At 70.7% G+C, this 57671-nt stretch carries 47 protein-coding genes and 5 pseudogenes (2 of these 52 cut by a window edge); 25 read left to right on the top strand and 27 right to left on the bottom strand.

Annotated features, from left to right (window positions below; genetic code table 11):
• The 10 genes and pseudogenes from OOK07_RS08470 to OOK07_RS08520 form a co-directional block, all read right to left on the bottom strand.
• Nucleotides 1–1156, bottom strand: the 5' portion of a protein-coding gene (locus OOK07_RS08470; RefSeq protein ID WP_266795765.1) for an aldehyde dehydrogenase family protein. The gene continues 233 nt to the left of window position 1, outside the view; 1156 of the gene's 1389 nt are visible here — the first part of the coding sequence; its start codon is at nt 1154–1156; its stop codon lies off the left edge, out of view.
• 126 nt (nt 1157–1282) lie between these two features.
• Nucleotides 1283–2629 carry an ABC transporter ATP-binding protein gene (locus OOK07_RS08475; RefSeq protein WP_266678422.1) on the bottom strand — a complete coding sequence of 449 codons (1347 nt, stop codon included), beginning with the start codon at nt 2627–2629 and terminating at the stop codon, nt 1283–1285.
• Between the two features lie 182 nt (nt 2630–2811).
• Nucleotides 2812–3456: a class F sortase gene (locus tag OOK07_RS08480; protein ID WP_266678424.1), complete on the bottom strand. Its 645-nt coding sequence runs from the start codon at nt 3454–3456 to the stop codon at nt 2812–2814.
• A gap of 55 nt (nt 3457–3511) precedes the next feature.
• Nucleotides 3512–4192, bottom strand: coding sequence for a hypothetical protein (locus tag OOK07_RS08485; RefSeq protein ID WP_266678426.1), 681 nt, complete (start codon nt 4190–4192; stop codon nt 3512–3514).
• A 102-nt stretch (nt 4193–4294) separates the two neighbouring features.
• Nucleotides 4295–5452 (bottom strand): annotated as a pseudogene (locus tag OOK07_RS08490) (MFS transporter); the annotation flags it as partial.
• A 12-nt stretch (nt 5453–5464) separates the two neighbouring features.
• A complete protein-coding gene (locus OOK07_RS08495; protein WP_266794665.1) occupies nt 5465–7153 on the bottom strand; it encodes an IS1182 family transposase in 1689 nt (562 codons plus the stop codon).
• 296 nt (nt 7154–7449) lie between these two features.
• Nucleotides 7450–8859: a CitMHS family transporter gene (locus OOK07_RS08505; RefSeq protein WP_266678435.1), complete on the bottom strand. Its 1410-nt coding sequence runs from the start codon at nt 8857–8859 to the stop codon at nt 7450–7452.
• Nucleotides 8860–8992: 133 nt separating this feature from the next.
• Nucleotides 8993–11245 carry a molybdopterin oxidoreductase family protein gene (locus tag OOK07_RS08510; RefSeq protein ID WP_266795767.1) on the bottom strand — a complete coding sequence of 751 codons (2253 nt, stop codon included), beginning with the start codon at nt 11243–11245 and terminating at the stop codon, nt 8993–8995.
• 198 nt (nt 11246–11443) lie between these two features.
• Nucleotides 11444–12061: a TetR/AcrR family transcriptional regulator gene (locus OOK07_RS08515; protein ID WP_266795769.1), complete on the bottom strand. Its 618-nt coding sequence runs from the start codon at nt 12059–12061 to the stop codon at nt 11444–11446.
• Nucleotides 12058–12663, bottom strand: a complete 606-nt coding sequence (locus tag OOK07_RS08520; protein WP_266795771.1) for a hypothetical protein — start codon at nt 12661–12663, stop codon at nt 12058–12060. The genes OOK07_RS08515 and OOK07_RS08520 overlap by 4 nt, the downstream gene beginning before the upstream one ends.
• 186 nt (nt 12664–12849) lie before the next feature.
• Here OOK07_RS08520 and hmgA point away from each other — a divergent pair, with 186 nt between their 5' ends.
• The 4 genes from hmgA (at nt 12850) to OOK07_RS08540 (ending at nt 16915) form a co-directional block, all read left to right on the top strand.
• A complete protein-coding gene (hmgA, locus tag OOK07_RS08525; RefSeq protein WP_266795773.1) occupies nt 12850–14220 on the top strand; it encodes a homogentisate 1,2-dioxygenase in 1371 nt (456 codons plus the stop codon).
• Nucleotides 14221–14247: 27 nt separating this feature from the next.
• Entirely contained in the window at nt 14248–14997 is a 750-nt protein-coding gene (locus OOK07_RS08530; RefSeq protein ID WP_266678445.1) for a GntR family transcriptional regulator, read from the top strand.
• Between the two features lie 26 nt (nt 14998–15023).
• Nucleotides 15024–16184 carry a type ISP restriction/modification enzyme gene (locus OOK07_RS08535; RefSeq protein WP_266795775.1) on the top strand — a complete coding sequence of 387 codons (1161 nt, stop codon included), beginning with the start codon at nt 15024–15026 and terminating at the stop codon, nt 16182–16184.
• Between the two features lie 89 nt (nt 16185–16273).
• Nucleotides 16274–16915, top strand: a complete 642-nt coding sequence (locus tag OOK07_RS08540) for a hypothetical protein (RefSeq protein ID WP_266795180.1) — start codon at nt 16274–16276, stop codon at nt 16913–16915.
• 28 nt (nt 16916–16943) lie between these two features.
• Here the strand turns inward: OOK07_RS08540 and OOK07_RS08545 are convergent, their stop codons facing one another.
• Nucleotides 16944–18065 (bottom strand): IS630 family transposase, encoded by a 1122-nt coding sequence (locus OOK07_RS08545; protein ID WP_323182926.1) that lies wholly within the window; start codon nt 18063–18065, stop codon nt 16944–16946.
• A 271-nt stretch (nt 18066–18336) separates the two neighbouring features.
• On the opposite strand from OOK07_RS08545, the pseudogene OOK07_RS08550 reads away from it, so the two are divergent.
• Together OOK07_RS08550 and OOK07_RS08555 are read left to right on the top strand one after the other, a co-directional pair.
• Nucleotides 18337–18627: pseudogene (locus tag OOK07_RS08550) on the top strand (helix-turn-helix domain-containing protein); the annotation flags it as partial.
• Nucleotides 18628–18709: 82 nt separating this feature from the next.
• The gene (locus OOK07_RS08555) at nt 18710–19384 is read left to right on the top strand and encodes an IS630 family transposase (protein WP_266675648.1); all 675 of its coding nucleotides are present in this window, start codon (nt 18710–18712) and stop codon (nt 19382–19384) included.
• A 66-nt stretch (nt 19385–19450) separates the two neighbouring features.
• Here the strand turns inward: OOK07_RS08555 and OOK07_RS08560 are convergent, their stop codons facing one another.
• Nucleotides 19451–20164 (bottom strand): TetR/AcrR family transcriptional regulator, encoded by a 714-nt coding sequence (locus tag OOK07_RS08560; protein WP_266678449.1) that lies wholly within the window; start codon nt 20162–20164, stop codon nt 19451–19453.
• Between the two features lie 63 nt (nt 20165–20227).
• Here OOK07_RS08560 and OOK07_RS08565 point away from each other — a divergent pair, with 63 nt between their 5' ends.
• Together OOK07_RS08565 and OOK07_RS08570 are read left to right on the top strand one after the other, a co-directional pair.
• The gene (locus OOK07_RS08565; protein WP_266795777.1) at nt 20228–21175 is read left to right on the top strand and encodes an efflux ABC transporter ATPase subunit, DrrA-related; all 948 of its coding nucleotides are present in this window, start codon (nt 20228–20230) and stop codon (nt 21173–21175) included.
• Nucleotides 21172–21954 carry an ABC transporter permease gene (locus OOK07_RS08570; protein WP_266795779.1) on the top strand — a complete coding sequence of 261 codons (783 nt, stop codon included), beginning with the start codon at nt 21172–21174 and terminating at the stop codon, nt 21952–21954. Before OOK07_RS08565 ends, OOK07_RS08570 begins: the two co-directional genes overlap by 4 nt.
• A 214-nt stretch (nt 21955–22168) precedes the next feature.
• On the opposite strand, the gene OOK07_RS08575 is transcribed toward OOK07_RS08570, so the two are convergent.
• From OOK07_RS08575 to OOK07_RS08585, 3 genes are all read right to left on the bottom strand, one after another.
• Complete coding sequence (locus OOK07_RS08575; protein ID WP_266678455.1) at nt 22169–22438, bottom strand: hypothetical protein; 270 nt, start codon at nt 22436–22438, stop codon at nt 22169–22171.
• A gap of 126 nt (nt 22439–22564) precedes the next feature.
• Complete coding sequence (locus tag OOK07_RS08580) at nt 22565–23383, bottom strand: anti-sigma factor (RefSeq protein WP_266678457.1); 819 nt, start codon at nt 23381–23383, stop codon at nt 22565–22567.
• Nucleotides 23380–23922 carry a sigma-70 family RNA polymerase sigma factor gene (locus OOK07_RS08585; protein WP_266678459.1) on the bottom strand — a complete coding sequence of 181 codons (543 nt, stop codon included), beginning with the start codon at nt 23920–23922 and terminating at the stop codon, nt 23380–23382. Before OOK07_RS08585 ends, OOK07_RS08580 begins: the two co-directional genes overlap by 4 nt.
• Nucleotides 23923–24188: 266 nt before the next feature.
• Here OOK07_RS08585 and OOK07_RS08590 point away from each other — a divergent pair, with 266 nt between their 5' ends.
• From OOK07_RS08590 to OOK07_RS08605, 4 genes are all read left to right on the top strand, one after another.
• Nucleotides 24189–25724, top strand: a complete 1536-nt coding sequence (locus tag OOK07_RS08590) for a DUF4331 domain-containing protein (RefSeq protein WP_266678461.1) — start codon at nt 24189–24191, stop codon at nt 25722–25724.
• 152 nt (nt 25725–25876) lie between these two features.
• Entirely contained in the window at nt 25877–27805 is a 1929-nt protein-coding gene (locus tag OOK07_RS08595; RefSeq protein ID WP_266795781.1) for a tetratricopeptide repeat protein, read from the top strand.
• On the top strand, nt 27802–29505 hold the full coding sequence (locus OOK07_RS08600) for an urease accessory protein UreH domain-containing protein (protein WP_266795782.1): 1704 nt from the start codon (nt 27802–27804) through the stop codon (nt 29503–29505). The genes OOK07_RS08595 and OOK07_RS08600 overlap by 4 nt, the downstream gene beginning before the upstream one ends.
• 63 nt (nt 29506–29568) lie before the next feature.
• Nucleotides 29569–31173, top strand: a complete 1605-nt coding sequence (locus tag OOK07_RS08605) for a serine/threonine-protein kinase (RefSeq protein WP_266795783.1) — start codon at nt 29569–29571, stop codon at nt 31171–31173.
• A 4-nt stretch (nt 31174–31177) separates the two neighbouring features.
• Here the strand turns inward: OOK07_RS08605 and OOK07_RS08610 are convergent, their stop codons facing one another.
• Nucleotides 31178–31984: an SGNH/GDSL hydrolase family protein gene (locus tag OOK07_RS08610; RefSeq protein ID WP_266678469.1), complete on the bottom strand. Its 807-nt coding sequence runs from the start codon at nt 31982–31984 to the stop codon at nt 31178–31180.
• A gap of 232 nt (nt 31985–32216) precedes the next feature.
• On the opposite strand from OOK07_RS08610, the gene OOK07_RS08615 reads away from it, so the two are divergent.
• The 5 genes and pseudogenes from OOK07_RS08615 (at nt 32217) to OOK07_RS08635 (ending at nt 39629) form a co-directional block, all read left to right on the top strand.
• Nucleotides 32217–32621, top strand: a complete 405-nt coding sequence (locus OOK07_RS08615; protein ID WP_266678471.1) for a hypothetical protein — start codon at nt 32217–32219, stop codon at nt 32619–32621.
• A gap of 347 nt (nt 32622–32968) precedes the next feature.
• Nucleotides 32969–33769 (top strand): annotated as a pseudogene (locus tag OOK07_RS08620) (glycosyltransferase family 2 protein); the annotation flags it as partial.
• Nucleotides 33770–33996: 227 nt separating this feature from the next.
• Nucleotides 33997–34998 (top strand): glycosyltransferase family 2 protein, encoded by a 1002-nt coding sequence (locus OOK07_RS08625; protein WP_266795784.1) that lies wholly within the window; start codon nt 33997–33999, stop codon nt 34996–34998.
• The gene (locus OOK07_RS08630; RefSeq protein ID WP_266795785.1) at nt 34991–35791 is read left to right on the top strand and encodes a polysaccharide deacetylase family protein; all 801 of its coding nucleotides are present in this window, start codon (nt 34991–34993) and stop codon (nt 35789–35791) included. Before OOK07_RS08625 ends, OOK07_RS08630 begins: the two co-directional genes overlap by 8 nt.
• On the top strand, nt 35784–39629 hold the full coding sequence (locus OOK07_RS08635; RefSeq protein WP_266795787.1) for a lipopolysaccharide biosynthesis protein: 3846 nt from the start codon (nt 35784–35786) through the stop codon (nt 39627–39629). Before OOK07_RS08630 ends, OOK07_RS08635 begins: the two co-directional genes overlap by 8 nt.
• 45 nt (nt 39630–39674) lie before the next feature.
• Here the strand turns inward: OOK07_RS08635 and OOK07_RS08640 are convergent, their stop codons facing one another.
• Entirely contained in the window at nt 39675–41093 is a 1419-nt protein-coding gene (locus OOK07_RS08640) for a GH39 family glycosyl hydrolase (RefSeq protein WP_266795788.1), read from the bottom strand.
• 213 nt (nt 41094–41306) lie between these two features.
• Here OOK07_RS08640 and OOK07_RS08645 point away from each other — a divergent pair, with 213 nt between their 5' ends.
• Together OOK07_RS08645 and OOK07_RS08650 are read left to right on the top strand one after the other, a co-directional pair.
• Nucleotides 41307–42401, top strand: a complete 1095-nt coding sequence (locus OOK07_RS08645) for a DUF5925 domain-containing protein (RefSeq protein ID WP_266678481.1) — start codon at nt 41307–41309, stop codon at nt 42399–42401.
• A 23-nt stretch (nt 42402–42424) separates the two neighbouring features.
• Entirely contained in the window at nt 42425–43210 is a 786-nt protein-coding gene (locus tag OOK07_RS08650; protein ID WP_266795791.1) for a DUF72 domain-containing protein, read from the top strand.
• A gap of 94 nt (nt 43211–43304) precedes the next feature.
• On the opposite strand, the gene OOK07_RS08655 is transcribed toward OOK07_RS08650, so the two are convergent.
• Nucleotides 43305–43676, bottom strand: a complete 372-nt coding sequence (locus tag OOK07_RS08655; RefSeq protein ID WP_266678485.1) for a GntR family transcriptional regulator — start codon at nt 43674–43676, stop codon at nt 43305–43307.
• A 73-nt stretch (nt 43677–43749) separates the two neighbouring features.
• Between OOK07_RS08655 and OOK07_RS08660 the strand changes: the two genes are divergently transcribed.
• Together OOK07_RS08660 and OOK07_RS08665 are read left to right on the top strand one after the other, a co-directional pair.
• Nucleotides 43750–44682 (top strand): GNAT family N-acetyltransferase, encoded by a 933-nt coding sequence (locus tag OOK07_RS08660; RefSeq protein WP_266795793.1) that lies wholly within the window; start codon nt 43750–43752, stop codon nt 44680–44682.
• Nucleotides 44663–45163, top strand: coding sequence for a ribonuclease FAU-1 family protein (locus tag OOK07_RS08665; RefSeq protein ID WP_266678489.1), 501 nt, complete (start codon nt 44663–44665; stop codon nt 45161–45163). Before OOK07_RS08660 ends, OOK07_RS08665 begins: the two co-directional genes overlap by 20 nt.
• Before the next feature lie 46 nt (nt 45164–45209).
• Here OOK07_RS08665 and OOK07_RS08670 read toward each other — a convergent pair whose 3' ends face one another.
• Complete coding sequence (locus OOK07_RS08670) at nt 45210–45833, bottom strand: class I SAM-dependent methyltransferase (RefSeq protein ID WP_266795795.1); 624 nt, start codon at nt 45831–45833, stop codon at nt 45210–45212.
• A 140-nt stretch (nt 45834–45973) separates the two neighbouring features.
• Between OOK07_RS08670 and OOK07_RS08675 the strand changes: the two genes are divergently transcribed.
• Nucleotides 45974–46108: a hypothetical protein gene (locus tag OOK07_RS08675; protein ID WP_266511554.1), complete on the top strand. Its 135-nt coding sequence runs from the start codon at nt 45974–45976 to the stop codon at nt 46106–46108.
• Between the two features lie 6 nt (nt 46109–46114).
• Here OOK07_RS08675 and OOK07_RS08680 read toward each other — a convergent pair whose 3' ends face one another.
• Nucleotides 46115–46564: a GNAT family N-acetyltransferase gene (locus OOK07_RS08680; RefSeq protein WP_266795796.1), complete on the bottom strand. Its 450-nt coding sequence runs from the start codon at nt 46562–46564 to the stop codon at nt 46115–46117.
• 184 nt (nt 46565–46748) lie between these two features.
• Between OOK07_RS08680 and OOK07_RS43240 the strand changes: the two genes are divergently transcribed.
• Nucleotides 46749–47123: a hypothetical protein gene (locus OOK07_RS43240; RefSeq protein ID WP_323182938.1), complete on the top strand. Its 375-nt coding sequence runs from the start codon at nt 46749–46751 to the stop codon at nt 47121–47123.
• Nucleotides 47124–47184: 61 nt separating this feature from the next.
• On the opposite strand, the gene OOK07_RS08690 is transcribed toward OOK07_RS43240, so the two are convergent.
• Nucleotides 47185–48045 carry an alpha/beta fold hydrolase gene (locus tag OOK07_RS08690; RefSeq protein ID WP_266678495.1) on the bottom strand — a complete coding sequence of 287 codons (861 nt, stop codon included), beginning with the start codon at nt 48043–48045 and terminating at the stop codon, nt 47185–47187.
• Nucleotides 48046–48217: 172 nt separating this feature from the next.
• Nucleotides 48218–48592: pseudogene (locus OOK07_RS08695) on the bottom strand (MarR family winged helix-turn-helix transcriptional regulator); the annotation flags it as partial.
• Between OOK07_RS08695 and OOK07_RS08700 the strand changes: the two are divergent.
• Nucleotides 48592–48813 (top strand): annotated as a pseudogene (locus OOK07_RS08700) (cupin domain-containing protein); the annotation flags it as partial. The pseudogenes OOK07_RS08695 and OOK07_RS08700 overlap by 1 nt on opposite strands.
• 3 nt (nt 48814–48816) lie before the next feature.
• On the opposite strand, the gene OOK07_RS08705 reads toward OOK07_RS08700, so the two are convergent.
• Nucleotides 48817–49791, bottom strand: a complete 975-nt coding sequence (locus OOK07_RS08705) for a DNA polymerase Y family protein (RefSeq protein ID WP_266678497.1) — start codon at nt 49789–49791, stop codon at nt 48817–48819.
• Nucleotides 49788–53219, bottom strand: coding sequence for a DNA polymerase III subunit alpha (locus tag OOK07_RS08710; protein WP_266795799.1), 3432 nt, complete (start codon nt 53217–53219; stop codon nt 49788–49790). Before OOK07_RS08710 ends, OOK07_RS08705 begins: the two co-directional genes overlap by 4 nt.
• Nucleotides 53220–53352: 133 nt before the next feature.
• Between OOK07_RS08710 and OOK07_RS08715 the strand changes: the two genes are divergently transcribed.
• A complete protein-coding gene (locus OOK07_RS08715; RefSeq protein ID WP_266795801.1) occupies nt 53353–54390 on the top strand; it encodes a DUF3533 domain-containing protein in 1038 nt (345 codons plus the stop codon).
• Nucleotides 54391–54838: 448 nt separating this feature from the next.
• Here the strand turns inward: OOK07_RS08715 and OOK07_RS08720 are convergent, their stop codons facing one another.
• The 3 genes from OOK07_RS08720 to OOK07_RS08730 form a co-directional block, all read right to left on the bottom strand.
• A complete protein-coding gene (locus OOK07_RS08720) occupies nt 54839–55921 on the bottom strand; it encodes a S1 family peptidase (protein WP_266795803.1) in 1083 nt (360 codons plus the stop codon).
• Nucleotides 55922–56151: 230 nt separating this feature from the next.
• On the bottom strand, nt 56152–57033 hold the full coding sequence (locus OOK07_RS08725) for a slipin family protein (RefSeq protein WP_266678505.1): 882 nt from the start codon (nt 57031–57033) through the stop codon (nt 56152–56154).
• A gap of 189 nt (nt 57034–57222) precedes the next feature.
• Nucleotides 57223–57671, bottom strand: partial view of a S1 family peptidase gene (locus OOK07_RS08730; RefSeq protein ID WP_266795805.1) — the final stretch only. The gene runs 451 nt beyond the window's last position; the window shows 449 of its 900 coding nt (coding positions 452–900); its start codon lies off the right edge, out of view — the gene reads right to left on this strand; the stop codon is at nt 57223–57225.

The following is a 57671-nucleotide window of genomic DNA, read 5'->3' on the forward strand; positions in this document are numbered from 1 at the left end:
CGTCCTCCTCGTCGTCGTACGGGAGGATCGACAGGACCGGGCCGAAGATCTCCTCCTGGGCGACCGTCATCTCGGGTGTCACGTCCGCGAAGACGGTCGGGGAGACGAAGTAGCCCTGTTCGCGCGGTGATTGAGGGCCACCGGCCACCAGCCTGGCCCCCTCCGCCACGCCCTTCTCGATGTAGCCCCGCACCCGCGCCTGCTGCTTGGCGTTCACCACGGGGCCGATGCGCTCGCCGTACTTGGCGGCGGCGGTGGCGGCGAGAGCGACCGCCTCCTCGTACCGGTCCCGGTGCACCAGCATCCGCGTCCAGGCGCTGCACGTCTGCCCGGAGTTGGACATGACGTTGGCCACGCCGACGTTGACCGCCTTGGCCAGGTCGGCGCTCGGCAGGATGACGTTGGCGGACTTGCCGCCCAGCTCCAGGGCGACCCTCTTCACGGCCGCGCCCGCGGCCGCGCCGATCCGCCGGCCCACCGCGGTCGAACCGGTGAAGGAGACCAGGTCGACGTCCGGGTGCTCGGCGAGGGCCTGTCCGGCGACCGGCCCGTGGCCGGTGACAAGGTTGAAAACGCCTGCCGGGACACCCGCCTCATGCACCGCCTCGGCGAACAACTGGGCGACCAGCGGGGTGTCCTCGGCGGGTTTGAGCACCACCGTGCAGCCGGCCGCGAGCGCCGGGGCGACCTTGGCGACGACCTGGTGCAGCGGGTAGTTCCAGGGCGTGATCGCGCCGACGACCCCGACCGGCTCCAGGTGGACGATCGAGGTGCCGGCCTTCTCCTCGAAGGCGTAGGCCGCCGCCAGCTCGGCGTACGAGCCCGCGACCGCGATCGGTACGGCGGCGTGGACGTACCGCGAGAACTGCAGGGGCGAGCCGAGTTCGGCGGTGACCGTCTCGGCGATCTCGTCCTTGCGGGCCACGAGTACGTCCCTGAGGGCGGCCAGCCGCGCGGCCCGCTCGGCCGGAGGGGTCGCGGCCCAGGCCGGGAGGGCGGCGCGGGCGGCCCGTACGGCGGTGTCGATGTCGTCGGCGGTGCCGGCCGGGACCCGGCCGATCACCTGCTCGTCGACCGGGCTGACGACCTCGATGACCTCCCCGCCCGTGGCGGGGCGCCAGGCGCCGTCGATGTACATCCCGTCGTGTGCCTTCATCGTGCTCCTCCGGGGGCGGGGTGCGTCGTCCGCGTGGGTGCGTCGTCCGTGTCAAACCTACCGACCTGCCGACACATAAACTAGCGGCGATAGTTTTCGGACGCCAGGCACCCCCTCGCCGGAGGCCTACCCGTCCAGGTCCGGCAGCCGCGCCGGGGACGGGCAGATGCGCTCGCCGTGCCGGTCGAAGACGAACAGATGGGCGATGTCGACCAGGAGCGGGACCTGCATTCCGTGGCGGAGTTCGATGTCGGGGGTGGTGCGCACGACCAGGTCCCCGGGCAGGCGGGGCTCGGAGGAGGCGGGCTGGGCAAGGCGGGCGTCCTCCGGCTCGTCCATGACCACCACCGGGCCCGCCCGCAGGGCGCCCGCGCGCTCCCGCATGCGCTCCAGGACGGTCGGGCCGCCGTCCCGTCGGCGGCGCCGGGAGGACCGTGCGGCGGGCCGCGGCGCCTCGAGGTCGGGTACGACGGCGGGCCGGGAGCCGGTGTTGAAGTGGACCAGGACCTCGTGGCCCTGGAACTCCACGTGCTCCACCAGGCCGGTGATCGGCACCTCGCCGGGGCGGGCGGAGGAGCGCTCGGCGATGCGCACGGCCTCCGAACGCAGCCCGACGATCACCTCCCGGCCCTGCTGCACGCGCAGCAACTGGTGGTCCAGGCACAGGGGTTCGGGCAGCCGCAGATACTGCTTGCCGAGGCTGATGGTCATCGCGCCGTCGAGCGGGGCACGGACCAGGCCGCGCAGCAGGTTGATGCGCGGGGTGCCGATGAAGGCGGCGACGAAGACGTTACGGGGCAGGGCGTAGACCACACGCGGGGTGCCGACCTGCTGGAGCACCCCGCCGCGCAGCACGGCGACCCGGTCTCCGAGCGACATGGCCTCGGCCTGGTCGTGGGTGACGTAGATGGTGGTGACGCCCAACTCGCGGGTGAGCTTGGAGATCTCGGCCCGCAGATGGTTGCGGAGCTTGGCGTCGAGGTTGGACAGCGGCTCATCCATCAGGAAGGCGGAGGGGTGGCGGGCGATGGCCCGGCCCATGGCGACGCGCTGGCGTTCGCCGCCTGAGAGCTGGCTGGGGAAGCGCTCCAGGAGGTCCTCGATGCCGAGCATGCGGGCGGTGGCGTCCACGCGCGAGCGCGGGTCCTCGCCGGGGCTCTCGACGCGCAGCGGGAAGCCGATGTTCCCGCGGCTCGTCATGTTCGGGTAGAGGGCGAAGTTCTGGAAGACCATCGCCATGTTCCGGTCGGACGGGAACAGGTCGTTGGAGTACTCGCCGTCCAGCAGCAGCTTGCCCTCCGTGATCTCCTCCAGCCCGGCGATCATTCTGAGCACGGTGGATTTGCCGCAGCCGGACGGACCGAGCAGCACGAGGAACTCACCCGGTCTGATGTCCAGCGACATCTGGTCCACCACGCGAACGCCTCGCGTGTAGGTCTTGCTCACGTCGTGCAGCGAGATGGCGCGTGTCATGACACTGCCCCCGGGGGCGTACTGAGCGAGCGCTGATGCTCCGCGGTCGGATGGCCCGTGCGGGTCGTACGGGCTGTGAGTCACGGAAGTTAACGGACTGTACGCGGCCAGGGGAAGACGCAGGACGGAATCGGCCCCCTCGTTCCGCCCAGCGAGAAAGCGGACGCACGCGTTCAGCCGGCTCAGCGGGTCGCCGTCAGATGCGCGAAGACGACGACGTTGCTGCTGTAGCCCGTCCGGCGGCTGAAGAGACCACCGCAGGTGAGCACGCGCAGCTCGGGGCGCCGGCTCGGGCCGTACACCTCCTTGTCGGGGAAGCGGGCCTTGTCGTAGACCCGTACGCGGTCCACGGTGTAGACCGCGGTCCGGCCGTCGGCGCGCCGGGCCTCGATCCGGCCGCCGGGGGGCACCTGCGCGAGAGCGGCGAAGACGGCGGCGCCGGTCCTCGTGTCACGGTGGCCGACGGCGATGGCCGTGCCGGTCTCGCCCGGTGAGGGCCCGTCCTGGTACCAGCCGACGAGCTTGGGTCTGTCCAGCGGCGGGGTGCCGAGCTGGCGGTCGGGGCCGACCCGCACCGCGACGATCGGCGCGTCGATCCCCAGGGACGGTACGCGCAGGCTGGTCGCCGGCGACCGGGGCAGCGGCCGGGGCGGCGGGGCGGGCTTGGCCGAGGGCGTCGGCTCGACGGCCCGGGGGCGTCCGTCGGCGACGCCGGGGGCCGGGTCGGCAGGTGCCTCGGCGGGCGCCGGCCCCCCGGCCCGGACGGGCGCGGCCGGGTGGTGGTGCCCCCCGCACCGCACGACCGTCACCAGGACGGCCACGATCATGGCCGTCCTGGCGAGGCGGTAGGCGCGGGTCCGGTACCAGGGCCTGCGTCTGCGCCTACGCGGCACCGTGGGAGCGGCGGCGCCGCAGCACCCGGATGTAGACGGCTCCGCCGACCGCCACCAGTCCGACGCCCGCGGCCGCGCTCAGCGGGTTGTACGACTGCACGGTGTCGACGAGACCGCCGCCCCCGGCGTGGACGCCGCCCCTCGGCCCGCCGTCCTGGTGGCCGCCCGGACCACCGTGGTCCTCGATCGTCCGGTTGGGGCCCTGCTGGCCCCGTTCCGGGTCGTGCTTGCTGTGGCAGTCGACGGCGAAGACCTTTTCCTTGGAGCGGACGGGCAGTGCGTTGGGCGGCGTGAGGGGTGTGAAGGTCCACTGAAGCGTGTACCTGCCGTCGGCCAGCCCCAGGGTGTCGGTGTGACCGGCGCCGCCGGCGAGGGAGATCGTGCCGCTCACGGTGGCCGCGGTGGGCAGCGGGGGCTGTGCCGTGATGGAGTACGAGACAAGGCTCACGTCGCCGAAGTTCGCGGCGTCGAGGTAGAACCTGCAGACCGCGGGGTCGTCCTTCGAGACACCGTAGGGCACGCGCTCCTCGTGGATCCTGATGTCGGCACCGTCGCCGGGGGCGGCCACAGCGGCCGTTGGCGCGAACCAGGAAGCCCCGGCCGCGGTGAGTACGGTGAGGGCGACGGCGCCGAGACGGGCGCCGGCGGACGGGGGCATCAAGGTGGGCATGGACGTTCCTCCGAGTCAGACGATTTTCATACAAATCGCTCTTTCACCTGACTCTCTTTCACATCCAGCCCTCGTCCTGCGGCAACGTCACCCGACGCGCCGTCAGATATCGCTCGACCGGCGCAATCGGCTTCTGACCGGGCGCCCGTCCGATGCGGTCCGGGCGACCTGGTCGCCGCCCGGGGCGGCCGGGGCACGCAGCGCACTGCCCGCCGAGAGCAACAGGAGCGCCCCGAGCATCACGAACGGCGCCGCCACGCCCGCGACCCCCGCGACCAGGCCCGCCGCGGCCGGCGCGGCGACCTGACCGAGGCGGTTGCCGGTCAGACGCAGCGCGAGCGCCGTGGAGCGCGCGCCGTCCGGGGCGGCCTGGACGACGGTCGTCATGGACAGGGGCTGGCCGACGCCGAGGCAGAAGCCGAGGGCGGCCAGCAGTGCACCGAGCGCCCACACCGGCATCGGCAGTGCGACCCCGGCGCACAGCAGGGCCGCCGCCAGACAGGTCACGGTCAGCAGCGCCGGCCGGCCGAGCAGCCGCAGCAGCGGGGTGAGAACCAGACGGCAGGCGATGGTGGCCCCCGCTCGCACGCTCAGCAGCACACCGATCACCGACGGCGCGATGCCCCGGTGCTCGCCGACCACCGGCAGATAGGCGGTGAGGATGTCGGTGGCCGACAGCACCGAGAGGCTGATCAGCATGCCCGCGGGCACGCCCCGGGCACGCAGGATGCCCCCGACCGGCACGCGAACCGCTTCTCCCGCCCGGGACTTCACCGCCGTACGGTCCTCGATGCGCCACAGCGAGGTGAACGCGACGGCTGCCCCGGCGCCCGCCACCACGAGGGCCAGCGCGCTGGTACGGGCCATGTCCGGGCCGCCGATGAGCGTGCCCGCGGCGATCGGGCCGACCAGCTGGCCGAGCGAGGCGCCGATGGTGAAGTGGCCGAAGTTGCGGTCCTGTTCGTGCGCGGCGGACTGACGGGCGACGAGGGACTGGGAGCCGATCACGAAGCAGAGGTGGCCGAGGCCCATCACTCCGCTCCAGACCGCCATCGCCCACAGGGAGCCCGCCATGCCGCTCAGCGCGCAGCCGCCCGCCATCAGGACCACGCCCACCGGCAGCAGCGGTGCGCAGCGGCCGTGGTCGGTGCGACGGCCCAGCGGTACGGCGGCGAAGAGCGGGAGGAGGGCGTAGACGCCCGCGATGACGCCGACCGCCCGCTCGTCGGCGCCCAGCGCGAGGGCCCGGTAGGAGACGGCGGACGCTGTTGGTTAATTCGGGGCCTGTTGCTTCGCCCCGTCGATCTTCTGGTCGGCGGGGCGAAGTGCTGCGAAGTGGCTGGTGCGGGTGCGGGCCCGGGGTGTTTCGGTGAGGTGGGCGTCGATGCGGGCGAGGTTGATGGCGGCGCCGGTGAGTTGGTGCTGAAGACTGGTCTTCGCCAGGCCCCGGTAGCGGGATCTGCGCAGGCCGCAGCGCCCGACTGCCTGGGAGATGGTGCCTTCGGCTCCGGCGCGGATTTTGTAGCGGTCCTTCCAGCCGTCGGTCTGCTGGAGAGCGCGGTGGCGTTGAAGGGTCTGGTGCTCGTCGTGCTGCCGCAGGGTGAGTTCCCTGCGTTCGGCCTTGGGCGAGCTGACGCAGTCCCGCAGTGCGGGGCAGTGGCGGCAGTCGGCCGGGGAGAACCTGACCCGGATCACGGGGAGCTGCTGCTGAGAGCTGCGCAGGGCCCACTGGGTGCTGGTGGCTCCGTTTGGGCAGGTGACGTGCTGCTGGTCCCAGTCGATGGTGAAGGCGTCCTGGTCGTAGCCGCTGCCGTTCTTCGCCTGGGCGACGGTGACGGCTTGCAGCGGTCCGTGCAACTCGATGCCGTGCTCACGGCGGGCGGCCGCGATCTGGGCGGCGGTGGCATATCCGGTGTCGACCCAGTGCTCGCCGGGCAGGCAGTCCCGTTCGGTGAGGCCGTTGTGGATCGTCTCGCTCATCACGCTGTCGGGGACGGTGGCGTCGGTCGTGGCCACGTTCGTGATCAAATTCGGGGTGTCCGGCTCGCAGGTCTCGGTGAGATGGGTCTTGTATCCGTCCCAGAGGATGTCGCGTTTCTTGCTGCCCCTGGCTTCGGGGTCATAGGGCGTGACCAGGCGCTTCGCGCCCGGCGGGCGGTCTTTTGGGTCCCGCCGCCGCACCTCGCCCCCGGTCAGGTGGAAGTGCTGGACCCACATCTGCCGCAGGACCTTCACCTGCTCCAGCTCCCGCAGTGCGGCCGGTGCCTGGGGCGAGAAGACGGCCTCAAGCAGTCGCGTCCCGTCCGTCCCGATCCGCCGGCCGACCTCCTCCTGTTTGGCGTGGGCCTTGGGAAACCGGGAGTCCTCGGCCCGGGTGGCGTAATGCCGGAACCAATCGGGCTCGGCGATCTCCACCAGCCAGTCGGGGGCCGCCTGCGCGAGCGTGTTTAACGCCGAACGGAGCGTTTCCGCGACCATCTCCAGCCAGCACAGCTCCCGTGCCGCGGACTGCACATGCGTGGAGTCAGTGCGAGCCCGACCGGCGGTCTTGAGCAGTCCCTTGTCCCGGGCCGCGTGCAGGATGCCGTCCAGCACCCGCCTGCCAGCCTCCGCATCGATGAGACGGTCCCGGAACTCTGACAGCACCGAGAAGTCGAAGCCAGGATCAGCCAGTTCCAGCGCGAGGGCGTATTTGAAGTCGATCCGCGCCCGCACCGCCTCGGCGGCCTGCCGGTCGGTGAGCCCCTCGACGAACTGCAACACCAGCACCAGCGCGAGCCGGCCCGGTGACCAGGCGGGCTTCCCCCGCGCCGGGAACAGATCGGCGAACTCCTCGTCGGTGAACAGCGGCCCCAGCTCGTCCCGGACCCGGATCGCCAGGCTCCCCTTCGGGAACGCGGCCCGCGCCACCCGCACCGTCTCCGCCGGGATTTCCCCCGACCCCTTCGGCTGCATAGACATCGACACCCACCCCATACGACAACGTCGGCTCCCAAGACCACAACCGGGTCTTGGGAGCCGACGTCACGCACGGGCCCGAATTAACCAACAGCGTCGGAGACGGCGGGCCGGGCCATCGACACCGCCCCCTGCGCGAAGCCGAAGGCGATGACGAGGCGGAGCAGCCAGCCGCGGTTCCCACCGGGCCTCATGGTGAAGTCCTCCAGACGATGTGCGGGCCGGAATCAGACCGTGCTCGGCCGGACCAGACCGGACCGCCCGCCGGGCGGACCAGACCGGACGGCCTGCGGGCCGGATCAGATGATGCCGTAGAGGATTCCCGCCCCGAGGATCACCAGTGAGGTGAGCACGGCCCACTTCACGACGAACCTGGTGTGGTCGCCGAACTCGACCTTGGCCATGCCCACCAGGACGTAGACGGCCGGGACGAGCGGGCTCGACATGTGCAGCGGCTGGGCGATGAGCGAGGCGCGGGCGATCTCCAGGGACGAGACGCCGTGGGCCTGGCCGGCCTCGGCGAGCACCGGCAGGATGCCGAAGTAGAAGCCGTCGTTCGACATGAAGTACGTGAGCGGGATGCTCAGGATGCCGGTGACGAAGGCCATGTGCGGGCCCATGCCGTCGGGGATGTTCTCGACCAGCCACTTGGCCATGTGGTCGACCATGCCGGTGCCCTGCAGGACGCCGGTGAAGACGGCGGCGGCGAAGACCATGCCGGAGACGTTGAGGACGTTCTCCGCGTGGGCGGCGATGCGGGCCTTCTGGTCGGGCATGTGGGGGAAGTTGACCGTCAGGGCGAGCGCGGCACCGAGCAGGAACAGCACCGGGATCGGCAGCCACTCCATGATCATGGCGGTGAGGAGCGTCACCGTGAGCAGTGCGTTGAACCAGTACAGCCTGGGGCGCAGGGTGGCCCGCTCGGGGTCGAGGCCCTGGAAGCCCTCATCCTCCTCCTCGGGCAGCTCCGCGTCGGTGCCCGAGCCCGAACCGCCGGTGCGCGCAAGGGACTTGCCGGAACCGGAACCGGAGCCGACCAGCACGGTCTCCGTCTCGTGCTCCTTCTCCTCCACCAGCGCCTCGTCCAGCGTCAGCACGCCGAGCCGCTTGCGCTCGCGGCGCCCGAGGACGTACGAGAGCGCGAGGACGAACACCAGGCCCGTGGCGAGCGCCGGGATCATCGGGACGAAGATGTCGCTCGCGTCGAGCTTGAGCGCGGTGGCGGCGCGGGCGGTCGGGCCGCCCCACGGCAGGGTGTTCATCACCCCGTTGGCCATGGCGGCGACACCGGTCATCACGACCAGGCTCATCTTCAGGCGCTTGTACAGCGGGTACATCGCCGAGACGGTGATCATGAAGGTGGTCGAGCCGTCGCCGTCGAGCGAGACGATCGCGGCGAGGACGGCCGTGCCGACCACGATCCGCAGCGGGTCGGCCTTGCAGAACTTCAGGATGGCCCGAACGATCGGATCGAACAGGCCTACGTCGATCATCACGCCGAAGTAGACGATCGCGAACATGAGCATCGCCGCGGTGGGGGCGAGGCTGGTGACGCCGTCGAGGACGTAGTCGCCGAGCTTCGCTCCCTTCCCGACGAAGACGCAGAACAGTGCTGGGATCAGCACGAGCGCCGCGATCGGCGACATCTTCTTCAGCATGATCAGGACCAGGAAGGTCGCGATCATGGCGAAGCCGAGGATGGTCAGCATGAGTGGATACCTAACGTTCGCCCTTGAACATCCCACCGGGCAGGCGGTGCGACGACGTTAGGTCCGTTCAAACGGCGTTAACAAGACGTTGACGTGTGAGCAATAAGCGCAAAACTGCAGGTCAGGGCTTTGCTCAGGTCAGAGGCATGACCATCTCGGCCACAGCGGTGATTTCGACCGGCACTCCGTTGAGGACGGCGTTGCCCGAGAGCGGGTCGAGCAGGCTGCCGTCGAGGAGCTGGTTGACGTTGACGCCGGGGTCGGTGGCGGCATGGCTCAGCCGGGTGCCGGGCCGGTCGTGGCCCCAGCCGTGCGGCAGGCTCACGACCCCGGGGCGCACGCCGTCGGTGACCTCCGCGGGGGCGGTCACCTCTCCGCCGGCGCCCTTCACGCGTACGGCGGCGCCGTCCCGCACGCCGAGCCGCTCGGCGTCCTCGGGGTGGATGTGCAGGGTGCAGCGGTTGGTGCCGCCGGTGAGGGCGGGGACGTTGTGCATCCAGCTGTTGTTGGAGCGCAGGTGCCGGCGGCCGACGAGGACGAGTTCGTCCGGGAGCCGGTCCATGGCCGCCCGCAGCCGCGGCAGATCGTCTGCAATCGGCTGCGGCAGCAGTTCGACCTTGCCGCTCGTGGTCTTCAGCGGCTGCGGGAGGCGGGACCGCAGCGGACCGAGGTCGATGCCGTGCGGGTGCGCGAGGAGCCGCTCCAGGCTCAGCCCGTCCGGCCGTACGCCGAAGCCGTCGCCGTAGGGGCCGAGGCGCAGCATCATGTCGAGCCGTCGCTCGGGGCCGCTCACACCGGTGAGCGCCGCGGCGAGTTCCTTCGGGTCGCGGGCGTGCACCGGGGAGTGCGGCTCCTTGACCGCCTTGCCGAGGGTCTGCGCGATCACCATGTCGTCGACGGCGGACGGATCGGCGCCGTGCATGCCGGTGGCCGCCAGGACCAGCCGGGCGAGGATCTCGGTCTCGGCGAGGCGGCCGGGCTCCAGGGGGACGGCGGGGCGGGTGTAGCGGACCTGGTTGCGTACGGCGAGGGTGTTGAAGGCGAAGTCGTGGTGCGGGCTCTGGGAGGGCGGGGGCGGCGGCAGGACGACATGGGCGTGGCGCGAGGTCTCGTTCAGGTAGGGGTCGACGCTGACCATGAAGTCCAGGGAGTCCAGGGCCTTGTCGAGCCGGTCGCCGTCGGGCGCGGACAGCACCGGGTTGGCGGCGACGGCGACGAGGGCCCGGATCGGCTCGCCCCGCTCGGTCGCGGTGTCGATCTCCTCGGCGAGCGCGGAGAGCGGCAACTCGCCCTTGGCCTCGGGGTGTTCGCTCACCCGCGAGTGCCAGCGGCCGAGCGTGAAGCCGTGGCTCGGTCCGGCCGGGCGGGGCGTCCTGTCGGTCGCCGCCTGCGGGAAGAGAGCGCCGCCGGGGCGGTCGAGGTTGCCGGTGAGGATGTTGAGGACGTCGACGAGCCAGCTGCCGAGGGTGCCGTACGGGACGGTGCAGCTGCCGATGCGGCCGTACACGGCGGCGGTGGGGGCGGCGGCGAGTTCACGGGCGAGGGCGCGCGTCACGTCGGCGTCCACGTCGCAGGCCGCGGCGACGGCTTCGGGGGTGAAGTCCCTTACGGCTTCGCGCAGTTCGTCGAGGCCCTGGAGGTGCGGGGTCAGCTCCCCGGGATCGACGAGACCCTCCTCGAACAGGACGTACGTCATGGCCGCGAGGAGGAGCGCGTCGGCGCCGGGGCGGATCGCGAGGTGCCGGTCGGCGAGTTTCGCGGTGCGGGTGCGGCGCGGGTCGATGACGGTGAGGGTGCCGCCGCGGGACTTGAGGGCCTTGAGCTTGCCGGGGAAGTCGGCGGCGGTGCACAGACTGCCGTTGGACTCCAGGGGGTTGGCGCCGATGAGGAGCAGATGGTCGGTGTGGTCCAGGTCCGGCACGGGGATCGCGTTCGCGTCGCCGAACAGAAGGCCGCTGGAGACGTGCTTGGGCATCTGGTCGACGGTGGACGCGGTGAAGACGCTGCGGGTGCCGAGGCCGGTGAGCAGCACGGGCGGGTAGAGGGCGCCGGCCATCGTGTGCACGTTGGGGTTGCCGAGGACGACGCCCACCGCGTGCGGGCCGTGCCGCTCGACGACGGGCCTCAGGCCCGCGGCGACCGCGTCGAAGGCCTCCTCCCAGGTGGCCTCGCGCAGCTCACCGTCCTTGCGCACGAGCGGGGTGCGCAGCCGGTCGGGGTCGCCGTCGACGGCACCGAACGAGGCGCCCTTGGGGCAGATGAACCCCTTGCTGAACACGTCGTCGCGATCACCGCGGGCGCCGGTGACCCGGGTGCCCTCGATGGTGAGGGTCAGCCCGCAGGTGGCCTCGCACAGGGGACAGATACGCAGAGCGGTGCGGGACACGGGTCCTCCCGGTGGGCGGCGACGCTGGGTCCGACCGAGCATACCGACTGGTATGCACGAGCGGGAGGCCGCGTCGGGGATGAGGTCGGAAATCTGCGAGGCGCACAACGGACCGCTCTCGGCCGCCCGCTCCGGGACGACCCTCGGACCGCTCCGGGACCGCCCTCGGCCTGCTCCGGGACCGCTCTCGGACGCCTCTCAGTCCAGCACTCGCGCCAGATAGGCCCGCAACAGCTCCCGCGCCTCGTCGATGATCTTCGGGTCACCCCCGGGCGCCACCCTGAAGGCCAGGTGGACCAGGGTGTCGGCGGTCTCCACGGCGATGAGGAAGGCGCGGCGCAGATCCTCGTCCGGCTCCCGGTCGAGGTAGCCGGAGAGCAGGTCGGTGAGGCGGTCGGCGACACGGTGGTTGGGTTCGGCGCCCCGGGCGCCGACCGGGATCTGGTTGCCGAAGTCGACGAGGGAGAAGCCGGGGGCGGTGCGCTTCATGGCCAGGTACTCGTCGAGGACGGCGTCCATCGCCGAGCGCCAGCCCCCGTCACCGGCCGACTTCAGCCGCTCGGTGACCTGCTCGGTGAAGCGCTCCAGGTTGCGCTGGGCGAGCGCGTCGGCCATCTGCCGCTTGTTGCCGAAGAAGCGGTAGACCGAGCCGATGGGGACCTGGGCGCGCTGGGCCACGGCCCGGGTGCTCAGGTCGTCGTAACCGACCTCGTCGAGGAGGTCGGCGCAGGCGTCGAGGATTTTGGTCAGCCGTTCGGCACTGCGCCGCTGCACAGGCGCACGGCGTAGCGATGTCGCATGGGGCACGGGCTTCATGATGCCTTTCCGGCGCGCTCCGGAGAACCTCGCCCCCCAGTACGCGTATACATGCCGGGTGCACTCAATACGCGCGCGTCCGGGCTGCCGCTCGGCGCGCCCGCCGCCTCGGACGCCGTGATGTCGGCCGTGCTCTCTACGGGCTGCCCCTCCACCGCCCACACGGTGCCGTCGTCGGCGTACAGCCGGGCGGTGACATGGTGCGTACCACGGGGCACGAGCCGCGCCGGGAGGCGGTACGTGAGGCCGTGGAGCCGGGTGACGAGACGGTCGTCGACGAAGACGTAGGCGACGCCCCGGGCCGCCACCGCGCGCGGCGACGCATCGCCGGGAGAGAAGCGGAAGTTGCGGACGGTCAGGCGGACGTCCCAGGTGTCATGGACGTCCGGCTGCACCTCGATGGCGACCTCGGGCGCGCCCTTCTTCAGGACCTCACGGTAGTGCCGGCCCTCTTTGTCCGTATGGTTCAGGACCTTGCCCACCGGAGAGACCGCCTCCCCGTTCTTCCCCTCGCGGGCATCACCGGAGCCGCAGCTCGCGGATCCGGTCAGCAGCAGGACACAGACCGCGAGCGCGGCAAACAGACCCCGCGTCCACGACATGCCCGGGAGAGTAGAACACCGGCCCGGCAGACGGATCCCCCTGGAGTCTGGTTCTCGTTCCTCCCCGGTTCCTTCCTGGTGAGGAGGCCCCAGGCCCCCTTGCGCCGGCGAAACCGCAATCCTACGGTGATACATAGGAATCAGATACGCAGGAATCAGGCCGCGGCAGTTCGCAAGGGAGCGACGATGAGCGATGGGGGTACCGCCCGCGCGAGTGGGTTCGAGCGCGGGGGAGCGCGCAAGACGGCCGAGGGGCTGACCTACCTGACCGGTTTCGGCAACGAGCACAGCTCCGAGGCCGTGCCCGGCGCCCTGCCCGTGGGCCGCAACTCGCCACAGCGCGCGCCCCTCGGGCTGTACGCGGAACAGCTCAGCGGTACGGCGTTCACCGAGCCGCGGGCCCACAACCGGCGCTCGTGGCTCTACCGGATCCGCCCGTCCGCCGCGCACCCGGCGTTCACGCGCACGGACAACGGCGCGATCCGTACGGCCCCCTTCACCGAGTCGGTGCCCGACCCCAACCGCCTGCGCTGGGACCCGCTGCCCGAACCCGCGTCCGGCACGGACTTCCTCGCGGGCCTGTGGACCCTCGGCGGCAACGGCGACGCCACGCAGCGCGCCGGCATGGCAGTGCACCTGTACCACGCCGACTCGTCGATGGAGCGCGTCTTCAGCGATGCGGACGGGGAGCTGCTGATCGTCCCGGAGCGCGGCGGACTGCTGCTTCGCACCGAGTTGGGGCTGCTGCATGTGGAACCGGGACATGTGGCACTGGTTCCACGCGGGGTGCGCTTCCGTGTGGAGCTGCTGGATGCCTTTGCCCGCGGTTACGTGTGCGAGAACTACGGGGCGCCCTTCGGCCTCCCCGACCTCGGCCCGATCGGCGCCAACGGCCTCGCCAACGCCCGCGACTTCCGGGCCCCCGTCGCCGCGTACGAGGACGATACGGATACGGCGGGCCCGGTGGAGGTCGTGAACAAGTTCTGCGGCAACCTCTGGACGGCGGTGTACGACCACTCGCCGCTCGACGTGGTCGCCTGGCACGGCAACCACGTGCCGTACGTCTACGACCTGCGCCGCTTCAACTCCATCGGCACCATCTCCTACGACCACCCCGATCCGTCGATCTTCACCGTCCTGACGTCGCCGTCCGACACCCCGGGTCTGGCCGGCGTGGACTTCGTCGTCTTCGCGCCGCGCTGGCTGGTCGGCGAGGACACGTTCCGGCCGCCGTACTTCCACCGGAACGTGATGAGCGAGTACATGGGTCTGATCGAGGGCGCCTACGACGCCAAGACCGCCGGGAAGGGGGGCTTCGTGCCGGGCGGCGGGTCGCTGCACAACATGATGTCGGCGCACGGTCCGGACCGGGAGACGTTCGACCGGGCGAGTGCGGTCGAGCTGAAGCCGCAGAAGGTGGACGACGGGCTGGCGTTCATGTTCGAGACGCGCTGGCCGGTGACGCTCACCCCGCACGCGGCGGGCGCGGAGCACCTGCAGCAGCGCTACGACGACGTGTGGCAGGGCCTGGAGCGGCATTTCCGCCCCTTGCACTGAAGATTCACTACCGGTACGGATGGCCTCGTGACCTCCTTCGCCCCGGACTCGATCGTCCTGAACCGCAAGCTGCCGCTCTGGTACCAGGTGTCGCAGTCCCTGCGCGCCTCGATACTCGGCCGCTCGCCCCGGGACCCGCTGCGACTGCCCACCGAGGAGCAGCTGGCCGGGCACTACGGGGTCAGTGTGCTGACCATGCGGCAGGCGCTCAAGGAACTGGAGGACGAGGGCCTGATCACGCGCCACCGCCGCCGGGGCACGTTCATCGAACCGCAGGCGAGAAGGGGCGCCCCGGTCCGCCTGCTCGGCTCGGTGGACGCCATCGTGGCCCAGCAGTCCGGGATGACGACCGAACTGCTGGACCACGGCCCGGCGCCCGTGCCGCCCGAACTCGCCGAGTACTTCCCGGAGATGGACGAGGTGGGCACGTACCACCGCCTGCGCTGCGACGAGAAGACGGGCGAGCCGACCAACCACGCCCGCAACTACGTCCGGCCCGAACTGGCCGCCCGCATCGACCCGTCGGACCTGCTGCGCTGGCCGATGACCAAGGTGCTGCGTGACGTGATGCTGGCGGACATCAGCCGCATCACGGACACCGTGGAGGCCCGTCTGGCGGATCCGGAGACCGCCCGGCTGCTCCAAGTGCCGCTGCTCAGCCCGATCCTGCACTACACGGGTGTGACCTACGACGCGCAGGGAAGAGTCCTGGACGCGGCGGTGATCCACTACCGCGGCGACCGTTTCTCCTTCACGGTGACCCTGGACGCCACATGACCGCAGTGTCCGTACCACGCCGTACGATGCCCAGCGTGACGCACGACGACGCTCCGCTGCTGGCGGACCTCATGCCGTGGTCCGTCGCACCGCCGCGGCTCGGCCGGGGGTGGCCGACGGGCCCCGACGCCACCTCCCTGAAAGCCCGCTGGGACGCCCTGCTGAAGGCCGAGGGCCCCGACCGGGAGGCCTTGTTCGAGCCGAGCCGCTCGCGCACCCTGCACACGGCGGTCGGCCGGCTCCCGGGGCAGTCGAGCGGCACCGAGAAGCTGATCCGTGCCTCGGGCCCCTGCCCGGACCCCGTACGGGTCCTGCACGCCCCGTTCGACGAGCAGTGGCTGATCCCCGACCACCGGCTGATCGACGCGGCCCGTCCCGAGCTGTGGCGGGTGGCCGACAAGCAGCAGATCTTCATGGTGGAGACCCCGTCGGAGACGGCCGCCCCCCGCGTCCTGGCCACGTCCTGCCTCTCCCTGCTCCGCCCCGGCCGCATCCGCCCCCTGTACCGCCGCCCCGGCGGCACGGAACCCAACCTGACGCCAGGGCTGCTGGACCACCTGGGCGCCCGGCTCGGCCACTCCCCCACGGCGCCGGACTTCCTCGCCTGGACGCTCTCGGCCGTACGGCCCGACCTGACGGTCCCGCTCACCGAGGACGCGGAACTCTGGTCTCGCGGGGTGGAGTTGGGCCGCCGCACTCTCTGGCTGATGCGCCGGGACGGCGACCGTCCCAAGCTGCCGGGGGGCCGCAGGCCGTATGTGCGCGCCCCGCTGCCGTCACGGCCGCTCACCATCGACTACGACCGCGACGAGGAGACGCTGCTGCTCGACGACGGCCGCATCTCCCCGGTGCCGCCCGAGGCCTGGGACTTCGAGGCGGCCGGCGTCCGGGTCCTGGAGCAGTGGTTCACGGCCCGCACGGCGCGGGCAGAGCCGGGAACCCTGACGGCGATCCGGCCGACGACATGGCCGCAGACGTGGACCTCGGAGCTGCTGGAGCTGATCACGGTCCTGGCCCTGCTGGCCGAACTGCGTTCACAGCAGGAGGAGTTGACGATGACGGCACCCGTCACCGCCTCCGAACTGCACAAGGCCGGAGTGCTTCCGGCGCCGGAGACGACACGGAAGCCGGCTTCAGTCCTCGATCACCACGAGGAGGGACCCGAGGGCCAGTTCGCCCTGATCTAGTGCTCTGACCGCATACCTTCGCCGGGTTGAGCGGGTGTGTGGCCATTGATGCCGGCTACCTGGCCGTGGCATCCGCCTATGCTCGGCTCGTGCAGCCGCTTTCCGACAGCAGCAATCCGTTGGTCACGGCGTTCCCAGCCGAGCTTGCAAGCGATGCCGAGGCAGTCCTGGCGGTGATGCCTGATTCTCGGTTCCCGCCGCATGCCTCGTTCTCGGTCGCTGTAGAGGGCCAGCAGGTTTTGATCCCCGGCCGCCTCTACAACGGCGAGCCGCCAACTGACGCGGTGGCGTCGCTTTCGTCGCGCCAACGGCAGCTTCTGCACTGTCTGTACTCAAGGCACTGCGACGGGGTGGTCAGACAGCGTCATCTGGAGAAGGTCGTTGGTTCCACGGACCCATGGGTCGTCCCCTTCGTCGTGCAGCTGGTTGGCGAGTACGTCTTGGAAATCCTGGTGGTCATCTGCGATGAGCTCCGTGGCCTCGCCACGCCCGGCACCTGCGGCCACCTCGCTTACGGGCAGTTCATCGTGGACAACCCGGCCTTCTTCGCACGCACGCAACGGCGGGTCGTGAGCTACTGGAACTGCTACTACCGGGGCACCTACGCGAGCTTCCGGGGCTACCCAGGGTGCACTCTTCTTGACCTCCTACGGTCCGCTGCCTCCGACAGAGCAGGGCGTCCCTGGCCCAACCTCGCTCCAGTCGGCGCCAGCGTGGACGGCTACTGCTAGGACTCGGCCGGGAAAGATATCCGGCCGGTCAAGCGGCATCGGCGAGGGGACGTCCGCCCCAACGGATGCCCTTCTCGCTGCGGATGCGAGCGCGCTCGCGGCGCTGGGCTGCCAGCACGTCGGGGTGACGGGCATTCGCGTTGCGCCAGCGCAGATAGGCGTGCAGGGCCCGGGTCTGCACGGTGTGGTTGCGGTGGTTGGAGTTCGCGACGGTGAACTGCCGCAACGGTCCGAAGTGCGCCTCGATCGGGTTGGCCCAGGACGCGTATGTCGGCGTGAAGCACAGCTCGACGCGGTTCTTCTTCGCCCAGCGGCGGATCGTCTCGCCCTTGTGGGCGGACAGGTTGTCCAGGATGACGTAGATCGGGGCGCCGTCCGGGCGGGCGGCCCGGATCGACCTGAGCGCGGCCAGGGTGTTCGCGGCCCCCTTCTTCCGGCGGTTGACGCCCCAGAGCGTGTCGTCGCCGACCGAATAGCAGCCGTGGAAGTACCTGACGCCGTGGGTGCGGTGGTAGGTCGCCGGGTGCCGCTCGGGATGACTGGCGGGAGCCCAGCACGCACCGCCGGTGGGGCGGATTCCGAGCGGGCCGAACTCGTCGAACGCGAAGACCCGGTCCGGGAAGCGGTCCAGGACCTCCTCGATCCGGTCCAGCTTTGCCTCGCGGTCGGGGTCCGGGGACTCCTTCCACGTCTTGGTGCGCTGGAAGGTGATGCCGCGGCGGGCGAGCAGACGGCGTAATGCCTCGCGACCGATGCGGATGACCCGCCCATGGACTTTCCGCAGGTAGGCGGCGAGTTTGCGGATGGACCAGCGGGTGAAGGGCTGGCCGAGCTTGGTCGGGCGGGTGGTGGCCGTCTGGACGACGAAGTCCTCGTCGTCAGGACTGAGCAGGCGGGGACGGCCTCCCGCCCACCGAGGGTCCAGACAGGCCAGGCCGATCTCGTTGAACCGGTGGATCACATCCCGGACTGTGTCCTCGTCGGCCTGCACCAGCTGGGCGATCACCGGGACCCGGTTCCCGCCAGCCGACGCCAGTAGCATCATCGCGCGTCGGAAGCGCACCGAACTGGTGCTGCCCCGGCGCACGATCTGCTGCAGCTTCTGCCCCTCCTGGTCGGTCAACCTGCGCACGCGGACAGGCTCAGCCACCGCACCCCCAGCACTCGGATCGGACGTCACCGCACATCCAACCGCCCCGACCACCAACCCGGCGAACCAATGTGGTCAGAGCACTAGTAGACTGTCGCGACTAAGTGTCGTGCTGGTTGGTGGAGTTGGGGTCGGGCGAGCTTCGCTTGTCGCTTCCGTTCGGCTGGGCAGGGGTGCCGTGTCCTCGCAGAAGAAGTATCCGGTCGCGTTGAGCGCCGAAGATCGTCGGGCGTTGGAGCGTGTGACGACGACGGGGGTCCGCAGCGCGTCGATGATCAGGCGGGCGCGGGTACTGCTCGCGCTGGACACCTCGGTCGGTGAGGTCGATCCGCGGGCGGTGATCGCGGACCGGGTCGGGGTCTCGTGCGATTCGGTCCGCCTGATCTCGAAGCGCTACGCGGAGACCGGCGGCGATGTGTGGGCCACGGTCGGCCGGAAGGAACGCGCACTCCCGCCGGTGCCCTCTGTGGTGACCGGCGAGGTCGAGGCGAGGCTGATCGCGCTGGCCTGCTCGACGCCGCCCAAAGGACACGCCAGGTGGTCGCTGCGCCTGCTGGAGAAGCACGTCGCGCTGGTCGAGGACATCCCGGATCTGGACCACTCCACCATCGGCCGGGTGTTAAAAAACGGAACTGCGTCCTCATGTGAAGAAGTGCTGGACCATTCCGCCGGCTGCGAATGCGGCCTTCGCCGCGGCGATGGAGGACGTCCTGGCGGTCTACCACCGACCCTTCGATCCGGCGCGCCCGGTGGTGTGCATGGACGAGAAGCCGTACCAGCTCCTCGGCCACGTCCGCGATCCGCTTCCCGCGCAGCCGGGCCGTGACCGGCGTGAGGACAACGAGTACGTCCGCTCGGGGACCTGCTCGATCTTCTGCTGGGTCGAGCCGCTGCGCGGATGGCGGCGCGTCGACGCCCGGCCCCGCCGGACCAGGGTCGACTGGGCGCACCAGGTCGAGCACCTGCTGACCGTGGACTATCCCGACGCCGCCACGGTCGTGCTGGTGATGGACAACCTCAACACCCACACCACCGCCTCGCTCTACGAAGCGTTCGACCCGGCAAAGGCCTTCGCGCTGGCCCAGCGCCTGGAGATCCACCACACCCCCAAACACGGGTCCTGGCTCAACATCGCCGAGATCGAGCTCTCCGCGCTCACCCGCCAGTGCCTGGACCGCCGCATCGACGACCTCGCCGTGCTCAACGCCGAACTCGCCGCCTGGCAGCAGCACACCAACAGCAACCAGCGCCAAGTCGACTGGCACTTCACCACCGACGACGCACGCGTGAAACTACGCCACCTCTACCCAACCACATAGCGAAATTAAGTCGCGACAGTCTACTAGTGCTGCGGCCCCGTTCCCACGCCGTCCGGTTTCCCACATCTAGCGCCCCGGCGCGAAGGCGTCCAGCATCCGCTCCACCATCAACTCGAAGGCTCCGTCGAGATCGATCGGCCCCGGATCCTCCGTGAACGCCGCGGCCATCCGCGGATAGGCTCCGCCGGCCACCTGGCTCCCCAGGTAGGCGATGCGTACCGCGCTCTCCTCCTCGGCCGACCACGGCAGCGACCGCGTCCGCTCGGCGGCGGCCAGCTCCGTCGCGACGTACGACGTCACGCACCCGTTCAACATGCCGACCAACTGCATCTTCATGCCGTAGCGCGCCTGGAGCGGATCCAGGCAGGCCAGGCAGTGCTCCAGGTAGCGCAGGGCGTTCGGGCTGAATCCGTAGACCGGTGACATCAGCCGGGTCATCCACGGATGCCGGTGCATCAGCGCCCGGGTCTGCCCGGCGACCCGGCGCATGTCGCCCCGCCAGTCCCCCGACGGCTCCCACAGCTCGTGCTCGCCGCCGACCGCGTCCACCATCAGCTCGTACAGGTCCTCCTTACGGGGGACGTAGTTGTACAGCGACATGGTCCCGCAGCCCAGCTCGGCCGCGACATGCCGCATCGACACCGCTTCCAGGCCACCGGAGTCGGCGATGCGCACCGCCGCCGCCGCGATGTCGGCGCGTGTGTACGCCGGCCTCGGCCCCCGGCCCGTCCGCTCGGGACGCGCCCAGATCACTTCGGGTACCGCCGCTCGGCCCGCCATCGATCATCACCTCGGCCACCATCCTAGTTACGTACGGCGTACGTAGTGCGCTATGGTCGGGGCATGACTTCTACGTACGCTGTACTTAGTGAAGGTCTGAAGAAAAGGTTCGGCAAGGTGCAGGCGGTGCGCGGGCTGGATCTCGCGGTGGCCCAGGGCACGGTCTGCGGCGTCCTCGGGCTCAACGGGGCGGGCAAGACGACGGCCGTACGCCTGCTGACGACGCTGCTGCGGCCCGACGGGGGCTCGGCGCGGATCGCAGGGCACGACCTCGTCCGGGAGCCCGCGGCCGTACGGCGCAGGATCGGCGTCACCGGGCAGTACGCGTCGGTCGACGGCGACCTCACGGGCCGCGAGAACCTGCGGCTGTTCGCACGGCTGCACCGGGTGCGGGCGCCCGGGCAGCGCGCCGGGGAGCTCCTCGACCGGTTCGGACTGGCCGAGGCGGCGGACCGGCCCACGTCCGGGTACTCGGGCGGCATGCGCCGCCGGCTGGACCTGGCGGCCAGTCTGATCCGCCGCCCCGACGTGCTGTTCCTGGACGAGCCGACGACCGGGCTCGACCCCTCCAGCCGCAACCTGATCTGGGACGCGGTGCGTGAGCTGACGGCCGACGGCACGACGGTGCTGCTGACCACGCAGTACCTGGAGGAGGCCGACCAACTCGCCGACGACATCGCCCTGGTGGACCGGGGACGGGTGGCGCAGACGGGGTCACCCTCGCAGTTCAAGGCGCTCATCGGCGCCTATGTCGAGGTCATCGTCACGGAGGAGGACGCGATGGCGAAGGCGGCCGGCGTGCTCGACCAACTCACGGGCGCCGAGCCGTCGTTCGACCACGAGCGGCGCGCCGTCGGCGCGGTCACCCGGGACCGCACACTCACGCTGCCCCGCCTGGTGCGCGAACTCGACGCGGCGGGCGTGCCGTTGCTCGACGCGAGCCTGCGACCACCGACGCTCGACGAGGCCTTCCTCCGGCTGACCGAAAACGGCAAGGAGCGTGCGGCATGAGCATGGTGGCGTACGACGGGACCGCCCTGCTGGGCCGTCAGCTGCGGCGGATGCGGAACAACCCGGGGCTGCTGATCCTCTCCCAGACGATGCCGATCAGCATGCTGCTGTTCTTCGGCTACGTCTTCGGCAGCGCGCTGGCCATGCCGGGCGGGGAGTACCGGTCCTTCCTGGTGCCGGGGCTGCTGGTGGCGACGGCCGCGAACGGCATCATGAGCGGTATGTTCCAGGCCGCCCAGGACACGCACCGGGGCGTCATGGACCGGCTGCGGACGCTGCCGATCAGCCGGACGGCCGTGCCGCTCGGCCAGGCCGTGGCGGACGTCGTCCTCACGGCCGCCGGGACCGTGCCGTTCCTGCTGGTGGGGCTCGCCGTGGGATGGCGCATCGAAGGGAGCGCGCTCGAAGCGGTGGGCGCCGTCGGCCTGTTGCTGCTGTTCCGGTTCGCGACGACGTGGGTCGGGATCTTCCTCGGCATGCTCACCAGGAACGAGGAGGCCGCGGGTCAGCTGGGTGGCGCGACCTTCATGCTGCCGCTGCTGTCCAACGCCTACATCCCGGCCGAGGGGCTGCCGGGCTGGCTGCGGACGGTCGCCGAGTGGAATCCGATCAGCGCGGTGACGACGGCCCTGCGGGACCTCTTCGGCAACGCGCCGGTGCCGGGGGACGCGGCCTGGCCGGTGGCGCACCCGGTCGCCGGGTCACTGATGTGGTGCGCCGTGCTGATCGCGGTGTTCCTGCCGCTCGCGGTGCGCAGGTATGCGCGCGGGGAGCGCTGACCTCAACGGCCGGAAACACAGGGTGTGTTGCCTCGGGGTACGGAGCGGGTGGGAGGTACGCCGGAGGTGACGGATCGGGAGATGTGGCCACGCCCGGGCGCGGGCCCGGGCGTCGCCGCATGCCGTGGGGATGCCGGACGGCGAGATCGCAGCGTCGCGCCGGACGGCGCGGCGCTCCGGGCGCTGCCCTTTGCGGAACGAACGCCGGTTTCGCTCAGCGTCCGCCGAACAGCGAACGACGCAGTCGGCGCAGTGGCGCGAAGAGCAGGACACGGCTCACGCGCTTGCCCCTTGCACTGCGCTCACGCGGGGTGTCACGCGCCGTCAGCTCGCGCATCAGCAAGGTCGCCTCGGCCGTCTCCCGCTGTGGGACGGCAGGACCCGCCAGCACCGAGAGATGGCGGTCGAGGCGCGAACTGGTCGCGCTGCTCCCGCACGTGATCGCAGGGACCCTGGCCCTGCTGCTCACTGTTATCTGTTCCATGTCACTCCCCACCCGTACGAGTCCACCCGGCCCGGGCAGGGTAACCCTATCGCCCCGTCGGGGCACTCGTGTATCGCGGTCACAGGATTCACCTTCCCCGTAAGGGTGTTGACGACTCTTCGTTCGTCACTCTCCGAATCCAACCGATTTCAGGGCGAGTTGGACAATGGGCTGGCTGGTGGGCTGCGGCGAGCCGCCGCCGGGCTCGACGGTCACAGCGAGTGATGTGGCGGACTTGTCGAGGTCGGACGCGACCAAGGGTGTGTCGCCGCCCTTGAAGAGTCCGAGGGAGCGCGGTTGCACGTTGGGGCGCATGAGCCACAGCTGGTGCACGCGTCCGCTGGGCAGATCGCCGTATCCGCTGAGCGTGACGATCGCCTGCCCCTCCGATACGGAGGCGACCACTCCGATACTTCGGCCCCGGGAGTCCTTGCCGGAGTTCACGCGGGCGTCGGGAGCTGCGAGAACGTGGGCGATCTCACGTGCCTGGGAGCGCTCGGCGTTCAGGGTGTCCTGGGCCTTGTTCGCCTGGACAGCGAAGAGCGAGGCGACGACGAGGGCCGCGGCGGCGGTCGCCGTGGCGAACGGTACGAAGAAGGGGCGGCGCTCACGAGGCGCACGGGAGCGCGCCGGCGGCGGCTGGGTACCCCACACGTGCGGCGGCAGCTGGGGTGTGTGCTCCCGTGCGGCCCCCGGCTCCTGCGGCGTGGCCCGTACGGCGGCCAGCACCCGGTTGCGCATCGCGGTCGGTGCCGGAGCGGCCGTGGACCAGGCGAGGCGGACGGCGTCCTCGGACAGGGCGCGCACCTCGGCGCCGCAGCTGTCGCACGACGTGAGGTGCTTTTCGAAGCGGAGCCGTTCCGCGGGCTCCAGGGCGTCGAGTGCGTAGGGCGCCGCGAGTGAGTGCAGGTCCCCGCGGCGCAGCAGTCTGTCGAGGAGACTCATGCGAAACCTCCCAGGCACTTGCGCAGCTGGGTGAGTCCATCGCGCATACGGGTCTTGACCGTGCCCAGCGGCAGCGAGAGCCGCTCGGCCACTTCACGGTACGTGTAGCCGTCGTAGTAGGCGAGGGTGACGGACTGGCGCTGCAGGCTGGTGAGGCGGTCCAGGCAGCGGCGGACCCACTCGCGTTCGAGGCCCGCCTCGACCTCCTCGGTCACCTGGTCGAAGGCGGGGTTGTGGGACCGGCGGGCCTCGCGCTGCTCTCGTTCGCCTGCGGCGCGGGCGCTGCGCACCCGGTCGACGGCGCGGCGGTGGGCGAGGGTGAGGATCCAGGACAGGGCGCTGCCGCGTCCGGGGTCGAACCGCCCGGCGGACCGCCAGAGTTCGAGCAGCACCTCCTGGGCCACCTCCTCCGACTGCGCCGGATCCCGCACGACACGTCGGACCAGTCCGAACACCGGACCTGACACCATCCCGTACAGCGCCTCGAATGCCTTCTGGTCGCCGCCTGCCACGAGTACCAGAAGCTCGTCCGCCTCCACTCGGTCCCCCTCTCGCCGGCCGCATGGGCCCCGTCCCGTCACACCAGGCATTCGCAACGAACGCACCTCCGGATGGGGTTACGGATCGTCGTGCCCAAAACGCGGGTCCGCGCTCCATGAATCCACGCTCGCCGACAGAAGATTCCCGGCTCGTCTGAAACAAGATTCCAAGTTCGCCGTAAGAACGTTTGGGATTCGACCAATCCACCCTGCCGACCGCTCCGAATCAGCGTTCGTCAGGCAAGTTGGGACTGAGGACGGACGGCATGACACCTATCTCCAGGAGCGGTGCGGGACGCGGGAGCATCGCGACCCTGATAGCCGGCGCGCTGGCCGCCGGGGGGCTCGCAGCCGCCGGCGTGGCCACGCTGGAACCGGGGGCGGCCTCCGCCTCCAGCCACCGGGAGGCTCCGCTGATCTCGGGGCAGCCCCAGTACGACAACACGGACGTGTACGCGTTCGTCAGCCCGGACAAGCCGGACACGACGACGATCATCGCCAACTGGATCCCCTTCGAGGACCCGGCGGGCGGCCCGAACTTCTTCACGTTCGCGGACGACGCTCAGTACGACATCCACATCGACAACAACGGTGACGCTCAGGGCGAGTTGCTGCTGCGCTACACCTTCAAGACGCATACGAAGAACAAGAACACGTTCCTCTACAACACGGGCGCGGTCACCAGTCTGGACGACCCCGACCTGAACATCACGCAGACGTACGACATCGACCTGGTCAAGCTGCACAACCAGAAGGTGATGTCGAAGACGAAGCTCGCCGACAACGTGCCGGTGGCGCCGTCGGACGTCGGCAAGGCGTCGATGCCGGACTACAACACCCTGCGCAAGCAGGCGGTCTACAAGCTCGCGAACGGCGCGCAGACGTTCGCCGGGCAGGCCGACGACCCGTTCTTCCTGGACCTGCGCGTCTTCGACCTGCTGTACGGCGGCAACCTCTCCGAGGTCGGCCGGGACACCCTCAAGGGCTACAACGTCAACTCGATCGCCCTGCAGGTCCCGACCGACATGATCACGGAGTCGAAGGACCAGCCGGTCGTCGGCGTCTGGTCGACGACGCAGCGCAGGAACGCACAGGGCTACTACGAGCAGGTCTCCCGCCTGGGCAACCCGCTGGTCAACGAGGTCGTCAACCCGCTGAAGGACAAGGACAAGTTCAACGCGTCCTCCCCGTGGTACGACGCGCAGTTCCTGAAGAACGTGACCAACCCGGAGCTGCCCAAGCTCATCGAGGGGATCTACAAGATCAAGGCGCCCGCCGAGCCGCGCAACGACCTGGTCGACGTCTTCCTGAAGGGCGTCAAGGGCCTCAACCAGCCGCCGAACGTGCGCCCGGCGGAGGAGCTGCGCCTGAACACCTCGATCAAGCCGACCGCCTACCCGAAGCGGCTGGGCGTGCTCGACGGTGACAACGCGGGCTTCCCGAACGGCCGTCGCCTCACCGACGACGTGATCGACGAGGCGCTGCAGGTCGTCGAGGGTGAACTGGTCGGCTCCAAGAACGACTTGGGCGACGCGGTCGACAAGAACGACAAGAGCTTCGGCCACTCCTTCCCGTACCTGGCCAACCCGACGGCCGGTTCGCGCGGTGCCACCGCCAAGGGTGTCACCAGCGGCAACGACGTCCGCAACCAGCTGGGCGACGCGCTGCAGCCGGCGGGTTCCTCGACCGGTATGAGCAACACCGGCCTGATCGCCGCCTCCGCGGGCGGCGGCGCCGCCGGGATCGCGCTGATCGGCGCGGGCCTGATGTGGTGGCGCCGGATGCGGAGCCGGGCGTACTAGGCCCTCCCCTGCGGGCCGGGCGTCGCTTGCTGAACAGCGCCGCCCGGGCCGCCCCGCCGACTGGCGCGGCCCGCTCGTATCCATCCCCCACGGCCGGGCCGCGCCGCACACCCCGCACCTTCCTTTCACAGCACGCCGATTGAGGAGAGGGCATGGCCCCGCGTACGAACGGCACCGAGCCGGAGAAGGAGAACGGCACCACGCCGCTCACCGCACCGGACCCCGAGGTCGCACCGGCCGCCGAGCGGTCCGGGACCGAGCCCGGCACCCCGGCCTCCGGGCCAGAGCCCTCCACCACGACGGCCGACACCCCCGAAGACACCCCCTCCGCCCAGGCAGCAACCACCGGCCCGCCCACCGGCCGGACCGCACATCCCGCCACGGACCACACCGCTGCCGACCGGCGCACCCCGGCCGATGTCCGGGAAAGCGGCCCTGTGGAGGGGCCTCGCACGGACCGCACCACGCGGCCCGTAACGGAAGCGGTGTCCAGGTCGACGACCACCGAAGTCATGCCTCTCGCGGCGGCCCCGGGCGCCCCGGCAGGCAGCCCCGCGCAGGCGCCGGGTGCCGGGTCGCGTGGGCAGGTCGCGGAACCCGCCGTCGAGGCGGTGTCCCGTGCGGCGGGCGCCGAGGGTGGGGCGGAGGAGAAGCCGTCACGCCCCGGCGACCCCGCGCGTGCCGAAACCGACCCCTCCGCCCGGCAGCGGGTCGACGCCGTTCACCGGGTGGGCGAAGCCGGACGGCGGATGCGGGCGCTTCAACTCGGCGGCACCGCCGTGCTGTTGGCCGTCGCGCTCACCGCGGGAGCGATCGCCTACGGGGCCATCCGGGACAACGGCGGCACGACGGTCGCCGTCTCCGCCGCCGGCGCCGTGTCTCCGGCTCTGCTCTCCAGCGGCAGCCTGGACGCGAGTATCGCCGCTCTGCAGGCCCAACTCCGGTCGCAGCCCAAGGACTTCGGCAGCTGGGCGACGCTCGGTCTGGCGTATGTGGAGCAGGCCCGCACCAAGGGCGACCCCTCCCGCTACCCGCAGGCCGATAAGGCCCTGAAGCGCTCCCTCGGCCTGAGGCCCGGCAACGAGCAGGCACTCACCGGCCAAGCCGCCCTCGCCGCGGCCCGGCACGACTTCAAGGACGCCCTGAAGTACGCCGACCAGGTCCTCAAGGAGAACCCCTACAGCCAGAACGCCCTCTCCTCCCGCATCGACGCCCTCGTCGAACTCGGCCGCTACGCCGACGCGTCGAAGGCCGCCGACACCGCCGACTCCCGCCGCCCGGGCGGCCCGGTCTTCACCCGGTACGCGTACGTCCACGAACTGCGCGGGGACGTGAAGACGGCCCGGCGGGTACTGGAGCAGGCCCTCGCCACCTCCACCGCCCGCGGAGACATCTCCTACGTGGCCGCCCAGCTCGGCCAACTCGCCTGGAACCAGGGCGACTACAAGAGCGCCCTGACCTACTACGCCCGCGCCCTCGCCGCCGACGAGAACTACCTCCCGGCCCTTGAGGGCCGCGCCCGCGCGCAGTACGCGAGCGGAGACAGGGCGGCCGCGGTCAGGGGCATGGAGCAGGTCGTCGCCCGCTACCCGTTGCCGCAACCGCTCGTCGAGCTGGGCGAGATGTACGAGGACCGCGGCGCCGAGGGCGACAAGGAGAAGGCACGCGACCAGTACGCCCTGGTCGACGCCTGGATCGCCCTCGCCCGGGCCAACGGCGTCAATGCCGACCTCGACACCGCGCTCGCCGCAGCCGACCACGGCAACAAGACCTCCGCCCTGCGCGCCGCCCGCGCCGAGTGGGCCCGCCGCCACACCGTGCACACCGCGGACGCCCTGGCCTGGGCCCTGCACGTCAACGGCCGCGACGAGGAAGCCCTCCCGTACGCCCGCGAGGCGACGGCCACCGGCTACCGCAACGCCTCGTTCCTCTACCACCGCGGAGTGATCGAGCGCGCCACCGGCCACGCGAAGGACGCCCGCGCCTCGCTGCAGGCGGCACTCACGTTGAACCCCGGCTTCTCACCACTGGGCGCCGGCGAGGCCCGCAAGGCGCTCAAGGACCTGGAGGCGGCGAAGTGAAAGCACGTCGGCTGCTCGCCTCCACAGGGGCCGTCCTCACGGCGGCCTGTGCGCTCGCGCTGTTCCCTTCCATCAGCGCGAGCGCGCACCCCCTGGGCAACTTCACCGTCAACCGGTACGACGGCCTCGTCGCCGCCCCCGGCACACTGCGCGTCGACCACGTCGAGGACCTCGCCGAGATCCCGGCCACCCAGGCCAGGCCCGACATCGAGCGGCTCGGCATGAGCGAGTGGGCGCGGCAGCGGTGTGCGAAGGCGGCGGACGGCAGCGAGGTCACCGTCGACGGACGGGCCACCGCCCTGACCGTCGGCAGCAGCCGGGCGCACCTACGGCCCGGGCAGGCGGGGCTGAACACGCTGCGGGTCGAGTGCGGGCTGAGCGCGCCGCTCCCGAAGAGCGACACCGTGCACCTCGGCTTCCACAGCGCGGGCGCCTCCTCCGGGCCCGGCTGGCGGGAGATCACCGCGCGCGGCGACCGTATGACGCTCACCGCGACGGACGTACCGAAGACCTCGGTCTCACACGAACTCACCGGTTATCCCAAGGAGTTGCTGTCCTCCCCCGCCGACACCTCGGCCGCGTCCCTGCGCGTGCGCGCCGGCGGACCGGCCCTGGTCGAGAAGCGGCAGGACGCCCCGGCCGCCTCCGTGCTGCCGCGCGGCGCGGACCGCTGGACCCGCGCCCTGGACTCCCTGGTCGCCCGCCACGACCTCACCCTCGGTTTCGCGGCGCTCGCGCTGCTCGTCGCGATCGTGCTGGGCGCGATGCACGCGCTCGCGCCGGGCCACGGCAAGACCCTGATGGCCGCGACGGCAGCCGCCCGCGGCGGCCGCGCGCGCCTCAAGGACGTCATGCCGCTGGCCGCCTCGGTGACGGTCACCCACACCCTGGGCGTGGTCGCCCTGGGCCTGCTGGTCACGGCCGGCTCGGCGGCGGCGCCCTCGGTGATCGCCTGGCTGGGAATCGCGAGCGGCGTCATGGTGGCCTGCGCGGGCGCGACCCTCGTACGCCGGATCTGGCGCAACCGCACTCCCGGGCCCCCCCACGGCCACGAGCCCGGGCACGCGCATACGCCCGACCACGACCATCCGCATGCGCACCCACATCCGCACCCGCACCCGCATCCGGACGGCCCCGGCGGGCACACCCACACGAACGGGACGGACGGGCCCGAGAGGCGCGAGCTGGTCCTGGTCGCCGCCCACACCGAGACCGCGTCGGCGACCACCGAGGCCCACTCGCACCAGCACGCGCCCACCCACCCGCACACCCACGACCACGCACACAGCCACGACAGCCACTCCCACACCGTCGAGCACACCCACGGCGGCTTCACCCACACCCACTCCACCGCCCCGACCCTCCGCGGCACGATCCTGCTCGGCTTCGCGGGCGGTCTCGTGCCCAGCCCCTCCGCCGTCGTCGTGCTCGTCGGGGCGTCGGCGCTCGGGAAGGCCTGGTTCGGGCTGCTGCTGGTCGTCGCGTACGGCGTCGGGCTCGCCCTCACCCTCACCGCGGCCGGGTTCGCCGTCGTCAAGCTGGGTACGGGAATGAACCGTGTGCTGGACAGGCGCCCCCGCTGGACCACCCACCCGATGGCGACCCTCGTACGCAGAACCGCCCCACTGGCGTCCGCGTTCCTCGTCGTCGCCCTCGGCGTCGGACTGGTGCTCAAGGGGGCGGCATCCGCACTCGGCTGAGTTACGTTTGTGGAGAAATCACGCGGAGTGGAGAAAACACGCGGATGCGAATGGGGGACGCCCGTGTCCGAAGAACCGGGCAGTGAGCGTGTGGTCGCGGGCCGCTACCGTCTTCTGTCCCCTCTCGGCGAGGGCGGCATGGGGACGGTGTGGCGGGCCCGGGACGAGGTGCTGCACCGCGAGGTCGCCGTGAAGGAGGTACGCGCGCCCGCCGGGCTGCCTGCCTCGGACGTGGAGCGGATGTACGCCCGTCTGGAGCGCGAGGCGTGGGCGGCGGCACGGGTCGCCGACCGCAATGTCGTGACGGTGTACGACGTGGCCACCGAGGACGGCCGGCCCTGGATCGTCATGGAGTTGGTCCGCGGTATCTCACTCGCCGAACTCCTCGACGCCGAGGGCCCGTTGCCGCCGCAGCGGGCCGCGCACATCGGTGCCGAGGTACTGGCGGCACTGCGGGCGGCGCACGAGGCCGGAGTGCTGCACCGGGACGTGAAACCGGCCAATGTTCTGCTGTCGAACGACGGCCGGGTGGTACTCACCGACTTCGGCATCGCCATGGTGGAGGGCAGCTCCGCTCTGACGATGACCGGCGAGGTCATCGGCTCGCCCGAGTTCCTCGCACCGGAGCGGGCACTGGGCCGCACCCCGGGTCCGGAGTCGGACCTGTGGTCGCTCGGCGTGCTGCTGTACGCGGCGGTGGAGGGCAACTCCCCGTTCCGCCAGGCCACTCCGCTCAACACCCTGCGCGCGATCGTCGACGACGAGCTGCCGCCACCGCTGCGGGCGGGACCGCTCGCACCCGTCATCGAGGGGCTGCTGCGCAAGGATCCGGCCGAGCGGCTGACGGCCGACCGGGCCGAGCAGGACCTGCGGATCATCGGGGCGGGCGGCACACCCCGCACCGAAGTGCTGCCGACGACGCCGTACGGGCCGACGATCGCCGAATACCCGCAGCGCGGAACGCCGGCCCTGCCGACCCCGTACGCGGCCGCACGGACCGGGCCCGTGCCGGCGCCCGGGACGACGGCCACGACCGCGCCGCCGGAACGCAACCGCAGGGCCGCCGCCGTCCTGGTCGTCGGCGTGCTCGCCCTCGCGCTGGCACTGGGAGGACTGACGTACGCGCTGCTGCACCGGGACAACGGCGACGGGAGCGACAACAACGGCAGTAACACCCGTTCCGGGGCGGGAACTTCGCCGACCGCTGCCGAAAGCAAACCCGGCGGCGGGGCCGCGAGCCCCACGCCGAGCCCCAGCAGCAGTCGTACGACGACACCCCAGTCCGTGAAGGTGAGCCTCGCGGGCGCGGACACCGACTACTCGGGCACCTGTCCGCCCTCGAAGTCCGATGCCCCGACCTTCACGGCCACACTGACGGTCGGGCGGCTTCCGGCGACGGTGACCTATCGCTGGGTGACGGAGAACGGCTCGCTGTCCGGGAGCTGGAAGACGGCCTCCTTCCCGGCCGGCGGCGGCAGGTCCCAGCAGGACAGGCAGTTCATCACCACGCGCGACGACAGCGGGAAGTTCCAGGACGTGATCAGCGTGGAGGTCCGCGATCCCGTGCACGCGACGTCCAATTCGGTGCCGTTCTCGCTGTCCTGCCAGGAGGAGACCCCGACGGGCGGCGCCTCCTCCCCTTCCACTTCCGGTTCGCCCTCCCAGTGACGGGTCAGGCCGCGCTGGTCATGACGGGCAGGTAGCCGCCCGACTGGCCGGCCGCGGTCGGGTGGTAGGACTCGCCGATGTTGAGCAGTTCGACACTGTGCAGCCAGCTGCTGCCGGAGCAGATCTCGTGGCCGGTGAAGGTGGTGCGGACGTCACCGAAGGTGAAGCCGTGGTCCGCGGCGACCTTGGCGGTGGCGGTGTCCAGGTAGTCGGCCGCGTCGTTGACCGCCTTCCGCTTGGTGTCGGAGAGGCCGATGCAGGTGGCGCCGAGCTTGTAGAAGCGGGGGTAGCCGAGGACGACGACGTGGGCGTTGGGGGCCTTGGCGCTGATCGCCGAGTAGACACTGTTCAGCTGTCCGGGGAGCGTCGAGTCGACGTAGGCCTTCGCGGTGTTGATCCGGGAGAGGCAGGCGCTGTCGGACTGGAGCACACAGGTCGTCATGACGTCCGAGAAGCCGGCGTCGTTGCCGCCGATGGACAGGGACACCAGTCCGGTGGAGGCGCTGAGCGGGCCGAGCTGTCCTGACAGAACATCACCCGTTCGGGCGCCCGAGCAGGCGGTGAAGTCGAACGTCGAGGGTGAATGGGCGGCGGCCCAGAGGTAGGGGTAGGCCTTCGTGCTGCGCTTGCAGTCGCCGCTGGAGCTGGTGTAGCTGCCCGACCCGACCCCGGAGGAGTAGGAGTCGCCGAGGGCCACATAGCCGGTGGCGGCGGCCTGCCCGGACGCCTGCGCCGCCGTGGCCCCGGTGAGGGCCGTGCCGGCGGCGAGGAGGATCGAGCTCACGAAAACGGCAATTCGGGAACGTCTCATGGAACCTCCCTTTAGCAGGATCTCTGCCATAACCGTCGTACCAACTACGCGTGTTGATCGGAAGTGTCCATGCCAAGGCGATCCGGTTCGTCCGACAGTCACCCCGTCCGGGCGAACACACGTTTAAGAATCGACAAGGACAGGTACGGACCGCGTCCACGTCTTGACGGCCGCTCTTGCCCTGCGCGACATTGAAGTCCGGCATCCGGCGCGCTGGGGGGCAAAGTCGCCAATGCAGACCATCCGTATCAAGAGACCTTCGACCGACGGCACCGAGCGAGCGCGACCAGGACCGGGGAGGGACCTGTCGCCACTGCTCGCGGGCGCCGCCACGGCCATTGGGGGATTCGGCGCGCTTCTGGCGCTCGCCGACTCGGACTCACCCCTGCGCGGCCCGCTCACCCTGTTCTTCCTGCTCGCCGCGCCCGCGACGGCCCTCGGGGCCGCGCTGCGCGGGCTGGAGCCCCTCGGCCGCACACTTACCGCGGTCGCGGGCGCAATCGTCCTCAACATGCTGGTGGCGCAAGGCATGTTGGCTGTTCACCGCTGGTCGGTGCCTGGCGGAATCATCGCCGTGACCGTGATCAGTTTTCTGCTGCTTCTAGGCTGTGTAACGGTCAAACCAACAAAAAGGTGAGGCCTCGTTCCAGGTCTTGCCATACGGGTTCAATCATCAATACCGTCGTATATCTCACCCGCATCGGCCCATCATCAAGCGGCTCCAGGGGAGGGCTCAAGGACCGCGATGGATCCGGCGTGGGGCGCGGTAGGGGGGTGCCGTGCTCGGTGACCGCACTTGTGACCGAGTCGTGCCGCGCGGACCGGCTGCCGTCAAGGCGGCAGACGGCCAGTTTTGCCAGCTCGCCTCGGCGTGCACGTAGATCCACTTCGTCATGCCACAGGCGTGAAACCCCCCTTTCGAACCGGACACAATGCCGGGCCGCCCAGGGGCGGGCGGTCCACCGGACGAGAGGGACCAGACTCATGAGTTCTGTTCTGCAGCCGGGGACAACGGACCTGGATCCGTCAACTGCCAACAAATACCGGCCGATCTCTTCTCACCTGGCCATCGCGCCGCCGGTGAGTGTGGTGATTCCCGCCATGAACGAGGCGGAGAATCTCCCCTACGTGTTCAAGACACTTCCGGACTGGATACACGAAGTCGTCCTCGTGGACGGCAACTCGACGGACAACACCGTCGACGTGGCGCGCGAGCTGTGGCCGAAGGTCAAGGTCGTCGAACAGCAGGGCAAGGGCAAGGGGGATGCCCTGATCACCGGGTTCGAGGCCTGCACCGGCGACATCATCGTCATGGTCGACGCCGACGGCTCGGCCGACGGGAACGAGATCGTCAGCTACGTCTCCGCCCTCGTCTCGGGCGCGGACTTCGCCAAGGGCTCCCGCTTCGCCAACGGCGGCGGCACCGACGACATGACGTTCATCCGCAAGCTCGGCAACTGGGCGCTGTGCACCGTCGTCAACCGTAAGTTCGGCGCCCGCTACACCGACCTCTGCTACGGGTACAACGCGTTCTGGCGGCACTGCCTCGACAAGATCGACCTCGACTGCACCGGCTTCGAGATCGAGACCCTGATCAACATCAGGGTGGTCAAGGCCGGGCTCAAGGTGCAGGAGATCCCGAGCTACGAGTACCTGCGCATCCACGGCGCGAGCAATCTGCGGGCCGTGCGGGACGGGTTCCGGGTGCTCAGGGTGATCCTCAAGGAGCGGTCCAACCGGCGGGAGCTGCGCCGGCAGGAACACCACTCGCCGATGCTCGACACCGTCGGGCTCGACTCGGTCGAACTCGACACCGTCGGGCTCGACTCGGTCGAACTCGACACCGTCGGGCTCGACTCGGTCGAACTCGACACCGTCGGGCTCGACTCGGTCGAACTCGGCTCGGTCGGGCTCGACTCGGTCGAACTCGGCTCGGTCGGGCTCGACTCCGCCGAACTCGGCTCGGTCGAACTCGGCTCGGTCGAACTCGGCTCGGTCCGGGGAGAGGCGTCTTGAGCGATCTCGACATCTCCGTCGTGATCTGCGTCTACACCGAGGACCGCTGGGAGGACATCCTCGCGGCGGTCGCCTCGGTGCGGGCGCAGTCCCACCGTGCCCTGGAGACCCTGCTGGCCGTCGACCACAATCCGGCCCTGCTGGACCGGCTCACCAAGGAGTACAAGGAGGTCGAGGAGGTCCGCGTGCTCGCCAACGCGGGCCCCCGCGGCCTGTCCGCCGGCCGCAACACCGGAATCGCGGCCGCGGGCGGCGAGGTCATCGCCTTCCTCGACGACGACGCCGTGGCCGAGCGGGACTGGCTGCGCCGCTTCGCCGAGGGATTCGCCGATCCACGGGTGATGGCCGTCGGCGGCCGAACCATGCCGATCTGGGCGTCGGGCCGGCGTCCGGCCTGGTTCCCCGAGGAGTTCGACTGGGTGGTGGGCTGCACCTACCGGGGGCTGCCGCCGGGCCTGGTCCGGGTGCGCAACGTCCTGGGCGGCAACGCCTCGTTCCGTCGTACGGCGTTCGACGCCGCCGGCGGCTTCGCGACCGGCATCGGGCGCGACGGCGACAAGCGGCCGCTGGGCTGTGAGGAGACGGAGCTGTGCATCCGTCTCACGCGCGCCAGACCGGACGCGATCCTGCTGATCGACGACCGTGCGGTGATCCATCACCGGGTGCCCGAGGCGCGCGAGCACTTCGGGTACTTCCGCACGCGTGCGTACGCCGAGGGCCTGTCCAAGGCGCTGGTGGCGCGAAGTGTGGGTGCGGACAAGGGACTTGAGTCCGAGCGCCGGTACACCACCCGCGTCCTGCCGGCCGGTGTCGTGCGCGGTCTGCGCGACGCCGTGCTGGCCCGGCCGGGCGGCGCGGGCCGGGCCGGCGCGATCGTCGCCGGGGTGCTCACGGCGGTGGGCGGGTACGTGGTGGGGAGCGTGCGGGCCCGCAGGGGCGGTGCCACGTTCTCCGTGGTCGGGATCAGCGGCAAAGACCAGGGGGGATCTCATGACTGAAGCGCCCGTGCCGATCCTCATGTACCACTCGGTCGCGACCGCTCCGAACGACGCCACGCGCGCGCTGTCCGTGGCACCCGAGGCGTTCGCCGAGCAGATGGCGCTCATCGGCGACCGGGGCCTCAACCCGGTCACCACGGCTGATCTGGCGGCGAGTTGGCGCTCGGGCCGCGCGCTGCCGGTGCGCCCGGTCCTGATCACCTTCGACGACGGCTACGAGGGCGTGCACCGGCACGCACTGCCCGTGCTCGCCAAGCACGGCTTCGCGTCCACGCTGTTCGTCTCCACCGGCTGGATCAAGGGCGCCCACGACACCGGAGGCGGCCTCGACACCATGCTCGACTGGACACAGGTGCGCGAACTGGCCGCCGCGGACGTCGAGATCGGCGGGCACAGCCACACCCACCCGCAGCTCGACCAGCTCGACGACGACACCCTGCGGCACGAGCTGATCCACTGCAAGGAGATCGTCGCCGGCGAACTGGGCGCCGTCCCGGCCTCGTTCGCCTACCCGTACGGCTACTCCAGCCGCCGGGTGCGCGAAGCGGTGCGGGCCACGGGCTACGCCCAGGCGCTCGCGGTCGGCAACGGCCTCGCGCGCCGCCGCCAGGGCCCGTACGCCGTGCAGCGCGTGACCGTCCGCCGCAGCACCGGCATCGAGGAGTTCGGGCGGCTGGTCGAGGGCCGTTCGATCGCCCGTGACTTCGCCAGGGACCGTGCCCTCACCAAGGGGTACGCGATGGTCCGCAGAGCACGACAGGTCCGCCGGAAGGCCATCCGTTCCCGTGTCTGACACGACCACAACGACCGAGGCCTCACAGCCCGTGACCGAGGCGCCCGAGCAGTCGGGGCGCCGTCTTCGGCTGCCCGGAATGGGCAGTCCCAAGGGCGGCGGCAGCCCGCTGTTCCGCAACGCCTACGCCCTGATGCTGAACACCGGCATCTCCGCGGTGCTGGGCCTGGGGTACTGGCTGATCGCCGCCCGCTACTACTCCGAGTCCGCGGTGGGCCAGGGTTCGGCCGCGATCGCCGCGATGAAGCTGCTGGCCGGTCTGACGGCGGTGGCCCTGACGGGCGCCCTGGCCCGCTTCATCCCGGTCGCCGGGCGCGCCACCGGGCGCCTCATCTTCCGTACGTACGCAGCGAGTTGCGTCGTCGTGTCGTTCGCGGCGGGAATCTTTCTGCTGACCCTCGACTCCTGGGGGCCGTCGTACAGCTTCCTGCACGGGTCGGTCAAGGGCCTCGGCTTCATCATGGCCGTCGCCTCCTGGAACCTGCTCACGCTGCAGGACGGGGTGCTGACCGGGCTGCGCAGTGCGCCGTGGGTGCCGGTCGGCAACACGGTGTTCTCCGCGGTGAAGCTGGCGCTGCTGGTCGGACTGGCCGTCAGCATGCCGACGACCGGCGTCTTCGTCTCCTGGGTCCTGGCGATCGCCACCTCCGTGGTGCCGCTGGGCATCCTGGTGTTCCGGAAGCTGGCCCCCCGGCACATCGAGGCCACGGCGGACCGTACGAAGACACCGACCCTGAAGGAGATCGGCAGGTTCCTGGCCGGCGACTACACCGGCTCGCTTTTCTCGCTCGCCGTCGTCTATCTCGTCCCGGTGATCATCGCCGCGCAGGTCAGCTCCGAGGACAACGCCTACTTCTACATCACCACCACCATCGGCGGCACCGTCAACCTGCTCGCCATCAACATGGGCGCCTCGCTCACCGTCGAGGGCTCGCACGACCCGGCCCGGCTGGCCGCCAACACCCGGGCCGCGCTCCGGCGCATGGCGCGGATCATGCTGCCGATCTGCGGGCTGCTGTTCATCGGGGCGCCGTGGATCCTCGGCGTCTTCGGCGCGGGCTACGCGGACGCGGCGACCCCGCTGCTGCGCTGGTTCGCATGCGGTGCGCTGCTCCGGGTCGTCATGGAGACGTACTTCGCGGTGCTGCGCGCGCAGAGCCGTACCGCCGGACTCGCCTGGCTGCAGGGCCTGTTGTGCGTCCTGGTGCTCGGACTGACGTTGCTGCTGCTCCCCCGTATGGGGCTGACCGGCGCCGGCGTCGCCGAGATCTCCTCGCTCTCGGTGATCGTCCTGATCGCCGCGCCCAGGCTGTACCGCACGCTCAGGGCCGCACCGGCCGCCGCCGTCCCCGAAGCGGCGGCACCCGACGGGGACCTCGCCGACCTGGGGGCGCGCGAGGTCCCTGCCACGGAGACGACGCGCAGGCGCGGGCCGGCCTGGGCGCTGGACAGCGACACCCTGGCGCTGGGCATCCACGTCGACTTCGACCACCAGGAACGCCGTCCCGACGTCCGCCCGGGTCCCGGCACACCGCCTACCGGCACCCCCGTGGCACCCGCCGACCACCGGCCGTCCTGGGCGAAGAACCCGGAGCTGGGCCTGCCGGTGGAGGAGCGTGAGCCGGGTTCCGAGGCATCCCTGGGACCGGCCGAGATGGAGGTGGACGCGCCGTTCGAGGCGGAGTTCGGGGCCGGCTTCGAGGGGGGCGAAGACGAAGGGGCCGCAGGAGGGGCGAGGGCGTCGCTCGTCCGGGAGGAGGCATCCGTACGCGAAGAGGTGCCGGTGCCCGTCGCGCCGTCTCCGCTGTCGTTGCGCGAGCGCCTTCAGCCCACCCGCTTCGGCGTCGTCCTCGGCTGTCTGCTGGTGGCCGCGCTGCTGCTGTACTGGGTGCCCGCGCTGCGGCTGGGCGAGGCGGATCTGGAGGAGATGGGCGGGCTCGGCCTCGTCTCGGTACTGCCGCTGCCCACCCTGGTCGGTGCGGCGCTGCTGGTCGCGGTGTTCGCCTCGCTGCTCTGGCTCGGCCGGGAGCACAAGGCGCTGCTGCTGGTGACGCTGCTCGCGACCGTGGTGTCGCTGCACGCGCTGCCCGCGGTGATCGAGACCGAGCCGCGCTTCCCGACCGCCTGGCAGCACCTCGGGTTCCTGGACTACATCGACCGCACCGGGTCCGCCGTACCGGACCTGGACGCGCGCTGGAGCTGGCCCGGCTTCTTCGCGGTGGCCGCGTTCGTCACCAGGGCCTGCGGGACGACGGACCTCACCGACCTCATCCGCTGGTGGCCGCTGGCCATCCAACTCCTCTATCTGGCACCGATGTTCCTGCTCGTGCGCTCGATGCGGGCGAGCTGGCGCGCCAAGTGGACGGGTATCTGGATCTTCGTGCTCAGCGGCTGGGTGGGGCAGGACTACTTCTCGCCGCAGGGCTTCACCTTCCTCCTCTACCTGGCGTTCGTGGCGATCCTGCTGGTCTGGTTCCGGGCGCCGCGGGTGATCTGGACGAAGCGGCGGCCCGGCGAGGCGGAGGTCGAGCCGACCAGCCGCCGTCAGAAGGCCGTCCTGCTGGGCGTGGTGATCGGGCTGTTCGCGGCGAGCGTGCCGGCCCACCAGCTCACGCCGTTCGTGATGCTGGGCGTGCTCGCGGTGCTCGTGATGGTGGGCCGCTCCGAACTGCGCGGCCTGCCCATCCTGTTCGGCGTCCTGGTCGTCGGCTGGCTGGGCTTCATGGCGGAGCCGTACTGGTCGGGGCACTTCAACGACCTGTTCGGCGGTGTCGGCGGCGTCGGCAGCAATGTGTCCACGTCGGTCTCCGGCCGTATCCAGGGCGGCGACTCGACCCACAAGCTCGTGCTGTACACGCGCGTCCTGCTGGCCGGCGGCGTGATGACGTTCGCCTGCTGGGGCTGGTGGCGGCGGCGCGACCACAAGTACCGCGAGCGGTCGCTGCTGGTGCTGACGTTCGTCCCCTTCCTGGGCTTCGGCATGCAGTCCTACGGCGGCGAGATGGCCCTGCGCGTCTTCATGTTCGCCGTGCCGGGGGCGGCGCTGCTGGCCGGTCTCGCCCTGTTCCCGCGCACCGGCGTCACCGCCGAGGAACGGGACAAGGACCGGGTCAGCCTGGCCCCGCTGGCCGCGCTCCTGGCCGGGCTGCTCCTCATGGGCGGCTTCCTGGTGGCCCGTTGGGGCAACGAGCCCTTCGAGCGGGTCCGGCCCGGCGAGGTCGCGGCCATGGACTATGTGTACGCCCACGACAAGCCGACCGTCCGGCTGCTGTGGCTGAGCAACGACACGGTCAACGACGTGACGCCGGCGATGCCGTGGGGCGCGAGGGACATGGAGCGGGTCAACTACGTGCCCACGCTCGCTCCGGCCGACCCGGTGCTGGTGTCGAGCCTGGTCAAGGCGCTGAAGGACGCGGGTCCGAACTCGTACCTGATGATCAACGCCGGCCAGATGACCTATCTCCAGATGGACGTGGGCTATTCGGACACCTGGCAGCCCCGGCTCCTCCAGAACCTGGACCACCGGCCGGAGTTGAAGAAGGTCTACGTCAATGCCGACGCCACCCTCTACGCCCTCAGGAAGCAGCCCGAGGGCAAGGTGCCGGCGCCCGATCCAGGTCCGATCGGACCGCAGATCACCTGGACGCCGTGGTCGGTCGTCGGCGGCCTCGCCGCCCTCGCGCTCATCGTGCTGCTGACGGCGCGCGAGGTGGTACGGGTCGCGACGCGGCCGAGTGTGCGGCAGCTGCGCCGGCTGCAGAGCAGTTTCTGGTTCTCGCTGCCGCTGCTGGCGGTGCTGCTGGCCGCGCTGGTGCAGAGGTTCCTGAGCATGAAGTGACCATGACGTGGGGGTCGTCGCCGTCGCCGAAGTGGCTTGCCGGGCTTACCTGGTGAGCCACTTCACTTCGTAGGCCTGCATCTCGAACCGCTTGCCGTCGACCTTCGCGCTGATCGACCGGTCGAGGGTGTTGACCACCAGGACGGTCTTGCCGGTGGCGAGGACGCGGACGTTGGGCACGTCGTCCGCGGCGACCGCGACGGCCTTGTACGTCGTGCCGGGCGGGAACTCCTGGTTGAAGCGGGAGACCAGGTCGAACATGGGCAGCTTCCTGCCGCCGCTCGAACCGTCGGTCTGCGTCCACAGACAGCCTGGGCAGTCGCTGCCCTTCTCGTCCTCCGGGTTCCAGTAGAAGCCCGAGGAGGCGCCGCCCTTGACCATGGCGATCATTCCGGCGGCCTGGACGGCGACCCGGCGGGTCTCGGACCAGCCCTTGCGGTCGTCGTTGCCGTCGGCGGGCTCGACGTAGTACTCGGCCCACCACAGCGGCAGGTTGTCCGTCTGCTTCCGCACCCACCTGCCGACCGCGGTGAACTTGTCGGTCGCCGCGAACTCGTTCGGCAGCATCTCGTCGTCGTTGGTGTAGCTGGAGCCGTCCACGACGACGAAGTCGGCGCCCGCCTTGTTCTTGTTCCAGTAGTCGAAGGCATCGAGGATGCGCTGGTCCATGGCGCCCCAGGGACCCCTGAAGGTCGAGGACGCCTCGTCCGCACGCGGGTCGACACTGTCCATGACCAGGTACGGCCCGCCGACCATGATGTCCTTGTCGACCTTCTTCAGGGCCTTGTACACGAGGTTGTACAGCTTGGTGTAACCCTCGTAGTCCCAGCGGCCCTTGGCGTCGTTCCAGAAGCCCTTGAACTCGTTCCACACGATGAAGTGGCGTACGTCCGGATAGCGCTTGGCGACCGTCGCGGCGAGCGCGGCGAAGTCGGCGTAGTGCTCCGGCTGCGGCGCCGTCTCCAGGGCGGACTGGCTCCAGTTGGTGTGGTCGACGCCGGCCCTGCCGCCCTTCATCCAGTCCGGAGAACAGCACAGGGTGACGACCGGGGTGCCGCCGGACTTGCGGATGAAGTCGATACGGCGGTCCATCGCGTCGAAGTCGTAACGCCCCTTCACCGGCTCCGGATTGTCCGCGCCCCAGCCCATGACCGCCTGGTCCTGCGGCATCCCCCCGGCGTCCGAGATCAGCCCGTCGACCCGGTCGGTGGCGGCGGAGCTGCCCTCGTCGGCGCTGTACTGGGTGTGGGTGAAGCCCCAGCCCACCTCGGGTTTGTCCTGGTCGGGAGGGGTCGCCGGAGTGCCGTGCACCGTGTCGCCGTTGCGCGAGGTGCCCGCCGTGCTTCCGCCCCCGGGAAGCGTGTTGATCAGGGTGACGATCAGGGCCAGTGCCGCCACACCCACGCCGAGCAGCGCGGTGAGCTGCCACCGTCGTGCCCCCGAAGTCCACTCATGACGTCCCATCGAGGGCAACACTAACCGTGTGAACGCCAAGTAGGGCAGATGTTGTGAAAGCACAGCTCTGCTGCATTTCCAGGGGACGCGCATTCGATCGCGGCTGCGCCGCGGGCCGGGCCCGCGGCATGACGTCGACGAACTCGGCGCATGGGGTGACACGGAGGACAGGGCGCGGGAAATCCAGTGCGCGGGATGCGTCGGTGCCGGATCATGGACGCCATGTCTGCCAACCCACACGACGCTCTGCCGATCCGGCTCAACGTCGACGACAGTGACTCGCCGTCCGATGTCGTCGACGCGCTGTTCCTCGGCCGCTTCGCGACGGGCGAGCAGCCGTACTCACATGCGGCGAACATCGACCGCGTCCGGTCCGGGGCGACGCTGCTGCCGGCGGGCGCCCACGTGCTGCGCATCGCCCGCGACGACGACCGCAGCGCGACGCTGGCGGAGGGCGACGGCTGGACGCTGCTGGTCTCCCGCTGGAACCGCGGCGCGGACGTCACGGTCACGGCGACCACCGCCGAACTGGCGCAGAAGGTCCTCGACCAGGCGACGGACGGCGCGGCGGACGAGCCCGAGCCCCAGCCGGAGAACGTGACGATGGGTTTCTGGTACGTCTCCCCCAGGCGAGGCCCGCACCGCACGACCCGGCAGATCTCCGCGGGCACCTGGGACGAGGTGCGGGAGAACTACACCGCGCCGGTGGCGGGCGCGATGGACCGCCTGATGAAGACGACGCCGGAGAGCATCGCGGGCCGTCTGCTGCTGCTGCACGGCCCGCCGGGCACCGGCAAGACCTCGGCGCTGCGGACCCTCGCCCGCTCCTGGCGGGACTGGTGCCAGGTGGACTGTGTGCTCGATCCCGAGCGCCTGTTCTCCGACGTCGGCTATCTGATGGACATCGCGATCGGCGAGGAGGACGCGACGGGCAAGGGCCGCTGGCGGCTGCTGCTCCTGGAGGACTGCGACGAGCTGATCCGCGGCGAGGCCAAGCACACCGCGGGCCAGGCACTGTCGCGGCTGCTGAACCTCACCGACGGCCTGCTGGGCCAGGGCCGCAACGTCCTGGTCGGTGTGACGACCAACGAGGACCTGGAGCGCCTGCACCCGGCGGTGGTCCGCCCCGGCCGCTGTCTGGCCCGCATCGAGGTGGGCCCGCTGACCCGCCGGGAGGCCGTGGGCTGGCTCGGCACGGAGGAGGGCGTGGGCCGGGAGGGCGCCACCCTGGCGGAGCTGTACGCGCTGCGCCGGGGCACCTCGCCGACGGCGCTGCCGGAGCCGAGGGACGGGGTCGACGCGGGGCTGTATCTGTAACCCCGTGGTGCTTTGATGGTCGTATGACCCTGTTCGTCGGGACGTCGGGCTGGCAGTACAAGGACTGGCGGGGCGTGCTGTACCCGGCCGGGTGTCCGGCACGGCTGTGGCTGGAGGAGTACGCGGAGCAATTCACCACGGTGGAGCTCAACAACGCGTTCTACCGGCTGCCGACGCGCGAGAACTTCACGGCCTGGCGGGACCGGGTGCCGGAGGGCTTCGTGGTCGCGGTGAAGGCGAGCCGCTATCTGACCCACATCAAGCGCCTCAAGGACCCGGAAGAACCGGTCGACCGCCTGATGAGCCACGCGGCAGGTCTGGGTGACCGGCTGGGTCCGGTGCTCGTGCAGCTGCCGCCGACGCTGAAGGAGGACGCGGAACTGCTGGACGAGTGCCTCGGCTGCTTCCCTTCGGGTACGCGGGTGGCGGTGGAGCCGCGGCACGACTCGTGGTGGACGACCGCGGTTCGAAAGGTGCTGGAGGCGCGGGGCGCGGCCCTGTGCTGGGCCGACGCCCGCTCCCGCCCGGTGACGCCCCTGTGGCGCACCACCGACTGGGGTTACGTCCGCTTCCACGAGGGCCGCGCACGGGCGTGGCCGCACTACGGGCGGCGGGCGCTGGAGACGTGGGCCGGGCGGATCGCGAAGTCGTGGACGGCCGACGACGATGTGTACGCGTACTTCAACAACGACGCGACCGGGGCGGCAGTGGAGGACGCGATGGCGTTCGCGGGGGCGGCTCGCTCGATGGGCCTGGCGGTCACCCGCACACCGCAACGCCTGCCTTCCGGGGCGGCATCGCGCCCCTGAAGGCGCGTGGCCGTATCGCTGTGCGGCCGCGCCGCGCGGGCGCGAGCGGCCCCCACCGGCCCGCGCGTTCGTCACCGCGTTTCCAGCGGAGCGCTCAGCTTTCGTCGTAGGCCGCCCGCAGGGCGTCACCTACCGCGGCAAGCGCCGCGGCTTCGTCCGATCCCAGCCGCCGGGCCCGCTCCACGTAGGCCTGGGCCGCCAAGGCCAGCTCCCGCTCCGCCGCCGAGCCCGCGGCAGCGACGAACGTGCCGTTGCGTCCCCGCGTCTCGATCACCCCGTCGCTCTCCAGCGCCCTATACGCCTTGGCCACCGTGTTGGCCGCGAGTCCGAGCGACTCGGCGAGGCCCCGCACGGTCGGCAGCCGGTACCCGACCGGCAGCACCCCGGACCGTGCCTGCTCGGAGATCTGCGCCCGCACCTGCTCGTAGGGGGCGGCACTGTCGTCGATGTGGATCTTCAAGGTCACGGCTCGATTGTCCCGCACCCGCCGGAAAATAATGAGGGGCGCTCGCGCTCGTCCCCACGTAGCGTGCGCCTTCATGACTGTGATCGTGCGTGCCCTGCGCCCCGACGACCGGGCCGACGTCGAGGCCTTCGCCCGGGTCCGGCACCTGGCCCTCCCCTACATCCTGTGGACCCCGGACGCCATCGTCCACCGCCTCGCCCACACCCACCCCGACGCGCGTTTCGTCTCGCTCGTCGCCGAGGAGGACGGCGAGGTCATCGGCACGGCGCAGGTGCAGTTGGCGCACGACAGCCCGGAACCGGGCCTGGGGATGCTCAACATCTACGTGCACCCGGGAAGGACCCGCCGCGGCGCGGGTGACCTCCTGGTCCGTACGGCCGAGGAGTACCTGGGCCAGCACGGCGCGACGAAGCTGTACGCCTGGGTGCTGGACGAGCCCGCCAACCGGGCCTTCGCCGAGCGGCACGGCTACGGCGCCAGCCGCTCGGCCTATTTCCTCCGCCTGGACCTGACCGGCGGCACGCTGCCGCCGCTCCAAACCCCTCCGCCCGGCGTCGAGTTGCGCAGCGCGGCCGACTTCGCGGAGGATCCGCGCCCGCTGTTCGAACTGGACGCGGAGACGGCCCGGGACGAACCGAGCGACGTGGACACCGAGTTCACCGACTACGAGAACTGGGTCGAGGAGAGCTGGAAGCACCCGCTGCTCAACCGGGAGCTGACCAAGGTCGCGCTGGTCGAGGGCCGCCCCGCCGCGTTCAGCCTGGCCTGGACGGACGTCGCCACCGGCCGCTACGCCACCGCCATGACCGGCACCGCCCGCGCCTTCCGCGGCCGCGGCCTGGCCAAGCTCGCCAAGAACGCCTCCCTGCACGACGCCCGGGCCGCCGGCTTCACCGAGGCGCTCACCGGCAACGACGACGGCAACGGCCCGATGCTCGCGATCAACAAGTGGTTCGGGTACGAGATCTGTGCGACGGAGGTGCGCCATGTCCGCGACCTCGGCTGATCCGACCGGCCAGTTGGACGTCGTCCTCGTCAAGGCGGGTCGTACGAAGATCCGTTACGCGGCCGGCCTGATCGGCGACGACGGTACGCGCATCGCGGTCCGCGCCCCCTGGGCGGGCGAGGGCGTCCGCGACTTCGGCTTCGTCCGCTTCGAGAAGGGCGACGTCTTCACCGAGTACTACTGGCGGGACCGCTGGTACGCGGTGAAGGAGGTCCGTGACTCCGCGGGTGTGGTGAAGGGCTGGTACTGCGACGTCACCCGCCCCGCCGTCCTCTCCGGCACCGAGCTGATCGTCGAGGACCTCGACCTGGACCTGTGGCGCTCCGCCGACGGCGAGAACGTACTGCGCCTGGACGAGGAGGAGTTCGCCGAGAGCGGTCTGGCGCAGCGGGATCCGCAGGCCGCGGCCGCCGCCGTGGCCGCCCTGGAAGAGCTGGAGAGGCTGGCCCTCCATGGCGGCTTCGACACCCTCCTGACCTGAGAAACTCCCAGGAGGGCCGCCCGGCAACAGTGCGCGCGTCCGGGGCTCACACCAGTGCCACCACCGCGTACCGCTCGTCCGCCACCTCCTTCCCCCACAGCACCGCGTCCTGCGACAGTCGCTCGACGCGCACGTCCGCGGTGAGGGGGGCGAGCAGGTCGGTGAGCAGGCCGGCGGATATGCCGACCGGGCTGACGGTGCCCCACACGCCCTCGACCAGCACGAGCCGGCCGCCCGGGCGCACCAGTTCCCGCCAGTGCCGCAGGGCCCGGCCGGGGTCGGGAAGCGCCCACAGCACGTGCCGTACCAGGACGACGTCGAAGCGCTGCTCCCCCACCGGCGGTGCCGTCGCGTCACCGACGAGGAACACCGCGTCACGCCCGGCCAGTTTCGCTCGCGCGCGGTCGACCATCGCCGGCGACCGGTCGACGCCGGTGACGTGGTGTCCCTGCTCGGCCGCGAGGAGCGACAGGCTGCCGGTACCGCAGCCGAGGTCGAGGACGTCGCTCGCCCGCGCGGGCAGCCAGGAGCCGAGCCGGCCGGCCCAGGCCCGGCGCACTTTCGGGTCGCGCAGCCCGTGATCCGGTTCGTCGTCGAAGGAGGCGGCCTGCGCGTCCCAGTCGGGCCGATCGGCATCCGCCCCGGTCAGGCGCTCGATGTCATCCGTCATGCGCCCCAGAGTGACACGCGCCACTGACAGTCGAATCGTGACAGCCGCCACTGACAGACCCGGACCGATGAGTCACTCTCCCGGAAAGGGTCTGCCTCCGTGTGAAGACGGGAACTCGGTAGACACTGAAGGAGGCAGCTATGCGCCGGACCACTGTGCAGAAGCCCCTGAGCAGGACGGACTCCCGCAAGGTCCGCGAGGAGGCCGACGAGCGTCCCGGCGGACGCCCGGAGGTCCGCAAGGACATCGCACGAACGTGGTGGCCGGACGGCTGACGGCAGTCAGTCCAGCCGCTTGCGGTAGTGGATGCGGTCGTACGGACCGGTGACCCGGCGCTCCACGACCTCGTAACCGAACTTCGGATAGGTCTTCTGGTTCTCCCACATCATGGCGTTGGTGTAGAGCCTGACCTCGGGCAGCCCGAGCGCACGCGCGCGTGCGTCCACGAACCCCAGCAGCCGCCGCCCCACGCCGCCGCCGGACGCGTCGGGGTGGACGGCGATGCTGTCGAGGAACAGATGGTCGCCGTGCTCCTCCAGCACGACCAGGCCGATGACGGGGTCTCCCGTCACGAACACCTTCCCCGCGGCCACGTTCGCCGCGTGGTCCGCCTCCATGGGCACCGGCACCACTCCGATGCGCTCGATGTAGCGGTGGTAGGCGGCATCGGTCACGGCTTTCACGGCCGGTACGTCGGCGGCGACGGCAGCCCGGATGTCGTGCTCTTCCATGCCGCGCACGGTACCTACCTGATCCCAGTCTGAGCACTCCCTTAACGCCGCCATAAGGATCTCCATCACCCGCCCCCAGCAGGCGATTCCACGGTTTCTTGGGGCTAGCTTCTGATCGCGCCCCACGGGATTCGCCCCCACGGGACCCGCCCCACGCGTCAGGACCGTCCCGAGGAGATTCCGCATGCCCGTACGCCGCCGCACGGTCGCCGCCGTGGCCGCCCTCGGTGTCGTCCCGCTCGCCCTGACCCGCCTCGGCTCCGCCCCGGCGTCCGCGCACGGCAGGACGGGTGATCCGGTCAGCCGGGTCTCGCAGTCCGCCTCCGCCCCCTCCGACGAGCAGATCGCGGAGGGTGCCGGCAAGCCGGCGGTCGAGCACCACGGTCACGGTGACGCCGGCGCGAGCACGTCGACGGCTGCGACGACCGTCGCCGCGGCCGACGAGCCCCGGGCGGCCGGCTCTTCGGAGGCCCTCGCCGAGACGGGCGGCGACGACAGCGCCTCGTACATCGCCGTCGGCGGTGCGACCGGCAACAGCGGACGACGGCAGGGCCGCTGACCGGGGCGAAAAGCGCGGGGCCTGTCCGGCGGCTCAGGTCGGACAGGCCCCGGGAAGTGCGTCAGCTCAGCGCCGACGCACAGGTGGTGGCGGTGGCATGCGCCGGATCCAGGGAGTTGGCCACTTCGTGGAAGGCGATCCGGTCGGTCAGCCCGATCAGGGCGTGCTCGGAGAAGTCGACCGCGCACAGGTTCTGCAGCAGGACGTTGCGCACGTCGGAGCCGCTCAGGAACTGGCTGCCGTAGGGCGTGACGACCTCGTCGTACTTGGTGGCGATGACCGTGTAGTGGACGCCGGGAACGGTGTCGCCGCCCGCGTTGAGCTTGGTGAGGAACGCGGACCCCGCGATCTGGTCGGCCAGCCCCGGCGTCGATGCGGAGATCCAGTCCGCGGCGCCGGGGAAGTACGGCAGCAGGTTGGTCAGCCCGTCCAGGTCGGTGCCGTGATTGTCGGGCGCGATGCCGACGAGGGCGTTCACCTTGGCGGCTCCGCCGAGGAACCTGAGGTAGTAGCGGGGCATCATGCCGCCCTGCGAGTGACCGACCAGGTCGGCCTTGGCGGCGCCGGTCGCGGCGAGCACCTTGTCGACGTACGCGGCGAGCTGCTCTGCCGACTTGTCAATGGGGCCGAGGCCGTAGAAGACGGGGACGCCCTGCAGTTGGCCGTAGTCGAGGGAGAAGACGCAGTAGCCGCGGTCCTCCAGGTAGGGCGCGAGGCCGAGCCAGTTGTCCACGGAGTTGGCGAGGGTGCCGTGGACCAGGACGACGGGGCGTGGATGGGCGGCGGAGGGTTTGCAGGAGTAGTCGTTCCAGCCGTGTGACGAGGTCGCGGCCGCGTGGGCGGTGGTGGCGGGGACGGTGGCGATCGCTGCGGTCATCAGCAGCGCGGCCAGGGGTCTGAGCACACGTTTCCATGGCAGCATCGTGTGATCTCCTTGCGGCTCAAGGGAGTTGCGATGGCCTTACGCCCTGTGATCCGGATCACGAAGGATGCTGTTCACTCGTCAAGTTACGGACGAGTAGTGCAAGTGTGAAGTTACGCGTCAGTAAAAACTTCCAGTGGTAACTGACTTCGCAGTAGACGCTGACGAAGCGTCACCAGACGGGCCTGATGGGGCCATAGGGCGCGATGCGCGCCAACTGATCGCGCAGCACCCGCACTTCACCCTCCCCGAGCACGTCGGCCCACCCCCGCACGACCGCGGCGGCCGCCTCCTCCGCGGCCCGGGTGCACGCCCACCCCTGTTCGGTCAGCACGACCAGCTTGGCCCGCCCGTCCACGGGATGCGCCCGGCGCTCGGCATACCCCTTCCGCACGATCTCGTCGACGAGCTGACTGGCGGCCTGCTTGGTCACGCCGAGGTGAGCGGCCAGCTCGGTGACGGTCGCACCGTCCGGGGCGAGCCGTGTGAAAGCGAAGCCGTGAGCGGGCCTGATCCCCTCGAATCCACGAGCGACGACACCCTCACCGAGAGGAGATCTTCCACCTCCTCGTCGGCGAGCTGTTCATCACCCTCGACGGCCGCACCGACCGCATCACCGCGGGCGACACGGTCATCGTCAACCGGGGCGCGACCCTCGGCGTCGAGAACCGCACCGATCAAACGGCGATCTCCTGGGTCACCACCTCCATCGGCCTGGAGGCCGAACTGGCCGACGGCACCCGGATCACTCCGCCCTGGGCCAACTGAGCCCTACGCCGCCAACGTCCCCGGCATCACCGCCCCCGGCCCGAACTTCGCCCGCACCCGGTCCGCGGCCGCCTCCACGCGGCGGAGTTTCTCGTCGGCGGGGTCGAAGGTGAGCTGGTGCGAGGCCTGTTCGGCGGGCGTGAGGGATTCGGCGCGGAGGGTGAGGCTGCGGACGCGGGCGCGCTGGAGGCCGAGGGCCTCGTACATGTCGTAGGCCGCCCTGGCCAGTGCGGCCGAGTGGGCGGTCGGTTCCTTGAGGGTGCGGGTGCGGGTCGTCGAGGAGCGGTCGGCGTAGCGGACCGTGAGGGTGAGGGTGCGGCAGACCTTGTCCAGGGCGCGGAGGCGGGTGCCCAGTTCCTCGGCTGCGGAGAGCAGCGCGTGACGGTGCCGGTCCGGGGACAACTCGTCGCGGGTGAAGGGGCGTTCGGCGGCGAGGGAACGGGCGACGCCGTTCGGGACGACCCGGCCGCGGTCGACGCCGTTCGCCTTCTCGTGCAGTTCGCGGGCCGCTCTCGCACCGATCAGCCGCTGCAGCGTGGAAAGCGGTGCGGCGGCGACCTGGCCCAGGGTGTCGAGACCGTACTCGCACAGGGTGCGTGCGGTGGCCGTGCCGACGCCGGGGAGCGCGGTGACCGGACGGTCCGCGAGGAACGCCGAGATGCCGTCCGGATCGCCGGGGACCTCGCACGTCTGCCCGGGGCGGGCGTCGCGCAGGGCCACACGGGCCAGCATCGGGCCCGGCCCGGCGCCGATCACGCAGTCGACACCGTGCAGGGCGAGGGCGCGGACGCGGATCACCGCCGCCAGTTCGAGCGCGCGGCGCCCGAAGTACCGTTCGGCGCCCCGCAGATCGGCCAGCGCACCGTCCGGCGGCAAGGCCTCCACCACGGGAGTGAACTCCTCGAGCAACCCGAGCAGCTCCGGCAGAGCGGCCTCGCGCGTCGGAGGCAGCTGGAAACGTACGCACACGATGGTCATCCCGCACTCCCCGGGCTCTGGTGCCACAACTTCCGTATCTGTGATGGCTCTTGACCGGCCGGCCGCAGATCGGCCCACGGGTTCATCTCGTATCCGGTGGGCATGTGGATCCGCCGGCCCCGTGCCGGATCTCCGCCCGTCCCTTCCGGCACGGGTTCCGCCAGCCGTGCCGCCACCTCGTCGAGGCCGCCCTCGGCACGCCGCTCGACCAGTTCGGCGAGGTTCCAGGCGGCGGCGCCCACCACACTGAGGCTGCGCGGGCCGCGCCGCTGCACCACCCCTCGCACCAGCAGCAGCCAGGAGTGGAAGACGGTGTGGGCGCAGGCGTCGTGGGAGTCGTCGAAGAAGGCGAGGTCGACCAGGCCCGTACCGTCGTCCAGAGTGCTGAAGATGACCCGCTTGCCGGAGCGGATCGGCGGCGTCTGGGTGGCCGCCTTGGCACCCGCCACGAGGACCGTCTCTCCGTGCCGGGCCTCGCGCAGCCGCCGCGCCGACACCACTCCCAGCTCGTCGAGGAAGGCCCGGTGATCGTCCATCAGGTTGCGCGAGGCGTCCATCGACAGCACCCCTAGTTCGGCGCTGAGCTTCTCGGCGTCGGACAGATCCGGCAGTCCCGCAGGCGCCGTCTTCCGCCCACCCCCCAGCGGGAGTTGGCCGCCACCCGCACCTCGTGCACCCCGCCGCAGCTCGGTCAAGTGCAGTTGCAGATCACGGCGGTTGGCGCCGAAGGCATCCAACGCGCCGACCTGGGCCAGCCGTCCGGCCAACGGGCGGCTCGGCCGTGCCCGCTCCCAGAAGTCGAGCAGCGAGGCGTACGGCTGACCGTCCGCGATCCGCGCCGCCTCGGTCTCACTGATGCCGTGCACGTCGGAGAGCGCCAACCGCAGCCCCCAGACCCCAGATTCAGACACCAGTTCGATACGATGGGCGACCGCCGACCGGTTCACGTCCAACGGCAGGACCGGCACCCCACGCCGCCGCGCATCCGCCAGCAGCAGCCGCTTCGGATACATCCCGGGGTCGTGCGTGAGCAGTCCGGCATAGAAGGCGGCCGGATGATGAGCCTTCAGCCACGCCGACTGGTACGTCGGCACGGCGAAGGCGACCGCATGCGCCTTGCAGAAGCCGTAGCTGCCGAACGCCTCGATGATCTCCCAGGTCCGCTGAATCGTCTCCACGTCATAGCCGTTGGCGGCCGCGTGCTGCGCGAACCACACCTTGATCCGCCCCTGCGACTCCGGGTCGGACAGCCCGCGCCGCACCCGGTCCGCCTCCCCCCGCCCGCAGCCGGCCATGATGGCGACGATGTCGATGATCTGCTCGTGGAAGACGACGACCCCGTACGTCCCCTTCAGCGGCTCCTCCAGATCCGGATGCGGATACCGCACCGGCGCCCGCCCGTGCCGCGCCTCGATGAACGGCCGCACCATGTCGGCGGCGACCGGCCCGGGCCGGAACAGCGAAATGTCGACGACGAGGTCATGAAAGGTGGCCGGCTGCAGGCGCCCCACCAGATCCCGCTGCCCCGGCGACTCGATCTGGAAGCATCCCAACGTCTCGGCGGAACGGATGAGCCGATACGTCGCCGGATCGCCACCCCGCAACGCATCCAGGTCGATCCGCTCCCCCGTCGCCCGCTCCACCTCGGCGACCGCGTGCGCCATCGCCGACTGCATCCGCACCCCCAGCACGTCCAGCTTGAGCAGCCCGAGGTCCTCCACGTCGTCCTTGTCGAACTGCGACATGGGCAGGCCCTCGCCGCTGGTCGGCACGACCGGCGTACGAGAGAGAAGGGAGGCGTCGGAGAGCAGTACCCCGCACGGATGCATGGCGACTCCGCGAGGCAGGGCGTCAAGAGCCTCGACCAGCTCCCACAACCGCCCGTACCGCTCCTTATCCCCCGCCAGCGCCTTGAGTTCGGGCAGTTCCTCCAGCGCCGCCCGGGCATCACGCGCCCTGATGTGCGGAAAGGACTTGGCGACACGATCTATCTCGGCCGGGTCCATGGACAGGGCCGCCCCCACGTCACGAATCGCATGCCGGACCCGATACGTCTCCGGCATGGCGACGGTCGCGACCCGCTCCTCGCCGAACCGGCCGATGATCGCGCGATAGACCTCCAGCCGCCGCGCGGACTCCACGTCGATGTCGATATCGGGCAGCACCACCCGCTCCTTCGACAAAAAGCGCTCCACCAGCAGCCCGTGCTCAACCGGATCGGCGTTCGCGATACCCAGAAGGTGGTTCACCAGCGACCCCGCGCCGGAGCCGCGCGCGGCAACCCGAATGCCCATCCCCCTTACGTCGTCCACCACCTGAGCAACCGTCAGGAAGTAGGAGGCGAAGCCGTGGTGGGCGATGATGTCCAACTCCCGGTGCATCCGCTCCCAGTAGGCGCGCTTCCCGGAGTGGCCGTGCGCCACCATCCCGGCCGCCGCCCGCGAGGCCAGCGCCCGCTGGGCGGTGCGGCGGCCGGCGCCGACGAGGTGCGGCTCGGGGAAGTGGACGGCGCCCATGCCGAGGTCGTCCTCGGGGTCGACCAGGCACTCGGCAGCCGTCGCCTGCGTCTGCTCCAGCAGGCGGTGGGCGGTGTCGCGCCGGTAGCCCGCGGCCTCGACGATCCGCTCGGCGGCATCCAGCATGGCGCCCGCGTCCTTGAGCCAGGCCTCCCCTGAGTCCAGTTCCTTCCCCGGGTCGACGGGGACCAGACGGCGGGCGGCGTCCAGGACGTCGGCGACCGGGCCGAGGCCGGGGTCGGCGTAGCGCACGGCATTGCTGAGCACCGGCCGGATCCCCTGCTCGGCGGCGAAGCCCACGGTGCGGGCGGCCAGGCGCAGCGAACCGGGGCCGGTGCCCTTGCGCCCGTGCCAGACGGCCTCCAGGCGCAGGGCGTCGCCGTAGATCTCACGCCAGGGCGCGAGGAGTCTCCCGGCTCGGTCCGGACGCCCCGCGGCCAGTGCGCGGCCGACGTCGGAGTCGGATCCAAGCACAACGGTCAGGCCGTCGGCGTGGTTGCCGCTCCAGGGCAGCCGGGGCGCACCCTCGGCGCCGTGGGCGGCCGTGACGAGCCGGCACAGGTCGGCCCAGCCGCGGGCGCCGTCCCGGGCGAGGAGGGTGACACGGGGTGTCGACTCGTCGATGAAGGCACCGCCACGCACAGGGGTACGGCGCCTTTCCCGTCGTACGGACTCGCCGTCCCGTACCCGTGCGGGCTGCTCCACCGCCAGGTTCGCGCCGAACAGCGGGCGGACGCCCGCCGTCGCGCAGGCCTTGGCGAAGCGGACCGTACCGGCGAGGGTGTCGCGGTCGGTGAGGGCCAGGGCATCCATGCCCCGCTCACAGGCACGCTCCGCCAGCCGCTCCGGATGCGAGGCCCCGTACCTCAGGGAGAACCCGGAGACGGTGTGCAGATGTGTGAAGCCGGACATCCGCACCTCCACTATCGAACATCAGTTCCCGAGCACCTCACCCCCACCATAGACCAAAAATCGAATGCATGTACGACAGTCGTTCGGCCCTCTCCCACCTGCGAAAACGTCCACCGCCGCGGACTGTGGGGACATGACACAGAGGAGCCGCCTTCTCGCCGAGGTGAAGGACGCGGTCACCCCGCGCACCACACTGCTGGTCATCGGCGTGATCGCGCTCCAGCTGCTGTTCATCGCCTCCTATGTAGGCGCGCTGCACGACCCGAAGCCCAAGGACGTGCCCTTCGGAGTCGTCGCACCCCGGGCCGCGGCCGAGCAGGCGGTGACCCGGCTGGAGCAGCTGCCGGGGTCCCCACTGGACCCGCGCGTGGTGGCCGACGAGGCAACGGCCCGACAGCAGATGCTGAACCGGGACATCGACGGGGCGCTGATCATCAACCCGGCCCGGACGACCGACACGCTCCTGGTCGCCAGTGGCGGCGGCACCGTCCTCGCGACCACCCTGGAGAGATACCTCACCCTCCTGGAGACCTCCCAGCAGCGGACCATCCGGACACTGGACGTGGCCCCGGCCTCCTCCCAGGACTTCGACGGACTGTCCTCCTTCTACGCGGTGGTGGGCTGGTGCGTCGGCGGCTATCTGTGCGCCTCGGTCCTGGCGATCAGCACGGGCGCCCGCCCCGCCAACCCGCGCCGTGCGGTGATCCGACTGACCGTCATGGCATTGGCCTCGATCATCGGCGGACTCGGCGGAGCGGTCGTCATCGGCCCGATCCTGGGCGCCCTGCCGGGCAGCGTGATGGCCCTCTGGGGACTCGGCGCCCTGGTCACCTTCTCGGTCGGCGCGGCAACCCTCGCCCTCCAGGGAATCTTCGGGATCGCCGGCATCGGCCTGGCGATCCTGCTAGTGGTGATCGCGGGAAACCCGAGCGCCGGCGGCGCCTTCCCACTTCCGCTGCTGCCCCCGTTCTGGAAGGCGATCGGCCCCGCGCTGCCGCCGGGTGCCGGCACATGGGTGGCCCGCTCGATCGCGTACTTCCAGGGCAACGCCACGACGGGCGCCCTACTGGTGCTGTCGGCCTGGGCGGCGGCCGGAATCGTCATCACACTCCTGGCAGCAATCCTGCGCACCAGACACCAGGCCGCCGACCTACCACCCCAGCCACCGTAAACCCGCACTCACCCACAGCAGGAACCGGACAACACAGCACACTCACCCACGGCGGGAAGCGGACAACGCCAGCACCCCGCCCCCAACACCAGGCCACCGCAAACCCGCACTCGCCCGCGGCGGGAAGGGGACGGGGCGGGGGTGCCCGGCCGCAGCGGCCGGCGTCCATCACCGGGCGCCACCCAGCAAACAGCACCGCCGGACCGAGGACGGGCACCCCCGCCCCGGCCTCGACTCCACCCTGCCCCCGCAGGCGCCACACGCACCCCCACCACCCGCACAGGCGCCGCAGGCATACGCCCGTCCCCACCTGCACGCGCACCCGCACCACGCACCCCGCACCCGCTCGCGCACGCGCACCCCGCACCCCGCACCCCGCACCCGCACCCGCACGCGAAAGTCCCGCCCCTCGCGCGCGGGGCGGGACTTCACACAACTGGTGTGACGGTCAGCCGATCTCGGCACCGAAGGTCGACAGCGCCTCGGTGACCGGCTGGAAGAAGGTCTCCCCACCGGCCGTGCAGTCACCGCTGCCACCGGAGGTGAGGCCGATCGCCGCGTCGCCGTCGAAGAGCGAGCCGCCGCTGTCACCGGGCTCGGCGCAGACGTCGGTCTGGATGAGGCCGTTGACGATGTCGCCGTTGCCGTAGTTCACGGTGGCGTCCAGTCCGGTGACCGTGCCGCCGTGCACCTTGGTGGTGGAGCCGCTGCGGGTCACCTTCTCGCCCACCGTGGCGGCGGCGGCGTGGGTGATGGCCTGCGAGGAGCCGTTGTAGAGGTCGACCTCGCTCGGGTGAGCCGTGCCGGAGGTGTACTTGACCAGGCCGAAGTCGTTGCCCGGGAAGCTGGACTGCTCGTTGGTGCCGATCTCCTTGCCACTGGAGTCGGACCAGGTGGAGATGGCCTCGGTGCAGTGCCCGGCCGTGATGAAGTACGGCTGGCCGCCCTTGACCACGTTGAAGCCGAGCGAGCAGCGCCCACCCGAGCCGGAGATCGCGTCGCCGCCCGCGATGAAGGGCTTGAACTCCCCCTTCGTGCGCTGGACTTCGGCCACCGTGCCGAGCCCGTCGACGACCTTGGTCAGCTTGGCCCACTCGGCCTTGGAGACCGTGCGGTCGGCGGTGACGACGACCTTGTTGGTGGTCGGGTCGGTCACCCAGGAGGTGCCGGGGATCGTCGCGTCCTGCTTCAGCGTCGCATGGGCGCTCTTGAGTTCGGCGAGGGAGTTCTCGACGATTCTCGCCTTGGCGCCGGCCGCCTCGACGGTTTTGGCGGCGTTCTTGTCCAGCACGTTGACGACGAGGCTCTTGGCCTTCGCGTCGTAGAACGTACCCGCCGCGTCGGTGCCGAGGTCCTCGCCGAGGGTCGAGGCGAGCTTTCCGGCCGCCGTGACCGACAGGGTCTGGGGCACGGAGGCCTTCGGGGCCTCACTGGCGTTCGCAGTCTGGAAAGTGACTGCCGCGGCGACCAGCGCGGCGATGCCCGCACCTGCCACGACCACGCGTCGCTTGGGTATGCGTCGGTGCTTCAACTCGCGTCCTCCTGTGGGGGGTCGGCCCGGGAGATTGTGGGGATCTCGCGAACCGGAAGGCGTTGAACAGCGCCTACTATCCCGAGACGGGCAGGGAGCACACAAGGGCTTCTTCAGGACGCGCGTAGAACACGCTTCGCACGCCCCCTCGTTTTTGACAGTCCACGGTCACCTCACGTCTTCGCTCTGCAAACACTACGAGCGAGTAGCCTGTGTGCGCTCTGTGAGGTCTAGTCCTGTCCGGATTTCGACTCTCCGGGTTCCGGATCCAAGCGGGGCGCGGCAGAAGGCAGTTGCTCCTGCACCGGTTGCTGCACTGGCTGCTGCACGACCTGCGGCGGCGCCCCGGTGTTCTGCTGCGCCCTCTCCAGGAACCGCAGCAACTCCACCGGGAACGGCAGAACGAGCGTGGAGTTCTTCTCCGCGGCCACCGCCGTCACCGTCTGCAGCAGCCGCAGTTGCAGCGCGGCCGGGGTGTCCGCCATCTGCTGGGCCGCCTCGGCGAGCTTCTTCGACGCCTGGAGTTCGGCGTCGGCGTTGATGACCCGCGCGCGCCGCTCACGGTCGGCCTCGGCCTGCCGGGCCATGGAGCGCTTCATGGTCTCGGGCAGCGAGACGTCCTTGATCTCGACCCGGTCAATCGTCACACCCCACTCCACGGCAGGGCTGTCGATCATCAACTCCAGGCCCTGGTTGAGCTTTTCACGGTTGGACAACAGATCATCCAGCTCGCTCTTGCCGATGATGGACCTCAGCGAGGTCTGCGCCATCTGCGCGACCGCGAACCGGTAGTCCTCCACCCGGACGATCGCCTCGGACGGCCCGGTCACCTTGAAGTAGACGACCGCGTCCACCCGCACCGTGACGTTGTCCCGGGTGATGCCCTCCTGCGCGGGCACGGGCATGGTCACGACCTGCATGTTGACCTTCTGGAGCTTGTCCACGAACGGCACGATCATCGTGAACCCGGGCTCCCGCACCTCGGATCGGAGTTTGCCGAGGCGGAACACCACACCCCGTTCGTACTGCTTGACGACCCGAGCGGCCGCCATCGCGTACACCACACCGGCGGACGCGAGGGTCACTCCCGCCGCCACCAGCTCCTCGACCATGCCGGCCCCCAGGGTCCGAAGTGGGCGTATTACAGAGGAGTTCCGCCTGTACGTCGAAGGTAACTCCGGGACCCGGACAAGGGCGAGCCCCCGCACGACAGTTGCCTGCGGGGGCTCACCTTCTGCTGGCTGCAGCTACTGGTTGCTGCTACTGATTGCTGCCGGACGCTTCGCTGGGCAACCGGCTCGTCAGCCGACGCTCACGCCGTAGTAGCTCAGGGCCTCGGTGACCGGCTGGAAGAAGGTCGTGCCGCCGGAGCTGCAGTTGCCGCTGCCGCCGGAGGTCAGACCGTAGGCCACACTGCCGCCGTACAGGGGCCCACCGCTGTCGCCGCCCTCGGCGCAGACCGTGGTCTGGATCATGCCGTAGACGACGTCGCCACTGCCGTAGTTGACCGTGGCGTTCAGGGCGGTGACCCGGCCGCTGTGGGTGCCGGTGGTGGAGCCTCGACGGTAGACCGTCGTACCGACGCTCGGAGTGGCCGCGCTGGAGATGGTCTGGCTGCCTACCGCGCTCGGGTGCGCAACCGAGGAGTTGGTGTAGCGCACCAGCGCGAAGTCGTTGGTCGGGAAGCTGTAGCCGACGTTGGTACCCAGCACCGTGGAGTGGCCGGAGTTGGAGTACCAGGTCGAGGCGA

This window comes from Streptomyces sp. NBC_00078 (assembly GCF_026343335.1).
Classification (GTDB): Bacteria; Actinomycetota; Actinomycetes; order Streptomycetales; family Streptomycetaceae; genus Streptomyces.

Bases quoted from the DNA above. Each gene is read 5' to 3' on its own strand.
- OOK07_RS08725 (WP_266678505.1), bottom strand. From the start codon at position 57,033: ATGGTCGAGGAGCTGGTGGCGGCGGGAGTGACCCTCGCGTCCGCCGGT.
- OOK07_RS08570 (WP_266795779.1), top strand. From the start codon at position 21,172: ATGAGCATGGTGGCGTACGACGGGACCGCCCTGCTGGGCCGTCAGCTG.
- OOK07_RS08515 (WP_266795769.1), bottom strand. From the start codon at position 12,061: ATGAAGCCCGTGCCCCATGCGACATCGCTACGCCGTGCGCCTGTGCAG.
- OOK07_RS08580 (WP_266678457.1), bottom strand. From the start codon at position 23,383: ATGAGTCTCCTCGACAGACTGCTGCGCCGCGGGGACCTGCACTCACTC.
- OOK07_RS08630 (WP_266795785.1), top strand. From the start codon at position 34,991: ATGACTGAAGCGCCCGTGCCGATCCTCATGTACCACTCGGTCGCGACC.
- OOK07_RS08565 (WP_266795777.1), top strand. From the start codon at position 20,228: ATGACTTCTACGTACGCTGTACTTAGTGAAGGTCTGAAGAAAAGGTTC.
- OOK07_RS08590 (WP_266678461.1), top strand. From the start codon at position 24,189: ATGACACCTATCTCCAGGAGCGGTGCGGGACGCGGGAGCATCGCGACC.
- OOK07_RS08520 (WP_266795771.1), bottom strand. From the start codon at position 12,663: ATGTCGTGGACGCGGGGTCTGTTTGCCGCGCTCGCGGTCTGTGTCCTG.
- OOK07_RS08680 (WP_266795796.1), bottom strand. From the start codon at position 46,564: ATGGAAGAGCACGACATCCGGGCTGCCGTCGCCGCCGACGTACCGGCC.
- OOK07_RS08690 (WP_266678495.1), bottom strand. From the start codon at position 48,045: ATGCTGCCATGGAAACGTGTGCTCAGACCCCTGGCCGCGCTGCTGATG.
- OOK07_RS08705 (WP_266678497.1), bottom strand. From the start codon at position 49,791: ATGACCATCGTGTGCGTACGTTTCCAGCTGCCTCCGACGCGCGAGGCC.
- OOK07_RS08665 (WP_266678489.1), top strand. From the start codon at position 44,663: ATGTCCGCGACCTCGGCTGATCCGACCGGCCAGTTGGACGTCGTCCTC.
- OOK07_RS08670 (WP_266795795.1), bottom strand. From the start codon at position 45,833: ATGACGGATGACATCGAGCGCCTGACCGGGGCGGATGCCGATCGGCCC.
- OOK07_RS08495 (WP_266794665.1), bottom strand. From the start codon at position 7,153: ATGTCTATGCAGCCGAAGGGGTCGGGGGAAATCCCGGCGGAGACGGTG.
- OOK07_RS08505 (WP_266678435.1), bottom strand. From the start codon at position 8,859: ATGCTGACCATCCTCGGCTTCGCCATGATCGCGACCTTCCTGGTCCTG.
- OOK07_RS08560 (WP_266678449.1), bottom strand. From the start codon at position 20,164: ATGGCGGGCCGAGCGGCGGTACCCGAAGTGATCTGGGCGCGTCCCGAG.
- OOK07_RS08485 (WP_266678426.1), bottom strand. From the start codon at position 4,192: ATGCCCACCTTGATGCCCCCGTCCGCCGGCGCCCGTCTCGGCGCCGTC.
- OOK07_RS08715 (WP_266795801.1), top strand. From the start codon at position 53,353: ATGACACAGAGGAGCCGCCTTCTCGCCGAGGTGAAGGACGCGGTCACC.
- OOK07_RS08660 (WP_266795793.1), top strand. From the start codon at position 43,750: ATGACTGTGATCGTGCGTGCCCTGCGCCCCGACGACCGGGCCGACGTC.
- OOK07_RS08610 (WP_266678469.1), bottom strand. From the start codon at position 31,984: ATGAGACGTTCCCGAATTGCCGTTTTCGTGAGCTCGATCCTCCTCGCC.
- OOK07_RS08675 (WP_266511554.1), top strand. From the start codon at position 45,974: ATGCGCCGGACCACTGTGCAGAAGCCCCTGAGCAGGACGGACTCCCGC.
- OOK07_RS08535 (WP_266795775.1), top strand. From the start codon at position 15,024: ATGCCCAGCGTGACGCACGACGACGCTCCGCTGCTGGCGGACCTCATG.
- OOK07_RS08710 (WP_266795799.1), bottom strand. From the start codon at position 53,219: ATGTCCGGCTTCACACATCTGCACACCGTCTCCGGGTTCTCCCTGAGG.
- OOK07_RS08615 (WP_266678471.1), top strand. From the start codon at position 32,217: ATGCAGACCATCCGTATCAAGAGACCTTCGACCGACGGCACCGAGCGA.
- OOK07_RS43240 (WP_323182938.1), top strand. From the start codon at position 46,749: ATGCCCGTACGCCGCCGCACGGTCGCCGCCGTGGCCGCCCTCGGTGTC.
- OOK07_RS08480 (WP_266678424.1), bottom strand. From the start codon at position 3,456: ATGATCGTGGCCGTCCTGGTGACGGTCGTGCGGTGCGGGGGGCACCAC.
- OOK07_RS08650 (WP_266795791.1), top strand. From the start codon at position 42,425: ATGACCCTGTTCGTCGGGACGTCGGGCTGGCAGTACAAGGACTGGCGG.
- OOK07_RS08575 (WP_266678455.1), bottom strand. From the start codon at position 22,438: ATGGAACAGATAACAGTGAGCAGCAGGGCCAGGGTCCCTGCGATCACG.
- OOK07_RS08645 (WP_266678481.1), top strand. From the start codon at position 41,307: ATGTCTGCCAACCCACACGACGCTCTGCCGATCCGGCTCAACGTCGAC.
- OOK07_RS08595 (WP_266795781.1), top strand. From the start codon at position 25,877: ATGGCCCCGCGTACGAACGGCACCGAGCCGGAGAAGGAGAACGGCACC.
- OOK07_RS08475 (WP_266678422.1), bottom strand. From the start codon at position 2,629: ATGACACGCGCCATCTCGCTGCACGACGTGAGCAAGACCTACACGCGA.
- hmgA (WP_266795773.1), top strand. From the start codon at position 12,850: ATGAGCGATGGGGGTACCGCCCGCGCGAGTGGGTTCGAGCGCGGGGGA.
- OOK07_RS08640 (WP_266795788.1), bottom strand. From the start codon at position 41,093: ATGGGACGTCATGAGTGGACTTCGGGGGCACGACGGTGGCAGCTCACC.